This window comes from Streptomyces sp. NPDC019531, assembly GCF_044903305.1.
In the GTDB taxonomy this organism is placed as follows: domain Bacteria; phylum Actinomycetota; class Actinomycetes; order Streptomycetales; family Streptomycetaceae; genus Streptomyces.
Map to the genome: position 1 here is coordinate 6,323 of NZ_JBJDQL010000036.1, position 57,464 is coordinate 63,786.

General features: G+C 70.9%; 45 protein-coding genes and 2 pseudogenes (1 of these 47 cut by a window edge). 31 read left to right on the top strand and 16 right to left on the bottom strand.

Features of this window, described 5'->3' with window-relative positions; translation table 11 throughout:
• Positions 1 to 55: 55 nt before the first annotated feature.
• Positions 56 to 1,105 (bottom strand): LacI family DNA-binding transcriptional regulator, encoded by a 1,050-nt coding sequence (locus ACI2L1_RS32600; protein WP_404743081.1) that lies wholly within the window; start codon positions 1,103 to 1,105, stop codon positions 56 to 58.
• 193 nt (positions 1,106 to 1,298) lie between these two features.
• On the opposite strand from ACI2L1_RS32600, the gene ACI2L1_RS32605 reads away from it, so the two are divergent.
• Complete coding sequence (locus ACI2L1_RS32605) at positions 1,299 to 2,249, top strand: ROK family protein (protein ID WP_404743008.1); 951 nt, start codon at positions 1,299 to 1,301, stop codon at positions 2,247 to 2,249.
• Positions 2,250 to 2,342: 93 nt separating this feature from the next.
• On the opposite strand, the gene ACI2L1_RS32610 is transcribed toward ACI2L1_RS32605, so the two are convergent.
• Entirely contained in the window at positions 2,343 to 4,361 is a 2,019-nt protein-coding gene (locus tag ACI2L1_RS32610) for an NPCBM/NEW2 domain-containing protein (protein WP_404743009.1), read from the bottom strand.
• 153 nt (positions 4,362 to 4,514) lie between these two features.
• Between ACI2L1_RS32610 and ACI2L1_RS32615 the strand changes: the two genes are divergently transcribed.
• From ACI2L1_RS32615 to ACI2L1_RS32645, 7 genes are all read left to right on the top strand, one after another.
• Positions 4,515 to 4,715 (top strand): hypothetical protein, encoded by a 201-nt coding sequence (locus ACI2L1_RS32615; protein ID WP_404743010.1) that lies wholly within the window; start codon positions 4,515 to 4,517, stop codon positions 4,713 to 4,715.
• A 146-nt stretch (positions 4,716 to 4,861) separates the two neighbouring features.
• Positions 4,862 to 5,908, top strand: a complete 1,047-nt coding sequence (locus tag ACI2L1_RS32620; RefSeq protein WP_404743011.1) for an NUDIX domain-containing protein — start codon at positions 4,862 to 4,864, stop codon at positions 5,906 to 5,908.
• A gap of 373 nt (positions 5,909 to 6,281) precedes the next feature.
• Entirely contained in the window at positions 6,282 to 7,313 is a 1,032-nt protein-coding gene (locus ACI2L1_RS32625) for an ABC transporter permease (protein ID WP_404743012.1), read from the top strand.
• An 80-nt stretch (positions 7,314 to 7,393) separates the two neighbouring features.
• Positions 7,394 to 9,061 carry an ABC transporter substrate-binding protein gene (locus tag ACI2L1_RS32630; RefSeq protein ID WP_404743013.1) on the top strand — a complete coding sequence of 556 codons (1,668 nt, stop codon included), beginning with the start codon at positions 7,394 to 7,396 and terminating at the stop codon, positions 9,059 to 9,061.
• A gap of 71 nt (positions 9,062 to 9,132) precedes the next feature.
• Positions 9,133 to 10,125 carry an ABC transporter permease gene (locus ACI2L1_RS32635; RefSeq protein WP_404743014.1) on the top strand — a complete coding sequence of 331 codons (993 nt, stop codon included), beginning with the start codon at positions 9,133 to 9,135 and terminating at the stop codon, positions 10,123 to 10,125.
• 26 nt (positions 10,126 to 10,151) lie between these two features.
• On the top strand, positions 10,152 to 11,228 hold the full coding sequence (locus tag ACI2L1_RS32640; RefSeq protein ID WP_404743015.1) for an ABC transporter ATP-binding protein: 1,077 nt from the start codon (positions 10,152 to 10,154) through the stop codon (positions 11,226 to 11,228).
• Positions 11,225 to 12,331 carry an ABC transporter ATP-binding protein gene (locus tag ACI2L1_RS32645; RefSeq protein ID WP_404743016.1) on the top strand — a complete coding sequence of 369 codons (1,107 nt, stop codon included), beginning with the start codon at positions 11,225 to 11,227 and terminating at the stop codon, positions 12,329 to 12,331. Before ACI2L1_RS32640 ends, ACI2L1_RS32645 begins: the two co-directional genes overlap by 4 nt.
• Here the strand turns inward: ACI2L1_RS32645 and ACI2L1_RS32650 are convergent.
• The 3 genes from ACI2L1_RS32650 to ACI2L1_RS32660 form a co-directional block, all read right to left on the bottom strand.
• Complete coding sequence (locus ACI2L1_RS32650) at positions 12,247 to 13,335, bottom strand: protein kinase family protein (protein ID WP_404743017.1); 1,089 nt, start codon at positions 13,333 to 13,335, stop codon at positions 12,247 to 12,249. The two genes, ACI2L1_RS32645 and ACI2L1_RS32650, sit on opposite strands and share 85 nt — an antisense overlap.
• Positions 13,275 to 13,982 carry an MBL fold metallo-hydrolase gene (locus tag ACI2L1_RS32655; protein ID WP_404743018.1) on the bottom strand — a complete coding sequence of 236 codons (708 nt, stop codon included), beginning with the start codon at positions 13,980 to 13,982 and terminating at the stop codon, positions 13,275 to 13,277. Before ACI2L1_RS32655 ends, ACI2L1_RS32650 begins: the two co-directional genes overlap by 61 nt.
• 65 nt (positions 13,983 to 14,047) lie before the next feature.
• Positions 14,048 to 15,403, bottom strand: coding sequence for a dipeptidase (locus tag ACI2L1_RS32660; protein WP_404743019.1), 1,356 nt, complete (start codon positions 15,401 to 15,403; stop codon positions 14,048 to 14,050).
• Between the two features lie 133 nt (positions 15,404 to 15,536).
• On the opposite strand from ACI2L1_RS32660, the gene ACI2L1_RS32665 reads away from it, so the two are divergent.
• The gene (locus ACI2L1_RS32665) at positions 15,537 to 16,814 is read left to right on the top strand and encodes a geranylgeranyl reductase family protein (protein ID WP_404743020.1); all 1,278 of its coding nucleotides are present in this window, start codon (positions 15,537 to 15,539) and stop codon (positions 16,812 to 16,814) included.
• A 34-nt stretch (positions 16,815 to 16,848) separates the two neighbouring features.
• Here the strand turns inward: ACI2L1_RS32665 and ACI2L1_RS32670 are convergent, their stop codons facing one another.
• Positions 16,849 to 17,298 (bottom strand): nitroreductase family deazaflavin-dependent oxidoreductase, encoded by a 450-nt coding sequence (locus ACI2L1_RS32670; RefSeq protein WP_404743021.1) that lies wholly within the window; start codon positions 17,296 to 17,298, stop codon positions 16,849 to 16,851.
• 134 nt (positions 17,299 to 17,432) lie between these two features.
• On the opposite strand from ACI2L1_RS32670, the gene ACI2L1_RS32675 reads away from it, so the two are divergent.
• From ACI2L1_RS32675 to ACI2L1_RS32685, 3 genes are all read left to right on the top strand, one after another.
• Positions 17,433 to 18,125, top strand: a complete 693-nt coding sequence (locus ACI2L1_RS32675) for a TetR/AcrR family transcriptional regulator (RefSeq protein WP_404743022.1) — start codon at positions 17,433 to 17,435, stop codon at positions 18,123 to 18,125.
• A gap of 195 nt (positions 18,126 to 18,320) precedes the next feature.
• The gene (locus ACI2L1_RS32680) at positions 18,321 to 19,559 is read left to right on the top strand and encodes a sensor histidine kinase (protein ID WP_404743023.1); all 1,239 of its coding nucleotides are present in this window, start codon (positions 18,321 to 18,323) and stop codon (positions 19,557 to 19,559) included.
• Positions 19,556 to 20,221 carry a response regulator gene (locus ACI2L1_RS32685; RefSeq protein WP_404743024.1) on the top strand — a complete coding sequence of 222 codons (666 nt, stop codon included), beginning with the start codon at positions 19,556 to 19,558 and terminating at the stop codon, positions 20,219 to 20,221. The genes ACI2L1_RS32680 and ACI2L1_RS32685 overlap by 4 nt, the downstream gene beginning before the upstream one ends.
• Here ACI2L1_RS32685 and ACI2L1_RS32690 read toward each other — a convergent pair.
• Both ACI2L1_RS32690 and ACI2L1_RS32695 read right to left on the bottom strand, forming a co-directional pair.
• Positions 20,182 to 20,469 carry a DUF6332 family protein gene (locus tag ACI2L1_RS32690; RefSeq protein ID WP_404743025.1) on the bottom strand — a complete coding sequence of 96 codons (288 nt, stop codon included), beginning with the start codon at positions 20,467 to 20,469 and terminating at the stop codon, positions 20,182 to 20,184. The two genes, ACI2L1_RS32685 and ACI2L1_RS32690, sit on opposite strands and share 40 nt — an antisense overlap.
• A gap of 75 nt (positions 20,470 to 20,544) precedes the next feature.
• Positions 20,545 to 22,032 (bottom strand): MFS transporter, encoded by a 1,488-nt coding sequence (locus ACI2L1_RS32695; protein WP_404743026.1) that lies wholly within the window; start codon positions 22,030 to 22,032, stop codon positions 20,545 to 20,547.
• 86 nt (positions 22,033 to 22,118) lie between these two features.
• On the opposite strand from ACI2L1_RS32695, the gene ACI2L1_RS32700 reads away from it, so the two are divergent.
• The gene (locus ACI2L1_RS32700) at positions 22,119 to 22,499 is read left to right on the top strand and encodes a MarR family winged helix-turn-helix transcriptional regulator (RefSeq protein WP_404743027.1); all 381 of its coding nucleotides are present in this window, start codon (positions 22,119 to 22,121) and stop codon (positions 22,497 to 22,499) included.
• Positions 22,500 to 22,972: 473 nt separating this feature from the next.
• Here ACI2L1_RS32700 and ACI2L1_RS32705 read toward each other — a convergent pair whose 3' ends face one another.
• On the bottom strand, positions 22,973 to 23,707 hold the full coding sequence (locus ACI2L1_RS32705) for a maleylpyruvate isomerase family mycothiol-dependent enzyme (RefSeq protein WP_404743028.1): 735 nt from the start codon (positions 23,705 to 23,707) through the stop codon (positions 22,973 to 22,975).
• A gap of 80 nt (positions 23,708 to 23,787) precedes the next feature.
• Positions 23,788 to 24,957, bottom strand: coding sequence for an MFS transporter (locus ACI2L1_RS32710; protein WP_404743029.1), 1,170 nt, complete (start codon positions 24,955 to 24,957; stop codon positions 23,788 to 23,790).
• A 327-nt stretch (positions 24,958 to 25,284) separates the two neighbouring features.
• Here ACI2L1_RS32710 and ACI2L1_RS32715 point away from each other — a divergent pair, with 327 nt between their 5' ends.
• The 8 genes from ACI2L1_RS32715 (at position 25,285) to ACI2L1_RS32750 (ending at position 37,532) form a co-directional block, all read left to right on the top strand.
• Positions 25,285 to 26,181, top strand: coding sequence for a helix-turn-helix domain-containing protein (locus ACI2L1_RS32715; RefSeq protein ID WP_404743030.1), 897 nt, complete (start codon positions 25,285 to 25,287; stop codon positions 26,179 to 26,181).
• 856 nt (positions 26,182 to 27,037) lie between these two features.
• Complete coding sequence (locus ACI2L1_RS32720; RefSeq protein WP_404743031.1) at positions 27,038 to 29,977, top strand: SpoIIE family protein phosphatase; 2,940 nt, start codon at positions 27,038 to 27,040, stop codon at positions 29,975 to 29,977.
• The gene (locus ACI2L1_RS32725; RefSeq protein ID WP_404743032.1) at positions 29,974 to 30,924 is read left to right on the top strand and encodes a LacI family DNA-binding transcriptional regulator; all 951 of its coding nucleotides are present in this window, start codon (positions 29,974 to 29,976) and stop codon (positions 30,922 to 30,924) included. Before ACI2L1_RS32720 ends, ACI2L1_RS32725 begins: the two co-directional genes overlap by 4 nt.
• Positions 30,925 to 30,969: 45 nt before the next feature.
• A complete protein-coding gene (locus ACI2L1_RS32730; protein ID WP_404743033.1) occupies positions 30,970 to 32,202 on the top strand; it encodes an ABC transporter substrate-binding protein in 1,233 nt (410 codons plus the stop codon).
• Positions 32,199 to 33,101 carry a carbohydrate ABC transporter permease gene (locus ACI2L1_RS32735; protein WP_404743034.1) on the top strand — a complete coding sequence of 301 codons (903 nt, stop codon included), beginning with the start codon at positions 32,199 to 32,201 and terminating at the stop codon, positions 33,099 to 33,101. Before ACI2L1_RS32730 ends, ACI2L1_RS32735 begins: the two co-directional genes overlap by 4 nt.
• On the top strand, positions 33,098 to 33,925 hold the full coding sequence (locus ACI2L1_RS32740) for a carbohydrate ABC transporter permease (protein WP_404743035.1): 828 nt from the start codon (positions 33,098 to 33,100) through the stop codon (positions 33,923 to 33,925). The genes ACI2L1_RS32735 and ACI2L1_RS32740 overlap by 4 nt, the downstream gene beginning before the upstream one ends.
• A 5-nt stretch (positions 33,926 to 33,930) precedes the next feature.
• Entirely contained in the window at positions 33,931 to 35,946 is a 2,016-nt protein-coding gene (locus ACI2L1_RS32745) for an alpha-xylosidase (RefSeq protein WP_404743036.1), read from the top strand.
• A gap of 110 nt (positions 35,947 to 36,056) precedes the next feature.
• Entirely contained in the window at positions 36,057 to 37,532 is a 1,476-nt protein-coding gene (locus ACI2L1_RS32750) for a glutamate-cysteine ligase family protein (protein ID WP_404743037.1), read from the top strand.
• Here ACI2L1_RS32750 and ACI2L1_RS32755 read toward each other — a convergent pair whose 3' ends face one another.
• Together ACI2L1_RS32755 and ACI2L1_RS32760 are read right to left on the bottom strand one after the other, a co-directional pair.
• Positions 37,533 to 38,630: a Gfo/Idh/MocA family protein gene (locus tag ACI2L1_RS32755; RefSeq protein ID WP_404743038.1), complete on the bottom strand. Its 1,098-nt coding sequence runs from the start codon at positions 38,628 to 38,630 to the stop codon at positions 37,533 to 37,535.
• Positions 38,600 to 39,310 (bottom strand): ThuA domain-containing protein, encoded by a 711-nt coding sequence (locus ACI2L1_RS32760; protein ID WP_404743039.1) that lies wholly within the window; start codon positions 39,308 to 39,310, stop codon positions 38,600 to 38,602. The genes ACI2L1_RS32755 and ACI2L1_RS32760 overlap by 31 nt, the downstream gene beginning before the upstream one ends.
• 140 nt (positions 39,311 to 39,450) lie before the next feature.
• On the opposite strand from ACI2L1_RS32760, the pseudogene ACI2L1_RS32765 reads away from it, so the two are divergent.
• From ACI2L1_RS32765 to ACI2L1_RS32785, 5 genes and pseudogenes are all read left to right on the top strand, one after another.
• Positions 39,451 to 40,089 (top strand): annotated as a pseudogene (locus tag ACI2L1_RS32765) (ATP-binding cassette domain-containing protein); the annotation flags it as partial.
• Positions 40,090 to 40,193: 104 nt separating this feature from the next.
• Entirely contained in the window at positions 40,194 to 40,973 is a 780-nt protein-coding gene (locus ACI2L1_RS32770) for an ABC transporter permease (RefSeq protein WP_404743040.1), read from the top strand.
• A gap of 43 nt (positions 40,974 to 41,016) precedes the next feature.
• The gene (locus ACI2L1_RS32775) at positions 41,017 to 42,324 is read left to right on the top strand and encodes a sensor histidine kinase (protein WP_404743041.1); all 1,308 of its coding nucleotides are present in this window, start codon (positions 41,017 to 41,019) and stop codon (positions 42,322 to 42,324) included.
• A 28-nt stretch (positions 42,325 to 42,352) separates the two neighbouring features.
• On the top strand, positions 42,353 to 42,997 hold the full coding sequence (locus ACI2L1_RS32780) for a response regulator (protein ID WP_404743042.1): 645 nt from the start codon (positions 42,353 to 42,355) through the stop codon (positions 42,995 to 42,997).
• 146 nt (positions 42,998 to 43,143) lie between these two features.
• Positions 43,144 to 44,286, top strand: coding sequence for a S1 family peptidase (locus ACI2L1_RS32785; protein WP_404743043.1), 1,143 nt, complete (start codon positions 43,144 to 43,146; stop codon positions 44,284 to 44,286).
• Positions 44,287 to 44,344: 58 nt separating this feature from the next.
• Here the strand turns inward: ACI2L1_RS32785 and ACI2L1_RS32790 are convergent, their stop codons facing one another.
• Entirely contained in the window at positions 44,345 to 46,495 is a 2,151-nt protein-coding gene (locus ACI2L1_RS32790; RefSeq protein ID WP_404743044.1) for a PQQ-binding-like beta-propeller repeat protein, read from the bottom strand.
• A 196-nt stretch (positions 46,496 to 46,691) separates the two neighbouring features.
• Here ACI2L1_RS32790 and ACI2L1_RS32795 point away from each other — a divergent pair, with 196 nt between their 5' ends.
• The 4 genes from ACI2L1_RS32795 (at position 46,692) to ACI2L1_RS32810 (ending at position 52,527) form a co-directional block, all read left to right on the top strand.
• Entirely contained in the window at positions 46,692 to 49,424 is a 2,733-nt protein-coding gene (locus ACI2L1_RS32795) for a tetratricopeptide repeat protein (RefSeq protein ID WP_404743045.1), read from the top strand.
• Positions 49,328 to 50,545 (top strand): hypothetical protein, encoded by a 1,218-nt coding sequence (locus ACI2L1_RS32800; RefSeq protein WP_404743046.1) that lies wholly within the window; start codon positions 49,328 to 49,330, stop codon positions 50,543 to 50,545. Before ACI2L1_RS32795 ends, ACI2L1_RS32800 begins: the two co-directional genes overlap by 97 nt.
• On the top strand, positions 50,542 to 51,807 hold the full coding sequence (locus ACI2L1_RS32805) for an extracellular solute-binding protein (protein ID WP_404743047.1): 1,266 nt from the start codon (positions 50,542 to 50,544) through the stop codon (positions 51,805 to 51,807). The genes ACI2L1_RS32800 and ACI2L1_RS32805 overlap by 4 nt, the downstream gene beginning before the upstream one ends.
• A 72-nt stretch (positions 51,808 to 51,879) precedes the next feature.
• Complete coding sequence (locus ACI2L1_RS32810; protein ID WP_404743048.1) at positions 51,880 to 52,527, top strand: DUF6629 family protein; 648 nt, start codon at positions 51,880 to 51,882, stop codon at positions 52,525 to 52,527.
• Positions 52,528 to 52,600: 73 nt separating this feature from the next.
• Here the strand turns inward: ACI2L1_RS32810 and ACI2L1_RS32815 are convergent.
• The 3 genes and pseudogenes from ACI2L1_RS32815 to ACI2L1_RS32825 all read right to left on the bottom strand — a co-directional run.
• Positions 52,601 to 53,090, bottom strand: a pseudogene (locus ACI2L1_RS32815) (transcriptional regulator); the annotation flags it as partial.
• A gap of 62 nt (positions 53,091 to 53,152) precedes the next feature.
• A complete protein-coding gene (locus tag ACI2L1_RS32820; protein WP_404743049.1) occupies positions 53,153 to 54,220 on the bottom strand; it encodes a glycerophosphodiester phosphodiesterase family protein in 1,068 nt (355 codons plus the stop codon).
• 911 nt (positions 54,221 to 55,131) lie between these two features.
• Entirely contained in the window at positions 55,132 to 55,893 is a 762-nt protein-coding gene (locus ACI2L1_RS32825) for a YqjF family protein (protein ID WP_404743050.1), read from the bottom strand.
• A 502-nt stretch (positions 55,894 to 56,395) separates the two neighbouring features.
• Here ACI2L1_RS32825 and icmF point away from each other — a divergent pair.
• Positions 56,396 to 57,464 carry the 5' end (the start) of a fused isobutyryl-CoA mutase/GTPase IcmF gene (icmF, locus tag ACI2L1_RS32830; protein WP_404743051.1) on the top strand. 2,162 nt of this gene lie beyond the right edge of the window, so only the first 1,069 of its 3,231 coding nucleotides appear in the window; the start codon lies at positions 56,396 to 56,398; its stop codon lies beyond the right edge, outside the window.

Sequence of the window (57,464 nt, forward strand, 5' to 3'; positions counted from 1 at the left end):
CCCGCCAGGCCCCCGTGCCTCCGGTGCGGTATGGGTCTCGGTCGTCGCCATCTGTTCACTCCGCCGGCGGCAGCTCGCCCGAGCCGCGGGTGATCAACCGCGTCGGCAGTTCGATCCGCTCCGGTGTCAGCAGCGTGCCGTCCAGCTGACGGAAGAGCCGTTCCGCGGCCGTGCGGCCGAGGGTCGCCGCGTCCTGGGCGACGACGGTGACGCCCGGTTGCAGCAGGTCCGCGAGTTCGATGTCGTCGAAGCCCACGAAGGCGACCCGGCGGGAGTGTTCGGCGAGGACACGGATCACGGTGACCGTCACCCTGTTGTTGCCCGCGAAGATCGCGGTGACGGGGGAGGGGCCGGAGAGCATCTCCTCGGCCGCCCGCCGCACCCGCTCCGGGTCGGTGACGCCCAGCGAGGTCCAGGCGTCCGCCACCTCTATGCCGGCGTCCTCCATGGCGGCCCGGTACCCGCGCAGCCGCTCGGCGGCCGTGTGGATACGGGGCATGTCGCCGATGAAGCCGATCCGCCGGTGTCCGTGGGCGATCAGGTGGGCCACCCCGTCGCGGGCGCCGCCGAAGTTGTCGGACAGGACGACGTCCGCGTCGATCCGGCCCGCCGGACGGTCCACGAACACCGTGGCGACGCCCGCCTTCAGCTCGGGCTCCAGATAACGGTGGTCGTCACCGGCCGGGATGACCACCAGCCCGTCCACGCGCCGGGCGCACAGCGCCAGCACCAGTTCCTGCTCCCGCTCCGGGTCCTCCGCGCTGGAACCGTTGATGAGCAGGGCGCCGTTGGCCCGGGCGATCTCCTCCACCGCGCGGCTGAGCGGGCCGTAGAACGGGTCGGCGAGGTCCTCCAGGACCAGGCCGATGCTGGCCGTACGGCCCTTGCGCAGCACGCGCGCGCTGTCGTTTCGGCGGAAGCCGAGCGCGTCGATGGCCTCCCGGACCCGGTGCTCCGTCTCGGGCGTGACCCCCGCTTCGCCGTTGACCACCCGCGAGACCGTCTTGAGTCCTACACCGGCCCGTGCGGCCACGTCCTTCATGGTCGGGCGATTGCCGTATCGGGTCGCGGAGAGACGGTCTGCTCGGCTGTGGGTGTCGGGCACGATACGGCGTCCTGTCCTGTCGTCGACGGGGATGCGACGGTCCATGATTTGTATGAGGATGTGGCGTCGAGCATAGAGCCTGGACAACGTTGTCAGATGAGGGAGACACTGTCCACCGCAATCCGTCGGCCTGCGCCCCCACCGCGAGACCGGCCTGTCCATTTCTCAAGGTTGACCGGGAGAACTGACACTGATGCACACCGACCTCGTGGCTGCGCTCGACATCGGCGGCACCAAGATCGCCGGGGCGCTGGTGGACGGCCACGGCCGGATCCTGCTCCGCGCGCAGCGCGCCACGCCCGCGCAGGAGGACGGCGAGAGTGTGATGCGCGCCGTCGAGGAGACCCTCGGCGAGCTCACCGACTCGCCGCTGTGGGGGCGTACCACCGCCCTCGGTATCGGCAGCGCGGGCCCGGTGGACGCCTCCACAGGCACCGTGAGCCCGGTGAACGTACCCGGATGGCGCGACTATCCGCTGGTCCGGCGGGTCCGGGAGGCGGCCGGCGGGCTCCCCGTCGAGCTGATCGGCGACGGTGTGGCCATCACGGCCGCGGAACACTGGCAGGGTGCCGCACGCGGGCACGACAACGCGCTGTGCATGGTCGTGTCGACCGGTGTCGGAGGCGGCCTGGTGCTCAACGGTCAGCTGCACGCCGGGCCCACCGGCAACGCCGGTCACATCGGACACATCAGCGTCGACCTCGACGGCGACCCCTGTCCGTGCGGTGCGCGTGGCTGTGTGGAGCGCATAGCCAGTGGCCCCAACATCGCCCGGCGCGCGCTGGAGAACGGCTGGCGGCCCGGACCGGACGGTGACACCTCCGCCGCCGCGGTGGCCCACGCGGCCCGGGGCGGCGACCCGGTCGCCGTGGCCTCCTTCGAGCGGGCGGCGCAGGCGCTGGCCGCCGGTATCGCCGCCACCGCGACCCTGGTCGAGATCGACATCGCCGTCATCGGAGGTGGGGTGGGCAAGGCGGGCGACGTCCTCTTCGAACCGCTGCGCAAGGCGCTCGGCGACTACGCGACCCTCTCCTTCGTCCAGCGCCTGACGATCGTGCCCGCGCAGATGGGCACCGACGCGGGGCTGGTCGGAGCGGCCGCGGCGGCGCTCGCACGGCAGGGGGACACGGCCGCGGCGGTCTGACGGCCAGAGTGCCAGGCCGACGGGTCGGGAGAAACGTTCACTTGGCGACCGGGTCCTCCCGCGGCCCCGGTCGCCAAGTCCGTACGGCCGCTCTCAGCAGCTCAACCGCGCGTCCGCCCAGTCCGCGTGGTCCGAGTCGATGCCGTCCCCGCCGTCGGTGACGACGAGCCGGACGACCTGGGCGCCGGTGACGTCGGCGGTGAGCGGCTGGGCCGGCATGGCGTTGGTGAGGACGCCCGTGGACGCCACCTTGGCGCCGTCCGCCCAGATCTCGAAGGCCACGGTGCCGTTCGCGCCCTTCTCGTCGTCGACGCCGACATCCGCGGTGACCGTCTCGCACGCCGCGCCCGTGTAGTACTCGACGGCGCTCTCCGCGTGCACACCGAGCCCCTTGGCGTACACGACCCCGCCGACAGTGATCGGATGACCGTCCCCCGCGGCGTCCTCGCCGTTGCTGGTGTTGCGCTCGACGGGGCCGTAGCCGTTGGCGGCCGACAGCCACGGAAGGTCACCGAGACCGGAGGTGCCCGAGGGTGGCGGCACCACCACGCTCACGGTGAACGGCAGCGTGTTCTCGACACGGGCACCGGCCGGTGAGCGGTAACTCGCCTTGAGCGTCAGGTCGTACGACCCCGGCGGCGTCCCTTGTGGAGCGGTGACCGACCACTTGGTGTGCAGCGAGCGGCCGGTGGACAGGGTCGCGGTGGACGTTGGCGAAGTCGCCTTCACGGCCCAGCCCTCGGGGCCGGACAGCCGTACGGAGACATGCTTGGCCGGTGTGCGCCCGAGGTCGGTGACGGTGGTGGTCAGCTTGGCCGGCGTGCCGGTCTCGGCCAACCGGCTTCCGACCAGGCCGAGTTCGACGGCGGGCGGGTGCTGGTGCCACCTGCGGTCCGTGGAGACCCGTACGAGAACCGTGCCGTGCGCCGGGACGGTCGCCGAGATCGTGCCCGCGGTGTTGTAGCTCTCGTGCTTCCACAGGTCGCGCAGGGTGTACGCGTCGGCGTCGGGCAGGCCGACCGCCCCGGCGGTCGTGGTGATCCCCTGCGGGCTGCTGGTCTCGTTGAACAGCGCCACCGCGCGGCTGCCGTCCTTCATCTCCTTGGCGACGACCCAGCGTCCGCCCTCGGACGAGAGCACCGTGCCCTGTGTGCCCAGCGGGTCCTGGTCGACCGCGATGACCTCCTTGTTGCCGATGATCTCGAAGGTCTCGTCGGAGGCCGTGCGCAGGTCACTGCCGATGAGCAGGGGTGCGGCCATCACCGACCACATCGAGAAGTGCGAGCGGTACTCGGTGTCCGTCATGCCGCCGTTGCCGACCTCCAGCATGTCGGGGTCGTTCCAGTGTCCGGGGCCTGCGTGGGGCGCCAGCGGCAGGTTCTGCTTGAGGATCGACAGCATCGAGCCCCAGGTGTCGCTGATGTCGCCGGTGGTGCGCCACAGGTGTCCGACGTCCGCCGCCCATTCCCAGGGCTTGTTCTCGCCCCATTCGCAGATGCTGTAGACGATGGGCCGGCCGGTCGCCTTCAGGGCGTCGCGCATGGTCGTGTAGCGCAACTTGGCGTCCACGCCCTGGTTGTTGCAGTTGTCGTACTTGAGGTAGTCGACGCCCCAGTCGGCGAACTGCTGCGCGTCGCTGTACTCGTGGCCCAGCGCGCCCGGGAAACCGGCGGGGTTGCAGGTCTTGGTGCCGGCGCTGGTGTAGATGCCGAGCTTGAGGCCCTTGGAATGCACGTAGTCGGCGACGGCCTTGATCCCGTTCGGAAAGCGGGCCGGGTCCGGGACGAGCTTGCCGTCGGCGTCGCGGCTCGGCAGGGCCCAGCAGTCGTCGAGGTTGACGTACTGGTATCCGGCCGCCTTGAGACCCTTGTCGACGAAGAGGTCCGCGATCCCCTTGACCATGGACTCGTCGAACTCGGCCCGGCAGTGGGTGGAGTTCCAGTTGTTGAAGCCCATGGGCGGGGTGAGGGCGAGGCCGTCGGCCAGGGCGGGGGACGAGGGTCTCGCCTCGTCCGCGACGGCGGTGGGAGCCGCTCCGGGCACCGCGAACAACAGCACGGTGAGCGCTGTGACCATCCTTCGGCGGGTCGTGCGCGTGGGAAGGTGACGCATCGTTACGTTCCTCCGAACCGGCGGAAGGTGGGATGACTGCATGTACGCGTCATCCTGTGAGTGATTACGGTAGAACCTGTTCGACTTCGTTGGAAGAGAGCTGCACGGATGGTGACACCGTGACCCATCGCGTGCGGCGACGTTGATCAGGCCATGAAGAAGCGCAGCATGCTCGCCATCGCCTCCCTCGCCACCGGATTCGTCGTCGCGGCGGTCACGCCCTCGCACTCCCTGGACCTGAACAAGGACCTCAACCACATCACTGTCGACGACACCCTGAGCACCCTCGGCCACACGGTCTCCAGCGACAGCCTGGACGGCCTCGACGAGAGCGCCCTGGGGCAGAACGGCTGACGAGGTCCGCCGCACGGACCGCGGCGCCGGTGCCCCTTGGACGTGGGGGTTCCGGCGCCACCTTCGTGTGCCCTCAGCTGCGGCTGGTTTCCGTGGCAGGGTGGAACGGGCAAGCCTCAGGGGGCCAAACAGAAGAGGGGGAGTCCGTGATCGTCTGGATCAACGGCGCGTTCGGTGCGGGGAAGACCACCACCGCACGGGAACTGATCGAACTGATCCCGAACAGCACGCTCTTCGACCCCGAGGACATCGGCGCGGCGGTCGTACGTCTGCTGCCGCCCAAGCACCTCGCCGAGGTCGGCGACTTCCAGGACCTGCCGATCTGGCGACGTTTGGTGATCGACACGGCGGCCGCGATGCTCGCCGAGCTCGGCGGGACCCTCGTGGTCCCCATGACCCTGCTGCGCCAGGAGTACCGCGACGAGATCTTCGGCGGCCTCGCCGCCCGCAGGATCAGTGTCCGGCACCTGCTCCTCGCTCCGGCGGAAACGATCCTGCGTGAGCGAATAGCCGGGCGGGAGACCCCGCCGACCCTGCCGCTCGGCCAGTCGGGACAGGGGTCGGGGCACTGGGCGTACGACCGCATCGAGCCCTACCGGGCCGCCCTCGCCTCCTGGCTCGTCGCCGACGCCCATCTGATCGACACCAGTGCGCTCACCCCGTTCGAGACGGCTGCCCGTATCGCCGAAGACCTCGGCACCGGGACCGTACCCGTGTGCGACATCGTGCAGACCCCCGAGCCCACCGCCGAGACCGTGGCCGCGGGGGTCCTCCTGTTCGACGAGCGGGACCGCGTACTGCTCGTCGACCCCACCTACAAGGCCGGCTGGGAGTTCCCCGGCGGTGTCGTCGAACCGGGCGAGGCGCCCGCGCAGGCCGGCGTGCGCGAGGTCGCCGAGGAGACCGGCATTCACCTCGACGGCGTACCCCGGCTCCTCGTCGTCGACTGGGAGCCGCCCGTGCCTCCTGGATACGGCGGACTGCGCCTGCTCTTCGACGGCGGCCGGCTCGATTCCACGGTGGCACGACGGGTACTGCTGCCCGGACCCGAGCTGCGCGGCTGGTGCTTCGCCAGCGAGGCGGAGGCCGCGGAGCTGCTGCCGCCGGTGCGCTACGAGCGGCTGAAGTGGGCGCTACGGGCCCGGGAGCGCGGAGCGGCGCTGTACCTGGAAGCCGGGATTCCGATCGGCTGACCGTCTGGACGAGGCCCCGCCGGCCCGAAGCGGTGCCGGCGGGGCCTCGTCATGTTCGAGGCGATGTTCGGGGCAGGCAAGCGGAGGACGAGAACCCGCCAAGGGAATCGTCGCGATATCTCCATGTCAGAGCTAACGAAATGTCCCGCCCTCGTCAACTCTTGGCAACGAGCGCAAACAATCCCCTTTCCGGTCATTTTCTGTCTTGACCGGCCTCTCGGCGGGTTGCGACAGTCCGCTCAGCCTCACGGCGCCGACAACGGCCGGCGACCGACGTCATGCCCCCAGGGAACAGCCTCATGTCGAGACCCTGTCCGCCGGCGACGGCGAAAACTCAGCGCCAGCCCCAGCACATACCCGGGACGTCCGCACGATGACGACGCAACAGCAGCCGATGCGCGCCGCCACCGGCACCACGCAGGCGGTCGGTGAACCGTCGCCGGACCCGCGCGGCGACGGCACGGTCATCACCGGGCGTTCGCCCGCCCGTATGGCCTGGCGGCGCATCAAGCGGGACAAGGTCACCCTGGCCGCGTTCGTGATCACCGTGCTGTTCATCCTGATCGCGCTGCTGGCCCCGGTGCTGACCGCGATCACCGGATGGGGGCCGATCACCCCCGACGGCAAGGCGATCGACCCGGACACCGGCAACTTCCCGCGCGGCGCGCTGGGCGGCATCAGCCTCACTCATCTGCTGGGGGTCGAACCGGGCACCGGATACGACCTGTTCGCGCGGATCGTCCACGGCCTGCGCACCTCGCTCCTCGTCGGCTTCGCCTCGGCCGTGCTGTCCACCGTCGTCGGTGTCGTGGCCGGACTCGCGGCGGGGTACTCCGGCGGCTGGGTCGACAACGTGCTGTCGCGGATCATGGACGTGATGCTGGCCTTCCCGCAGCTGCTGTTCATCATCGCGCTGACCCCGGTCATCCAGAACGCGCTCCAGACCAACAGCCACGGCGGCACCGACGAGAACCTCCGGCTGCTGGTCCTCGTCCTCAACATCGCGGTGTTCGCCTGGGCCTACACCGCCCGGCTGGTGCGCGGGCAGGTCCTGTCGCTGCGCGAGCGGGAATTCGTCGACGCGGCACGGATCATGAGCGCCGGGCGATGGCACATCCTCTTCCGCCAACTGCTGCCGAACCTGTGGGCGCCGGTCCTGATCTCCTTCGCGCTGGCCGTCCCACAGAACATCACCACCGAGGCGGCTCTGTCGTACCTCGGCGTGGGCGTCATCCCGCCCAACCCGGACTGGGGGGCGCTGCTGTCGGACGCCTCCCAGTTCTTCCTCCAGGACCCCATGTACCTGTTCGTCCCCGGAGTCCTGCTGCTGGTTCTCGTCCTGGCGCTGAACCTCCTCGGCGACGGCGTCCGGGACGCCCTGGATCCCCGCGCGGCCCGCGGCTGACGCGGTCCCCCTCAACACCGGTGCGAGCGACCCCACCTGGGCCACCGTCGCCGAGCCGTAGAAGAACGGAGTGTTACCTCATGACGCGCAGAAGGCGCTCGATCGCGCTCGCGGCCACCGCCGTGGCGATCGCCCTGGGGGCCACCGCATGCGGGGGCTCCTCCAGTACTACCGGGAGCGGCTCCCCGGCCAAGGGCGGCACGCTGACCGTCCTGGACCACGCCGACTTCGACCATCTCGACCCCCAGCGCGTCTACACGACCGAGGGTTCGAGCATGGACCAGGAACTCGTGCGCACCCTGACCGGCTGGGACGAGACCGGTTCCCAGCCCAAGCTCGTCGGCGACCTGGCCACCGACACGGGCACGCCAAGCAAGGGCGACACCGTGTGGACCTTCCATCTGCGTTCGGGCGTCAAGTGGCAGGACGGAACCACGGTCACCGCGCAGGACGTCAAGTACGGCGTCGAGCGGACCTTCTCACCCGACATCAACGGCGGCCCGCCGTACGCCAGTCAGTGGCTGGTCGGCGGTTCCTCCTACAAGGGGCCCTACTCGGGCAAGCAGCTCGCCTCCATCGAGACGCCCGACGCGTCGACGGTCGTCTTCCATCTGAACGCGCCCGTCGCGGACTTCAACCAGACAACCGCCATGCCCGGCTGGTCGGCGGTGCCCAAGGCCCACGACACCGGTTCCACGTACGACACGCATGTCTGGTCCGACGGGCCGTACATGATCAAGTCGTACACCAAGAACAAGGAACTCGTCCTCGTCAGGAACACGAACTGGAAGCAGTCGACCGACCCGATCAGGCAGCAGAACGTCAACGAGATCGACGTGAAGCTCGGCCAGGACCAGTCGGCGATCGACCAGCAGATCAAGTCCGACGCCGGCACCGCGCAGACCTCGATCATGCAGTGGCCGCTCGCGGGCTCCGACCTGACGACGATCTCCAGCGACCCGTCGCTGAAGTCCCGCTACTACAAGATCCCGGCCCCGGGCATCAACTACCTCGCCGTCAACACCACCCGCGTCAAGGACCTGAAGGTCCGTCAGGCCATCGAGTACGCGATCGACAAGACCACCGTCCGCGGCGCGTTCGGCGGTTCGGCCTACGGCGACTACGCGAGCACGATGCTCAGCCCCGGCATCGGCGGCTACCAGAAGTCCAACCTCTACAGCACCAACCCGGCAGGGGACCTCACCAAGGCCAAGGCGCTGATGAAGCAGGCCGGGAACCCCAAGCTCACCATGTCCCTGGCGGTGGAGAACACCACGACCGAGGAGCACTTCGCCGACGCGGTGAAGACCTCGCTCGGCACCATCGGCATCACCGTGAACATCACCCCGATCGATGCGGCGAACTACTTCAGCACCATCGACAACGTGAAGAACCAGTACGACCTGACCTGGGGCGACTGGATCGCGGACTGGCCCAACGCCTCCACCGTGCTGCCCGTGCTGTTCGACGGACGGCAGATCGCGAAGCTGCCGCAGTCCAACCAGGACCTGTCCTACCTGAACGACCCGACGGTCAACGCGCAGATCGACAAGATCGCCAAGCTGACCGACATCAAGCAGGCCGACACCGCCTACGGCGCCCTGGACGAGCAGATCATGAAGGACGCCGCGGTGGTCCCGCTGATGTACATGAACTTCAGCGAGCTGGGCGGTTCCAAGGTCGGCGGGATCATCCCGGACCCCATCCTCGCCGAGCCCAGCCTGGTCCACGCCTACGTCAAGAGCTGACGCACCCCTCCTAGGCCCGCCGGCGGTCCCCGGCCGGCGGGCACCCACCTCACGTCAGGGTCCAGCACGACATGCTTCGTTACCTCATCCGGCGCCTGCTGGCAGCGGCCGCGATCCTGCTGGTGATCACCGTCATCACCTTCGTGATCTTCTTCGCACTGCCGTCCGACCCCGCACTCCTGGCCTGCGGCAAGACCTGCTCGCCGTCCCGGCTGGTCGAGATCAAGCATTCGCTCGGGCTCGACCAGAGCTTCCTCACCCAGTTCTGGGAGTTCTTCAAGGGCCTCTTCGTCGGCCGTGACTTCGGCGACCAGAGCGTGCGCGTGCACTGCGGCGCGCCCTGCCTCGGCATCTCCTTCCAGACCGACACCCCCGTCCTCAGCACCCTGCTGGACGACTTCCCCGCGGATCTGTCGCTGGGCCTCGGCGCAGCGGTGTTCTTCCTGGTCCTGGGCGTCGGCCTCGGCACGGTCGCTGCGGTCCGCCGGGGCAAGGCGGCCGACAAGGCGGCGGTGGGACTCGCCCTGCTCGGGGTGTCCGTGCAGATCTACTTCGTCGGACTGCTGCTGCTCTACCTGTTCGTCGACAAGTGGCAGATCCTGCCCGCCTCCGGCTACACCCCGATCACCCAGGACCCGTCCGCCTGGTTCCAGGGCCTGATCCTGCCGTGGGCCACCCTGGTCATCGTCTACCTCGCGCTGTACACTCGGCTCACTCGCTCCTCCATGCTGGAGGTCTTCGCCGAGGACTACATGCGCACCGCCCGCGCCAAGGGCCTGTCCAGCGGCAGGGTCGTCCTCAAGCACGGTCTGCGGGCCGCGATCACCCCGATCATCACCATCTTCGGCATGGACGTCGGCTCGCTGATCGGCGGCTCCGCGGTCATCACCGAGTCGGTGTTCGGCATCAACGGCATCGGCAAGCTCGCGGTCGACTCGGTGCAGAACTCCGACCTGCCGGTCATCCTCGGCACCACGCTCTTCGCGGCCACCTTCGTCGTGCTCGCCAACGTCGTCGTCGACGTGGTCTACGGCCTTGTCGACCCCCGTGTCCGTCTCGCCTGAGCCCCTCACCGCAGCAAGGAAACCCCGTGTCCCTGCAGACCTCACCGCAACCGTCGGACGCCGGTCCCGCGGCCGCCCCCTTCCTCGACGTACGGGATCTGCGTGTGCACTTCCCGACCGAGGACGGGATCGTCAAGTCCGTCGACGGCGTCTCCTTCACACTGGAGAAGGGCAGCACCCTCGGCATCGTCGGCGAGTCCGGCTCGGGGAAGTCGGTCACCTCCCTAGCCCTGCTCGGGCTCCACAAGGGCACCCGCGCCGCCGTCTCCGGCGAGATCCGCCTGGACGGCCGGGAGTTGGTCTCCCTCCCCGAGCACGACATGCGCGCACTGCGTGGCCGTACGGTCTCCATGATCTTCCAGGACCCGCTGTCCGCCCTGCACCCGTACTTCACCGTCGGCGCCCAGATCGCCGAGGGCTACCGGGTCCACCGCAAGGTCTCGAAGAAGGAGGCCCGGGACCGGGCCGTGGAGATGCTGCGGCGGGTCGGCATCCCGCAGCCCGAACGCCGGGCGCGGGACTACCCCCACCAGTTCTCCGGCGGCATGCGGCAGCGCGCCATGATCGCCATGGCGCTGGTCTGCGACCCCGAACTGCTCATCGCCGACGAGCCGACGACGGCCCTGGACGTCACCGTGCAGGCGCAGATCCTGGACCTGATCCGCGATCTCCAGGAGGAGTTCGGCTCCGCCGTCATCCTCATCACCCACGACCTCGGTGTGGTGGCAGACATCGCCGACGACATCCTCGTGATGTACGGCGGCCGCCGTATCGAGTACGGCACGGTGCACGACGTGCTCAAGGAGCCACAGCACCCTTACACCTGGGGCCTGTTGGAGTCGATGCCGCAGATCACCGGGGACGTCGAGCGACGACTGAACCCGATCGCCGGGTCTCCGCCGAGCCTGATCAACCCACCGGGCGGCTGCGCCTTCCACCCTCGCTGCACCTACAAGGGCTGGGTTCCCGAAGGACGTTGTGCGGTCGAGCGACCCGAACTGGTCGCCGTGCCCGGCACAGGCCGGCACCTCGCCGCCTGCCACCTCACCCCGGAGACCAGGAAAGAGATCCGCGGTCGTACGGCCGCCGGGGCCGCGCAGTGACCGCGGCGGACGAACAGGAGCATCCCGTGAGCACCACCGAGCCCGCCGCCGGGGAGCACCTGCTCGAAGTCACCGGCCTCACCAAGCACTTCCCGATCCGTCATGGCATCGTCTTCCAGCGGCAGATCGGGGCCGTGCACGCCGTCGACGGCATCGACTTCACGGTCGGTCCCGGCCAGTCGCTCGGCCTTGTCGGCGAGTCCGGCTGCGGCAAGTCGACCACGGGCCGGCTGGTCACCCGGCTGCTGGAACCCACGGCCGGAAAGGTGGTGTTCGACGGCGAGGACATCACCCACACCCCGGAGAACCGGATGAAGGACGCTCGCCGGAACCTCCAGATGATCTTCCAGGACCCCTATTCCTCTCTGAACCCCCGGCACACCGTCGGCACGATCGTCGAGACACCGATGCGGCTCAACGGCACCAATCCGCCGCAGGGCCACAAGAAGCGTGCCCAGGAACTCCTTGAGACGGTCGGCCTCAACCCCGAGCACTACAACCGCTACCCGAACGAGTTCTCCGGGGGCCAGCGCCAGCGGATCGGGATCGCCCGTGCCCTCGCCCTGCGGCCGAAGCTCATCGTGGCCGACGAACCGGTCTCGGCGCTGGACGTGTCCATCCAGGCGCAGATCGTCAACCTGCTCCAGGACCTCCAGCGGGAGTTCGGCATCGCCTTCGTCTTCATCGCCCATGACCTGGCAGTCGTGCGGCACTTCTGCGAGCGGGTCGCGGTGATGTACCTCGGCAAGATCGTCGAGGTTGCCGACCGGCAGACGCTGTACACGAGACCGCGGCACCCCTACACCCACGCGCTGCTGTCCGCCGTCCCCGAGGCCGACCCGGAGGGCACCCGGCGGCGGGAGCGCATCCGTCTCGCCGGGGACGTGCCCTCGCCGGTTGATCCGCCGTCCGGCTGCCGCTTCCGGACCCGGTGCTGGAAGGCCCAGGACAGGTGCGCGACCGAGGAGCCGCCGCTGGTGCGTCTTTCGGGCAACGCGGACGGCCACCTGACGGCATGTCACTTCCCGGAGGAGCCGAGCGTCGAGGCCCGCGACGAGGACATCGTGCTCGATCCGGCACTCATGCCTTCGACTTCCTCGTAGGGGTACGGAGTGAGCGGGCTCTCCCGCTCCAGACGACGATTGAAGTCGCCTACCACCACGGCGAGTCGGGCGTACCTGGAGATGAGGGCGGCCGTGGCCCGGGGTATCCCCTCGGGGCTCATGCCGTCGGCGCAGTCGCGGATGAAGTCCTCGCGCTCGTCCCGGGCGAGACCGTACTGGTCGACGACCAGCCAGTGCACCAGATAGGAGAGGGCGTAGGCGCGGTCGTAGTGACGGTGGCCGTCGTAGAAGTCGCGCTCCGGCGGGGCGAGTTGGAAGCGGCTGGACAGGGCGAGCCCGTAGTCGGCCAGGTAGAGCTGTTGTCCGTCGGTGAGGATGTTGCGGAAGTGGGCGTCGAAGTGGATGAGTTGCTGCTTCTGGAGGAAGCCGGTGACGGATTCGAGGCCCTGTTCCACGAGGGAGCAGGCCGCGTCGGCGTCATCCGTGCGCAGCTGTTCGTGCAGCCAGTCGTGGACGGTGCGGGGCACGTACTCCAGGAACAGCGCCAGGCTCGCGTTCGCGGTGCGCAGGGCCTCGATACGTGCGCGGCCGCCGCCCCAGTAGGCCACCGTCCGTTCCGCATCCGCGAGTTCCTCGGGCAGCGGCTGCGGTGTGTCGGGCAGGACCCGCCAGTGGTGCAGCAGCGGGAAGCCCGGGAAGCGTCCTGACCGCACCCAGTTCGTCGTCATCTCGTGCACGGCCAGCTCGCGCCAGGCGCCGAATCCGGGGCTGCAGAGCGCGCCGATGCCGTAGTGGCAGCGGGCCGGCATCTCGAAGAGGTTCGCGGTGGAGCGCATGTGGTCAGGGTGGAGTTCGACGTCGGTGAGCGGCAACTGCTTCACGAAGACCCGTACGCCGTCCACATCCAGCAGCGTCGCTTGCCCGCCGATCCCCGCGCCGGCGGGCGTACCGGAGGCCACGAGCTCCGCGAGGTCGCGGCCGCTCAGGAGGGCGAGGGCGGTGGCGGTGTCGGCGTGGGTGCTGAGACGCGCGGGGGAGACCATGACCCCATGATCGGCCACCCGTGGCCGCAGCACGTGATGTTCGCCCCGAGGGCCGCCAACTTCTCGAAGGAGTGGAGGGCTTGGGCCCAGTCGATGTTGAACACTCCGGGCATCACCGTCCCGTCCACGGGCGACGCGGCCACGGAGTCCCCGGTGAACAGCACCCCGTGCGAGGGGAGATGGAGCGCCACGCTGCCAGGTGTATGACCGGGGACATGGACGACCCGCCCTCCGCCGCCGACGTCGAGCAGATCGCCCTCGGACAGTTCGGTGACCTTCGACGGCCGCGCGAACCCGCCCCGCGGCAGGTGTCGTAGGGCTTCCGCGTACAAGGGGCGCTCCCAGTCCTCGAACACCGGGGGATGGCCGGGGACTTCGCCCCGTACGACGGGGGCGTCCAGGTGATGCGCCAGCACCTCGGCGCCGGTGAGAGCGGCCAACTCGCCCGCACCGCCCACGTGGTCCTCGTGGAAGTGGGTCAGCACGATCCGCCGTAGACGCCCTTGTACGCAGTTACTGATCGACGCTGCGAAACCCGCCGGACCGGTGTCGATCAGGGTCGACTCTTCGCCGTCCCGCCAGAGATAGGCCTGGCCGACCGGGAAGCGCAGGAGGTGGAGTTGGGGGAGGAGTTCGACGACGTCCATGGGACGACCGTAGAAAGGCCCCCGTCCGAGGGCGAGGGCCTTCTGCCGGCGGCAGAGCCGTCGGATCAGCTTGACGCGTAGTTGCGCAGGAAGAGGGCCTCCGCCACCGACAGGCGCTCCAGCTCCTGAGGGGACACGCTCTCGTTCACGGCGTGGATCTGGGCCTCCGGCTCGCTCAGGCCGATGAGGAGGATCTCGGCGTGCGGGTAGAGGGCCGCGAGGGTGTTGCAGAGAGGGATGGAGCCGCCCTGGCCGGCGTACTGCATCTCCTGGCCCGGGTAGGCCACCGCCATCGCGTCGGCCATCGCCGCGTACGCCGGGCTGCTGGTGTCCGCGCTGAACGGCTGGCCGTGGCCGATCCGCTCGGTGCTCAGCCGCGCACCCCACGGAGTGTGCGCCTCCAGGTGGGCCTGGAGCAGCTTGGTCGCCTCGTCCGTGTCGATGCCCGGCGGCACCCGCAGGCTGACCAGAGCACGGGCGCTCGCCTGCACGGACGGGGTGGCGCCGACGACCGGCGGGCAGTCGATGCCGAGGACCGTGACGGCCGGGCGGGCCCAGATGCGGTCGGCGACCGTGCCGTCGCCGATCAGTTCGACGCCGTCCAGCACCTTGGCGTCCTCGCGGAACTGCTCCTCGTCGTACTGCAGGCCGTCCCAGGACGCGTCCGGAACGAGCCCGTCGATCGTCGTCGAGCCGTCCTTGGCGCGCAGCGAGTCCAGTACGCGGATCAGCGCGGCCAGCGCGTCCGGGGCCGCCCCGCCGAACTGGCCGGAGTGGAGGTTGCCCCGCAGGGTGTCGATCCGCACGCGCATCATCGTCATACCGCGCAGGGTGGCGGTGACCGTCGGCAGGCCGACGCGGAAGTTGCCCGCGTCGCCGATGACGACGGAGTCCGCCTCCAGGAGCTCGGGGTGCTGCTCGGCGTACCGCTCCAGGCCGCCCGTGCCCTGCTCCTCCGAGCCCTCGGCGATGAACTTGACGTGGACCGGGACCCCGCCGTTGGCCTTGAGGGCGCGCAGCGCGAGCAGGTGCATGAGCACGCCGCCCTTGCAGTCGGCGGCCCCGCGCCCGTACCAGCGGCCGTCGCGCTCGGTCAGCTCGAAGGGCGGGGTGGTCCAGCCTGCCTCGTCCAGGGGCGGCTGTACGTCGTAGTGCGCGTAGAGGAGGACCGTCTTCGCACCCGCGGGACCGGGCAGGTAGCCGTACACCGACTGCGTTCCGTCGGGAGTGTCGAGGAGTTCCACGTCCTGGAAGCCCTCGGCGGTGAGCGCGTCCGCGACCCAGCGGGCGGCACCCTCGCTCTCGCTCCTCGGGAACTGGTCGAAGTCCGCCACCGACCTGAACGCCACCAGTTCGGTGAGCTCCGCCCGCGCCCTGGGCATCAGCGAGGCGACGGTCTCGGCGACCGGATTCGACGACATGGGCACGCTCCTTGTGGGTGCGACGTTGTACCTGTGAGTGCCGTAGATCCTCCCACAGTGGTGTGTGGGCGGGCCCGCCGTAGGATGCGGGAGACAGGTGCGGCAATGGCTTGATCGGGAGCAGCAGACCATCGTGAGCAGCGAGAACTCTTCGGCGGACGACCCTTCGGCGGACGGCGTGCGGGACGACGCGCAGCGGGTGTGGGACGTCGTCGTGGTGGGCGCGGGACCCGCGGGCGCCTCGGCCGCCTACGCGGCGGCGGTCGCGGGACGGCGCGTGCTGTTGCTGGAGAAGGCCGAGCTGCCCCGGTACAAGACGTGCGGCGGCGGCATCATCGGCCCCTCGCGCGACTCGTTGCCGCCCGGCTTCGAGCTGCCCTTCCGGGACCGGGTGCACGCGGTCACCTTCTCGAACAACGGCCGTTTCACCCGCACCCGGCGCTCCAAGCAGATGCTCTTCGGGCTGATCAACCGGCCCGAGTTCGACCAGCAGCTCGTCGAGCACGCCCAGAAGGCGGGCGCCGAGCTGCGCACGGGCGTCACCGTCCAGCGCGTCGAGCAGCACGGCTCGGCGGTGCCCGACCGGCGTACGGTCGCCGTGCTGCTCCAGGGTGGCGAGACACTGCTCGCGCGGGCGGTCGTCGGGGCCGACGGCAGCGCCAGCCGGATAGGAGCGCATGTCGGCGTCAAGCTCGACCAGGTCGACCTCGGTCTGGAGGCGGAGATCCCGGTGCCGGAGACCGTCGCCGAGGACTGGAAGGGGCGGGTCCTCATCGACTGGGGCCCGATGCCCGGCAGTTACGGCTGGGTCTTCCCCAAGGGGGACACCCTGACGGTCGGTGTGATCTCGGCGCGAGGTGAAGGCGCGGCCACCAAGCGGTACTTGGAGGACTTCGTCGGGCGGCTCGGCCTCGCCGGGTTCGAACCCAGCGTCTCCTCAGGGCACTTGACCCGCTGCCGTGCCGATGACTCGCCGCTCTCCCGCGGGCGGGTGCTGGTCTGCGGTGACGCGGCGGGACTTCTTGAACCGTGGACCCGCGAGGGCATCTCCTTCGCGCTGCGCTCCGGGCGGCTCGCGGGGGAGTGGGCGGTGCGGATCGCGGAGGCCCATGACGCGGTGGACACCCGGCGTCAGGCGCTGAACTACGCGTTCGCCATCAAGGCGGGCCTCGGCGTCGAGATGAGCGTCGGCAAGCGGCTGCTGACCGCGTTCGAGCGTCGGCCGGGCCTGTTCCACGCGGCGCTCACGGGTTTCCGGCCCGCGTGGAACGCGTTCAAGGAGATCACCCAGGGCTCGACCTCGCTGGGCGAGCTGGTCCGGGGCCGGCCGATGGCCCAGCGGGCGCTGGCCGCGCTGGACCCGCGACCGGCTGAGCGCGGGGTGGACACCGGCGGCGAGGCCACGTCCTGACGGGTCACTTCCTGAGGGGGCACTTCCTGAAGGTTCACTTCCTGACCGTGATCCGGAACACCGGGTGGTCGGGGGCGGCCGCGATGATCTCCTCGTCGGAGGACTTCGCGGTGACGCCCTGGAAGTACTGGTTGACCTCCCAGCCCCACTTCTCCAGGTAGGTCCGCAGGAGCGGGAGCTTCTCCGTGTCGGGAAGCTCCACCGCGGTGAACTCCCGGACCCTGCGTCCGACCCGAAGCTCCCCGCCGCCCGCGGCGCGCATGTTGCGCACCCACTGGGAGTGGCCGCGCGCCGAGACCAGGTACTGCCCGCCCTCATATGTGTGCGGGTTGACCGGGATCCGCTGCATCCGGCCGCTTTTGCGGCCGCGCACCGACATCTCCGCCGTGCCGGCGAGGCTGAAGCCGTGTCGGGCCAGCCAGCCGATGACGCTGTTGAGGCGGACGGTGAGCGGGCTGCCCTTGAGGTAGTAAGGCGACGACATGGTGACCCCCATCGAATGGAGAGAGCGCTGCTCTCGTTTTCGTCTGGCATCAGTCTGCACGGACCGGCGACCCAAAGCAAGAGCAGTGCTCTCGATTGTGTGCACCGCTCTGTTTCTGTGGGAGACTGGCTCGTATGAGCACCGCACAAGGCGCCCGGGCCCGCGCCCGGATCGAAGTCACCGCCGCCATCAAGGACGAGGCGCGCCGACAGCTGGCGGCCGAGGGCGCCGTCAAGCTGTCGCTCCGGGCCGTGGCCCGGGAGCTGGGGATGGTCTCCTCGGCGCTCTACCGATACTTCCCGAGCCGCGACGACCTGCTGACCGCGCTCATCATCGATGCGTACGACTCGCTGGGTGAGCGCGCGGAACAGGCGCACGAGGCCGGCGTGGAGGTCGGGTCGCTGGAGCGCTGGGTCGCGGTGTGCGAGGCGGTGCGCTGCTGGGCGCTGGACCATCCGCACGAGTACGCGTTGATCTACGGCTCCCCGGTGCCCGGTTACATCGCGCCCCAGGCCACCGTCCCGCCCGCGGCCCGAGTCGGCCTCCTCCTGATCGGCATCGTGCGCGACGCCCACCAGGGCCCGGGGGGTCTGGAGGAGCTGACCGCGGTGCCCGAAGACCTCCGCACCGAGGCCGACCGCATCGCCGCCGACCTCGCCCCGGACCTCCCGTCCGAGGTGGTCGCGGCCCTGGTGACGGCCTGGGCCCAGCTCTTCGGCCTGGTCGGCTTCGAGCTCTTCGGACAGTTCAACCGGGTCGTGGAGGACAGGGCGCCCTTCTTCCGGCATGCGGTGCGGCGACTGGGGCGGGGGGTGGGGCTGCGATAACGGGCGTGGGGTGGCCGGCGATGACGGGCTTGGGGTGGCCTGAGACAAGGAGTTTGGGGTGGCCTGCGACAAGGGGCGTCCGGCCGAGCCGTGAACCCCCGGGCCCCGCCGTTGCCGTCGTACTTCGCCGGGAGTACCCGTGGTCGCCACGCTCGGGGGACGCCGGGCCCGGTCGGGGCGTCTAGCGTGGCTGTCATGGACGGTGAGCAGGGCGTGCGCGGGGGCGGCCCGGCGCGGTGGTGGCGGCAGGGGCCGTCGTGGTGGGACCGCACCGGTGGCGAGCGGCGGGGGACCCGGTGGCCCTGGCCGTCCACCGTGCTGCTGACGGCCTTCGTGCTCGCGGGATCGCGTTTCGCCGAGTCCGAGCAGGTCGGGGAGCGAGCCCCGCTGGACACCTTCGCGCGGGTGCTGCTGGTGACCGGTTCGGGGCTGTTGCTGTGGCGGCATCGGCAGCCGGTGCTCGTCGTCTTCGGTACGGCCGCCGCCGCGATGCTGTATCTGGGCGCCGGCTATCCCTATGGGCCGGTCTTCCTGACCGTCGCCCTCGCCTGCTTCACCGCCATCGTGGCGGGGCATCGCAAGGCCGCCTGGACCGCGCTCGGGATGCTCTGGGTCGGGCATGTCCTGGTGGCTCACTGGCTCTACCAGTGGCTGCCGCCGTCCAGGGACTCCGCCGTGCCCTGGGGGCAGGAGGGCGTGATCGCCGCGTGGACCGTCGCGATCGTCGCCGTGTCGGAGCTGGCCAGGACCCGGCGCGACCAGTGGGCCCGGGAACGCGCCGAACGCGCCCAGGCCGCGCGGCGGCGTGCCGACGAGGAGCGGCTGCGGATCGCCCGCGAGCTGCACGACGTGCTCGCCCACAGCATCTCCGTCATCAACGTCCAGGCCGGCGTCGGTCTCGCCCTCCTCGACGCCGACCCGGAACAGGCCCGCACCGCGCTCACCACCATCAAGGCCGCCAGCAAGGAGGCGCTCGGCGAGGTCCGCCAGGTGCTCGACACCCTCCGCACGCCCGGTGACGCGCCCCGTGCCCCGGCACCCGGCCTCGACCGGCTGCCCGAGCTGGTGTCCCAGGCCGCGGGCGCGGGGCTCACTGTCGAGGTGGAGGGAACGGCACCGCCTTTGCCGCCCGGCGCGGACCTCGCCGCCTTCCGGATCGTCCAGGAGGCGCTCACCAATGTCGTACGGCACTCAGGATCGCGGCACGCGCACGTGCGGCTCGCTCACGACGACGGCGCCCTACGGCTCCGTATCGACGACGACGGACCCGCGACCGGCGCCGACGCGGGCGGCAGCGGCAACGGTCTGGCCGGAATGCGGGAGCGGGCCGCCGCACTCGGTGGCACGATCGAGGCGGGCCCGCGTCCCGACGGAGGGTTCCGGGTGCTCGCCGTACTGCCGCTCAAGGTGAAGGCCAAGGAGGACGACCGGTGATCCGCGTACTGCTCGCCGACGACCAGTCACTGGTACGGGCCGGCTTCCGGGCGTTGCTCGACGCGCAGCCGGACATCGAGGTGGCAGGGGATGCCTCCGACGGTGAGGAGGCGCTGCGCAAGGTGCGTGAAATGCGGCCGGACATCGTCCTGATGGACATCCGGATGCCCCTGCTCGACGGCCTGGCCGCGACCCGGCGCATCACGGAGGACCCTGCTCTGGGCGATGTGAAGGTGGTCATGCTCACCACCTTCGAACTCGACGAGTACGTCTTCGAGTCGATCCGCTCCGGCGCCTCCGGCTTTCTGGTCAAGGACACCGAGCCGGAGGAACTCCTGCGTGCCGTAAGGGCGGTGGTCGACGGCGACGCACTCCTCTCTCCGGGAGTGACCCGACGTCTCATCGCCGAGTTCGCGGCCCGCTCCAAAGAGCCCGCCGCCGAGGGCGCCCTCGCCGAACTCACCGAGCGGGAAAGGGAGGTGATGGCCCTGGTCGGCATCGGCCTGTCCAACGAGGAGATCGCCCGCCGCCTGGTCGTCAGCCCCCTCACCGCGAAGACCCACGTCAGTCGCACGATGGTGAAGCTGGGCGCCCGCGACCGCGCCCAACTCGTCGTGCTGGCCTACGAGTCGGGGCTGGTGCGGCCGGGCTGGCTGGGCTGAACGTCGTCCTGCCGGAACCGCACCAGCACGCTGATCACCCGGGCGAAGAAGACCACGGGAGCGAGCAATAGGCCGAGGCGGAGCAGCAATGTCTCCACGGTGCCCGGGAGTTCGAACAACAGCGCCGGCCCGGCCACCGCCCCGAAGAGCACGGCGGCCGCGAACAGCGCACTGAACAGGGCGTATCCGATCTCGACGGTGATGGCGTCCCGCTCGGACTGGTTCCGGCGTCCCCCGTAGGTCTCCATCCTCCGAGTCTCACAGCCGGGTGCCCGGCGGAGCAAGCAGGCTCCGCCGGGCACCCGGTGCGGGAGAGACACCCCCTAGTCGCGTACGGGTACGCGCTTCGCCTCCTGGGAGAGGGACTTGGCGACCACCACGGTCGGTCGGCGGCGCCGGACGCGCAGTCCCGTGAGCGAGATCAGCAGGCCCGCGAGCGCGATCCCGGTGACCACCGTCAGGGCGGGCAGGTAGCTGTCGAGGACGGCCTGCGGGGACGCGCCCTCCGCGGGGGCGTTCGCCGTCAGGACCGCCGTCACCACGGCGAGGAACAGTGCGCCGCCCACCTGGACCGAGGTGTTGAGCAGACCCGAGACCATGCCCTGCTCGTGCTCGTCGACCCCGTTGGTGGCCTGGACGTTCAGGGACGGGAAGGTCAGGGCGAAGGCGGCGCCTACCAGCAGCATGGTCGGCAGGATCACCGACGCGTAGACCGGGGCGAGGTCGATGCGCAGGAACAGCAGGTAGCCGACGACCATCAGGGCGAAGCCCACCACGATCAGCCGTGGTGTGCCGAACCGGTCGATGACCGTGCCCACCTTGGTCGCGGACAGCGCCACCAGCGCACCCGCCGGCAGGAACGCCAGCGCGGTGTGCAGCGCCGACCAGCCGAGCAACTGCTGCATATAGAAGGTCACCAGGAACTGAAAGCCCATGTAGCTGCCGAGGAACGTCAACGCCCCCAGCTGCGCCCGCACTTGAGGCCCCGAGCGCAGCACGCCGAGCCGGATCAGCGGGCTCGGGCTGCGCCGCTCGACGGCCACGAAGGCGGTCAGCAGGGCGACTACGCCGACGAAGGAAAGGAGGGTGCGGGCCGAGCCCCAGCCCGCTTCCGGTGCCTGGACGACGGTGAACACCAGCAGCAGCATCGAGGCGGTGCCGAGGACGGCGCCGGGGATGTCGTATCCGCCGGTACTCTTCTCGCGCTCGCTGCGCGGCAGCAGCTTGAGGCCCACGACGAGGGCGAGCAGGGCCACGGGGGCGGGCAGCAGCATGGTGTAGCGCCAACTGGCCTCCGTGAGCAGGCCGGAGAAGACCAGACCCATGGAGTAGCCGGTGGCGCCGCAGGTGGTGTAGATGGACAACGCCCGGTTGCGCAGGGGGCCTTCGGCGAAGGTCGTGGTGATGATGGACAGACCGGCGGGCGCGGTGAAGGCCGCGCTCAGGCCCTTGACGAAGCGGCTGGCGATCAGCAGCGGGCCCGAGTCGACGAGGCCGCCGAGCAGCGAGGCGACCGCGAAGACGCCGAGCGCCACCAGGAAGACCTGGCGTCGGCCCAGCAGGTCGGCGGCACGGCCGCCCAGGAGCAGCAGACCGCCGTAGCCGAGGATGTAGCCGCTGACGATCCATTGCAGCGTCGCGGTGGAAAGGCCCAGGTCGGCGCCGATGGACGGCAGCGCGACGCCGACCATCGACACGTCCAGCGCGTCCAGGAACATCGCGGCGCACAGCACCAGCAGGGTGCCCCAGAGCCTGGGTGTCCAGCGGACCGCTGAGGACGGGTCCGCGGGGGTGGTGAGCGGAGAGGTCATGCCGAAGACAGTACATGCGCATGCATCCAATGCAAGAGCATTTAATGCCGATGCAATAATCCGCCTTCTCTGCTACGGTGCCGCGCATGGTGGCGAAGAAGCCCGAGCAGGCGCTCGCGGAGCAGTGGCGGGACATCCTGGCACTGCACGCGCGCACGCAGTGCGAACTGGACCGTGCCCTGCACCAACACGGCCTGTGCGCCAGCGACTTCGAGGTACTGGACGTCCTCGCCGACGGGGGTTGCGCCTACCGCGTCCAGGAGATCTCCGAGCGGGTCCATCTGAGCCAGAGCGCGTTGTCCCGGCTCATCGCCCGGCTGGAGAAGGACGGGCTCGTCGAGCGCGGGATGTGTGCGGAGGACCGGCGGGGCGTGCGCGTGTCCCTCACGTCGAAGGGGCGCATGCTGCATGGGGATGCCTTGCCGGTGCAACGCGCGGTTCTGACGAGGATGTTGGAGCCGTCGTAGGTGGTTTCGTCTGTAACAGGATGGGCGAGTCGGTCTTTCCCCTCTGGCTTCGCAGCCGGAAGTGATGGCAGCCCGAGTGATCGCCTGGTGGACGGCTCCCGGTCGGGTCGACGGCTCAGGCCGCACTTGGCCGCTCCTCCGGATCGGTCTGATCGTTGGTCCGGATGTGGCGTTGGCTGACGCGCAGCGGGGGCGGATCGAGTCGTAGCTTCCGGACCGGACGCCGAAGCGCGGTGGCCGGTGGCGGGACCATCGCGAGTGATCGATGCGGGATCGCGTGGAAGTTTCAGACCGGATCGCAGTGGGTGCACGTGCAGGAGCCCGCCAGGTGGACCAAACGAAACTGCCCGCCGTGGATGTCCTCGCCGGGCCGGTCCGCGTGGCGGCGACGGCCAGGTCGAGGGTGATGTCATCCGGATGAGATCCGTTGTTCTTGGGCCAGGCTGTTGTGCTGGGGAAAGAGGCCCTCTCGTCTAACCCACGGCGGACGTCTCCCGCCACAGTCCGGCCACCGAGACATCCCCGGTCACCGAAGGAAAGGGCACCCGGTTCCACAGGGCCAGGTACAGGCGGGCGGCTGGGCCGGACACCTCGCAGTCGGCGGTGCCCGCGTCGCCGTACTCGGTTGCCGGTGGGTCCTCGGTCAGGCGTACGGTCCACACCGCGCCGTCCGCGTCGGTCGTCCGCACCCGCAGTACCCGGGGCTCGGCGCTGCGGACCCGGCTCTTCGTGCGGGCGTGGAAGCCGCGGAGCAGTTCGTCGATGCCGTCGGCCGCGAAGTGCCGGCCGAGCTCGTCGGGGGTGCCGCCGCGTGCCGCCTCCGCGTCGAAGCGGTGGACGGCTGTCTCGTGTGCCTGGCGCCGGGCCCAGAACGCGAGCGGTGACGGTGCGGGCAGGAAGTGCCAGCACTGCACGTCGGGTGCGGCGGAGGCGAGCGTGTCGACCAAGCGGCGGTGGCCGGTGCGGAACCAGGTCAGCAACTCCTCGCCGTCGAGGGCGGGTGCGTCGTTGAAGGGGTGGAAGGAGGTCTGTTGCTCGGCCACGAACGACGCCGCCCAGCGGTGCACCGCCCCCGTGTGCCGCAACAGGTCCCGCACCTGCCAGTCCGGGCAGGTCGGCACCTTGGCGTCCGTCCCGGCCTGTTCGGCGGCCGACGCCAGCAACTCGCCTTCCCGCTCCAGGATTTCGATGAACTCGGCTGTCTCCATGGGGTGAGTGTGCCCGACGGTGCTGCTCTGCTGCCCACCTTTAGCACTTCGAGCTGCGGCTCCGCGCCGCCCCGACCGGGTCAGGCCGTTGCCGCCCGTCGCGTCAGCAGGGCGATGGCCGCGGCCGTGGCGGCGAGTGCCGCGACGCTCGTGAGGGCGGTGGGGAGGGAGAACCAGTCGGCCATGAAGCCGATGGCGGGCGGGCCGAGGAGCATGCCGCCGTAGCCGAGGGTGGAGGCGATGGCGACCCCGTCCGGTCCGGCCAGTCTGCCCGCGCGTTCGACGGCGACGGGGAAGAGGTTCGCGAGTCCGAGCCCGGTGATCATGAAGCCGAGCAGTGCCGCCCACACGGACGGGGCGAGGGCGCCGAGCAGCATGCCGAGTGCGGCGGTGGTGCCGCCGCCCACGAGCGTGCGGGTCTGGCCCAGCCGTTCGAGCAGCTTGGTGCCGGTCAGCCGGCCGATGGTCATGGCGAGCGCGAAGCAGGAGTAGCCGACCGCCGCGACTCCGGCTGTGGCGTCGAGGTCGTGCTCCAGATGCAGGGCGCTCCAGTCGGCCAGCGCGCCCTCGCCGTAGGCCGTGCACAGGGCGATCAGACCGAAGGTGATGACGAGGCCGCGGGTGCGGGTGTCCAGGCGGCGCGGTGCGGACTTCTGCTCGGGGGAGGTCCCCGCGGGGACCGGGGGCTGGATGCGCAGCAGGGTCCGGCCGGCGAGAAGGGTGACGAGCAGGCCGATCACGGTGAGGCCGAGCAGGTGTTGCGCAGGGGAGAGGCTTCCGGCGACCAGCCCGCCGAGCCCGGCACCCGTCATGCCGCCGAGGCTGAAGGCGGCGTGGAAGCTCGGCATGATGGGCCGGCGGAGAACGGCCACGAGGTCGACCGCTGCACTGTTGAACGCCACGTTGATGCTGCCGTAGGCCGCACCGAAGACCAGCAGTACGGCGCCGAGTGCCACCGCGGAGTGCGTGAGCGGTGGCAGTGCGACGCTGAGGGAGAGCAGCACGGCGCAGACGACGGTGACCTGATGGGTGCCGTACCGGCGGCACAGCCGACCCGTCAGCATCATGGTGATCACCGCGCCGGCCGAGACGCCGAGGAGGGCGAGGCCGAGGGCGCTGGCGGAGGCGCCGGTCTGTTCCTTGATCGCGGGGATGCGGACGACCCACCCGGCGAAGATGAACCCGTCCAGAGCGAAGAAGACGGTGAGGGCGATGCGGAGCCGGGTGAGATCGCTTCGGTGGCCCCGCACGGCACTGTGCGTCCAGGCTTTGTTTATTTGCGGCACAAAAGCAGCGTAGGTGTGCGCTCGGTTGTCGGCAAGGGTGTTCGAGTGAGCGCTCCGGATCACGGTGCGCCCCGCGCTTCGGGCTCGGAACCCCCATCGGATCTGCACTCGTCTTCACTTCGGTACCGGTGGGCCGGGAGCGGCGACGGGGATACTGGGAAGCAGGCGGAACGATCGGGCCACCTCGCCGGACGCACGGCGAGAGCGCGGCGGAACCGGCGGTCGGTCGGTTCAGGGTGGTCCCTCGGGGGTGAGGGGAGCCTCTTGGTGGTTCTTGGCACACGTGACGTCATGGCTGGGACGGGCGCGGTGGAGGTGGCGCGGCTCGGCGGGCTGTGGCGGGTCACACGGCCCTGGCATCCGGGGTTGCGACCCTACTTACGCAGCTACGTCGGCTACTGGGAAGCGGTGCCCACACCGTACGAGGTGCGGCTGGTGCCGACCGGGCGGGCGACCCTGCTGATCAGCCTCGCGGAGCCCTTCTCGCAGGTCCGGCGCCTCGGCATGCCGGGCGGGGGCAGCGGGAGCATCGGGTCCCTGGTGGTGGGACTTGAGGACCGGCCCGCGATCTGTACGCATCCCGGCGGCCAGGAGGCGATCCGGGTGGAGTTCACGCCCCTGGGCGCCTATCGGCTGTTCGGCCTGCCGATGAGCGAGTTGACGAACCTGACCATCGAGATCCGGGACGTGCTCGGACCCGAGGCCGGATTTCTGGTGGAGCGGCTCACGGCCACCCGTGACTGGGCAGCCCGGTTCGATCTGCTGGACGAGGCTCTCCTCGACCGCCTCGGACACGGCCCGGAACCCTCGCCCGAGGTCGGCCACGCCTGGCAGCTGCTCTCCGGCAGCGCGGGAGCGATCCCGATCGCCGGTATCGCCGCCGAAGTGGGCTGGAGCCAGGGGTACCTGATCCGGCGGTTCACCCAGCAGATCGGGCTCACCCCCAAGGCGTCCGCCCGGGTGCTGCGCTTCCGCCGAGCCGTGGCCCTGCTCGACGGCGGGGCCACGAGTCTGACCGAGATCTCCACCGTCTGCGGCTTCTACGACCAGGCGCACCTCAACCGCGAGTTCCGGGCCATCGCCGGCACCACCCCCGGACGGATGGTCGCCGCGCGTCGGGTGGAAGGGGCGGTGGCGCTCTCCGGGAGTGCAAATTCTTCCAAGACCGCACCGGCCGCCGCCCGATAGCGTCCCCGCTCGTACGGCCGATGGCCGGTCGGATGGCGCGGGGGACCGTCCGACCGGCCGGACAGCGTGTCGCCGGGACGCCGAGGCCGGGACATCTTCGACCCAGGGCCCTGGCGCAGAGCCTTGGGCCTGCGACGACTCGCTCCTCGGCGGTGCTGCGGCTGTCTTCTCCCGGGCGGTCGGTGCCGGATCCGCGGCCGACCGTGTTGTCGTACGGCCTTCCGGCCGGGAGGACGGCCGGCCCGGTTCACCTCCAGCGAGTGAGGCCCGCTCGCCCGCTCGCCCAGCTCATGACCCCGGCCGTCTCACCCGGCGGCCGCCTCGCCCACCTGTGCACCACGCCCGCGCCCACCGCGGCATGCGCCCTCGTCGTGGACGGCATTCCCGTTGCCGTCGACGGCGACGTCCTGCCCGCACCGCCGCGCTGGACCGTCCGCGACCATCCCACTGCTCGCGGTGAACAGGCAGTTCCGCCTGGTCGACCCCAGGGAGCCCAGGGCGGGGGAGCGGATCCCGTTCGCGGCGGCGATGCCCGTGCACCGGCCCCGTTACCGAGTCAAGTCCTACGACTTCGAGGGCGCCCGGGGGTGCCTTCGACTCCGTACGGCGTGCTGGTGCCTCCTCCTGTGCCTCCACCTGTGCGACCTCCGACGCGTCCTCGGATGAGGAATGGCTCGGAGTGAGCCGGCAACCGCGGCGTGAGGGATGCTGCGGTCCGGGGACCACGCTGTGAGAGGGGCGCGGCGATGCGGGTCTGACGCCTGGGAGCGTACGGGCCTTGGATCTGACTTGTCCGATTCCTGCGCGGCGCGCACTCTGGGTCTGTGAGGCACCTCACCGCGCGAATTGAGCAGGAATGGCCACTTTCGATCAAGGGAACGGTCACTGCGGGTGGTCAGCCGACCTCGCGACGGTCACCCTCAGCCAGGGCGGCACGGTCACGGGGTGGAGCGAGGGCGCCCGGCGGCTGCTGGGCCACCGTGCCCCGGAGGTCGTAGGACACGCCGCGACCGATCTGCTCGTCGCCGGGGGAGTTCCCGAGGCGATGGGGATCTCCTTCCCCGGCTCCCAGGAATGGCGGGGCACGGCGGTGCTACGGCATCGGGACGGCCACCGCGTCGAGGTGACCCTGTACGCCCAGCCGTCGCTGGGCGCGGACGGCACGGCACAGGCCTTTGTCGTGGCTGTGACCACGGGCTCCTCCGACCGGAGCATGGTGGACTGGGCCTTCGACCAGGCCTCGATCCCGCTCACCACCTACACCACAGCGTCAGGTTCCTGGCGACGGAACGTGGTCGCGGAGGGCGGCGCGGAGCAGGCCATAGGGTACGGCGGCGCCCGGGCGGCCGACACTGGACCGGCTCAGCCTCCCGAGCCCGACCCGTCACCGTCACCGGGACCGGCACCGGTGACGGCGCCCGGGACCGGGGGCGGCCGGGCTCCTGGCGCCGGACGCGGACGGCTTGCCGGGAACGGGAAGTCCCGGGCCACCGATGTGGGCACGGGGGTTGATACAGGCATCGGGACTGGCGCCGGCACCCGCACCGGGACTGGCCGGGCTCCTGGCGCCGGACGCGGACGGCTTGCCGGGATCGGGATGTCCCCGGCCCCCGGCATCGGCATGGGCGCTGATACGAGCGCTGGCACTGGCCCTGACACGGGCACCGGAACTTGGATCGGCACCGGCGCTGACACGGGCACCGGAACTGGCATCGGCACCGGTCCTGACACGGGCACCGGAACTGGCATCGGCACCGGCCCTGACACGGCCACCGGCGCTGACACGGGCGCCAGTGCCGGCCTCCGCACCCGCGTCGACGCCGGCACCCCCACCGGCCGTGAGCAGCGGGCCCCCGCGCCCGCCGACGAAGGCTTTCTCCGGTGCGTTCGGCGGGTCGCCGAAGAAGGGACGCCGATGCGCTACGAGTGCCTGGCACCGGAGCCCTCGTGTGCCCCCGGTGCCACCGCCGCCCCCACCGCTACCCACCACCGCGCCTGGGTCATCGAGCTGTGGCCCGTCCGGGACCCCGCCACCGGTGAGGTCGTCGGTGTGGGCACCGCCGCCTTCGACAGCAGTGACCAGCACGCGGCACGGCAGCGGCTGGCTCTGCTCCAGGAGGCCGGCACCCGTGTCGGCACCACCCTGGACGTGACCCGCACCGCCCAGGAGCTCGCCGACCTCGCCGTCCTGCGGCTCGCCGACTTCGTCAGCGTGGATCTGCTGGACTCCGTACTGCGTGGGGACGAACCCGTACCGGGACCGGTCGACGCGGCCGTCGTGCTCCGCAGGGTCGCCCACCAGTCCGCCGCCGAGGGCGAAGGGGTGCCCGAGGCGGCCGTCGATCTCGGCGGGATGGACACCTACCCTCCCTTCTCGCCGCCCGCCCGCTGTCTCGCCGACGGGAGAGCGGTGCTCAGCGGCGCGGACGACCCCGACTTCATTCGCTGGATCGCCGGAGACGAGACCCGTACCGCCCGCAACGAGCAGTACGGATTCCACTCCGTCATGGCCACCCCGCTGCGCGCCCGTGGCATCACCCTCGGAGTCGCGGTCTTCGCCCGCATCGGCGGTTCCCCGCCCTTCGAACCGGACGACCTGCTCCTCGCCGGGGAGCTCGCCGGGCGGGCCGCGGTCGGCGTCGACAACGCCCGCCGCTACACCCGCGAACGCACCAACGCCCTCACCCTCCAGCGCAGCCTCCTGCCCCGGGACCTGCCCAGACAGGCGGCCGTCGAGGTGGCGTACCGCTATCTGCCCGCCGGGACCGGCGCGGGCGTCGGCGGCGACTGGTTCGACGTCGTACCGCTGTCCGGCACCCGCGTGGCCCTGGTCGTCGGGGACGTGGTCGGGCACGGCATCCACGCCTCCGCCACCATGGGCCGGCTACGCACCGCAGTCCGCACCCTCGCCGACGTGGACCTGCCCCCGGACGAACTCCTCACCCACCTCGACGACCTGGTCTCCCATCTCGCCACGGACAACAAGGACATCCCCCCGGACCTGCCGTACATCGTCACCGGCGAGATCGGCGCGACCTGTCTGTACGCCGTCTACGACCCCGTCTCCCGCCTGTGCACCTTCGCCAGCGCGGGACACGTCCCGCCCGTCGTCCTGCTCCCCGACGGCACGGTCCGCGTGGTCGAACTGAGCCCGGGACCGCTGTTGGGCATCGGCGGGCTGCCCTTCGAGTGCACCGAACTGGAGCTGCCCGAGGGCAGTCTGCTGGCGTTCTGCACCGACGGTCTGGTCGAGTCGCGCGAGCGTGACGTCGGCCTCGGGCTCGAACGGCTCTGCGAGGCCGTGGCAGGCCCCGTCACCTCCCTGGAAGCCACCTGCGACAGGGTCCTCAAGGCTCTGCTGCCCGAGAGCCCCGCCGACGACGTGGCCCTGCTCCTCGCCCGTACGCGTGCCCTGCACGCCGACCAGGTCGCCGCCTGGTCCCTGCCCTCCGACCCGGCGATCGTGGCCGACGCCCGCGCCCAGGCCACCCGCCAGCTCGCCGCCTGGGGCCTTGAGGAGGCGGCGTTCGTGACCGAGCTGGTGGTGAGCGAGCTGGTCACCAACGCGATCCGCTACGGCGCCGTACCGATCGGCCTGCGGCTGATCCGCGACCGGACCCTGATCTGCGAGGTATCCGACGCCAGCAGCACCGCCCCGCACCTGCGCCGGGCCCGCACCTACGACGAGGGCGGCCGCGGACTGCACATGGTCGCCCAGCTCACCCAGGGCTGGGGCACCCGTCAGACCCCGGTCGGCAAGACCATCTGGGCCGAACAGTCCCTCCCGGCCGGATGACCATGGCACCGGGCACCAGAAACGGCGACTGGGGCGTCGGCACGCACACGCTGGGTCTCCTCTACCCGCCCTCCGGCCGCCGCGGCGACTACACCACCATGCAGCTCGCCTTCGTCGGCGGCGTGGCCCAGGCCGCCGCCGAACACGGCTACGACCTGCTTCTCGCGCCCGCCGGCACCCATGACGACCCCTCGTTCCCGCGGATGGTCGACGACCGGCGGGTGGACGGGGTGATCGTGATGGAGATCCGCCGCGAGGACGACCGGGTCGAGCGACTCGCCGACGCGGGCTTCCCCTTCGTGGCCATCGGCCGCAATCACCGGGCCGACGCGGTCGACTGGGTCGACCTGGACTTCGCCGGTCTGGCCGGCGGCTGCGTCCAGCACCTCGTCGACCTCGGCCATCGCAGAATCGCCTTCGTCAACCGGTCCGAGCAGCTCTTCGACAGCGGCTACGGCTTCGCCCGGCTCGGTGGCGAGGGCTACACCGAGACGATGAAGAAACTGCTGCTCACCCCGCACGCCTACCTCTGCGGCGACGACCTCGCCTCGGGAGAGGAGGCCGTGGAGCGGATCCTGGCCGACGACCCGGAGACGACCTCGCTGGTCACCCTGAACGAAGCGGCCCTGGAGGGCGTGTACCGCGGACTCACCCGGCACGGCCGCAGCGTGCCGCGTGACTTCTCCGTCGTAGGCGTGGCCGCCAGCCCCTGGGCCGAACAGGTGGACCCGCCGCTCACCGCGTCCGAGATACCCGCCAAGGAGATGAGCCGGTTCGCCGTCGACCTGATGATGCGTCGGCTGCGCTCACCCGACTTGCCTCCCCGGCACGTCCTGCTGAAACCCCTGATCACCCTGCGCGCGAGCACGGGGCCCTGCCGGCCGGTGCCGGGATCGGAACCCGAGTCCGATCTACCCGATTTCCCCGATATCGACCTGGATTTCTGATACGTCGGTTTCTGTGCCCGATCATCGAACCTCTGGGAGCAGACCATGTCGTACCCCGTCGACCGCCGTGGTTTCCTGCGTGTCTCCGGCGTGGCGGCGGCCACCGCCGCCCTCGGTCTGACCTCGTGCAGCTCGTCCGAGTCGGGCCCGGTCACCCTCCGCTGGTGGGACTACTTCACCCTGGACAACTTCCAGCCCGGAATGAACCGTCTGATCAAGGACATCGAGGCCGGTGTCCCGGACGTGAAGATCGAGCGGCGGAGCTTCCCCTTCGCGGAGCTGGAGCGGCAGATCACCCTGGGCGCGATCTCCGGTGACCTGCCCGACCTCGCGATCGTCGACAACGTCTCCATGAACACCCTCGGCGGCAGCGGTCTGCTGGCCGACCTCACCGCCAGGGTCGAGAATTGGGGCCAGGCGGACCAGTACTACAAGGGCCCGTGGTCCGGCTGCCAGGTCGGCGGCAAGACCCTCGGCATCCCCAACAACAGCAACTGCCTCGCCCTCTACTGCAACACCCGCCTGCTCAAGTCCGCCGGCGTCGAGCCCCCCACCACTTGGGACGAACTGGCCGCCGCCGCCCAGAAGCTGACGAGCGGCGATCGCTTCGGCCTGGCGCTGAGCGCGATCAAGACCGAGGAGGGCGTCTTCCAGTTCCTGCCGTTCCTCTGGCAGGCGGGCGGCGACCTCGACACCTTCGGCACCTACGGCGCCACCGCCCTCACCTTCCTCGACGAACTGATCGCCAAGGGCTCCCTGTCCGAACAGTGCGTGGGCTGGACCCAGCAGGACGTCAACACCCGCTTCCTCAACCAGCGCGCCGCGATGCAGATCAACGGCCCCTGGCAGATCCCCACCCTCAAGAAGGCGGACTTCGACTGGAACGTCGTGGCCCTGCCCCGCGACAAGGCCGCCGCCACCTGTCTGGGCGGCGAGAACTGGGTCGTGATGGCGAGCAGCAAGCACGTCGACAAGGCGTGGGAGGTCCTGGAGTACACCCAGCGTCCCTCGGTCCTGGTGCCGTACCTGGTGTCCTTCGGTGAGCTCCCCGCCCGCAAGGACCTCGCCGACCAGGGCAGCTGGGCCTCCGACCCGGCCCTGCGGCTCTTCCTCAGTCAGCTGCCCCTCGCCCGGCCACGCCAGTACGGCGCCCACTACGCCGAGGCATCCCAGGCCGTCGCAGAGGCCGAGCAGGCGGTGCTGGCCGGGTCCGCGTCGCCGTCCGCCGCGGCGAAGACGGCGGCCGTGAAGCTCGACAAGGCGCTGGATCAGCAATGAAGCAGCCCTCCGCGCGCCGCCGCCAGACCGGCTACCTGTTCTGCCTGCCGGGCCTGGCCTTCCTCGCCCTTTTCCTCGCCTATCCGCTCTGCTACACGGTGTGGACCTCCGTCCACGACGTCGACCTGGGCCAACTCCTCGGCGGGGCCGAGCGGTTCAACGGGCTGGACAACTACCGGACCGTGGTCGACGACCCCGCTTTCTGGCACTCGGTACGCCTGTCCCTGGTCTTCACCCTGGGCTCGCTGCTGCTCCAGTTCACGATCGGCTTCGCCCTCGCCCTGCTCTTCGCCCGCCCGTTCCCGCTCAACGGCCTGCTGCGCTCACTCCTGCTGGTGGCCTGGCTGCTGCCCCCGGTGGTCAGCGGCACCCTCTTCCGCTGGATGCTGGACGCCGAATCCGGCGCCTACAACGACCTGTTGGGGAAAGCCGGTCTGTCCCACGACTGGCTCACCGACCCGTCGACCTCGCTGGCAGGGGTGATCTTCGCCAACGTCTGGGTCGGCGTGCCCTTCAACATGCTGCTGCTCCTGGTCGGACTGCACACCATCGACCCCCAGCTCCACGAGGCCGCCGCCCTCGACGGAGCGAACGCCTGGCAGCGCTTCCGCCACATCACCCTCCCGATGATGCGGCCCGTCTCCGTGACCGTCCTCCTCCTCGGCCTCCTGTACACCTTCAAGGTCTTCGACCTCGTCTTCGTGATGACGGGCGGCGGTCCCGTCGACGCCACCCGGGTGCTCTCCCTCTACGTCTACGAGGTCTTCTTCACGTTCTTCCGGTTCGGCCAGGGCGCGGCGGCTGGCCTGCTGCTGCTCGTCGTACCGCTGCTGGCAGGTGCCTGGTACGTACGACGGCTGCGGAACGAGGAAGAAGCGCCGACGGAAGGCGCCGTATGAAGGCACCACGTCACCCCTGGCTGCTGACCGCCCTCGCGACGGCGATCACCGCCGTCTTCCTGCTGCCGGTGTACTGGATGGTGAAGACCAGCCTCACCCGTCCTGACCGTATCCAGGCGCCGGACCCGCAGTGGGCGCCCAGCCCCGTCACCGGCGAGAACTATGCGACGGCCCTGGGCTACGAGGGACTGACCCGCGCCCTGCTCAACAGCCTCGTCATCTCCTGCGGGGTGGTCGCGCTCACCCTGCTGCTCGGCGTTCCGCTCGCCTACGCGCTTGCCCGGGTCCGGATGCGCGGCTCCGGCGTGATGGTGCTCGCGCTCCTCGTCGCCCAACTCCCGCCCGCCATCGTGCTGGCGGCCCCGCTGTTCATCCTCGAACGCCGGGCCGGGCTCACCGACACCTACCTGGGCCTGATCGCGGCCGACACCACCCTCACGCTGCCCTTCACGGTGATCGTGCTGCGTCCGGTCATGCGCAGTGTCTCCCCGGATCTGGAGGAGGCGGCCCTGGTGGACGGCTGCGGACTGCCCGGGGTGCTGCTGCGGGTCGTCCTGCCTCTCATGGTGCCCGGCGTGGTCACGGCGGCCGGGCTGTCCTTCCTGATCGGCTGGGGCGAGTTCCTGTTCGGCCTCACGCTCGCCCAGGGACCGGACGTCCAGCCCGTCACCGTCCTCCTCAACGCCTTCATCGGACAGCACGGGACGTCCTGGGGCGCCCTGATGGCCACCGCCACCCTCATCAGCATCCCGGTGGTCTGTGTGTTCGCCGTCTTCCAGCGCTTCATCGTCGGCGGGCTCACCGCAGGCAGCGTAAGGGGCTGAACGCCATGCATCCTCGTGACAGCACACCCTGGGTGGCACCGCCTCCACCCCTGACCCCGGCCGTGCTGGACCCCCTGGCCGGCGCTTGGGTCGCCCGCGCGGACACGGACGGCGTGACGCTCGACGTACGTACGGCGGCCGGACGTACCGGGATCCTCCGCCTGCGCCCCGCGACGGGCAACTCCCTGCGGATCACACTGCGGTTGGACGACGTACCCGCGGCGCCCCGGATCTCCGTCGTGACCGCACCGGAGGACACCCGTTGCACGGTCGAGCAGTCACCGGACGGGTTCACCCTCCACCTCGACAGGCTGCATCTGAACGTCCATCTGTCGCCCCTCGCCCTGGAACTGACGGACCCTCACCTCCGTCAGGCCGCCGACGTGAGCGACCCCACCGGCCGTACGACCGTCCTGCCCCTCGGTGTCACCGAACTCACGGACGGTCGACCGGCCTACCACGACAGCTGGGTCACCGAACCCGACGAGCACTTCTACGGCCTCGGTGAGCGCTTCACCGGCCCGGACCTGCGCGGCCAACGGGTCGACTGCTGGGTCGAGGACGCCCAGGGCTCGACCGGCACCCGCTCCTACAAGGCGGTCCCGTACCTGATCTCCAGCCGGGGTTACGCCGTCCTCGTGGACACCACCACCGCGGCCTCCTTCGACCTCGCCCACAGCAACACCGGTGCCTGGTCGCTCACCGTCCCCGACGAGGAGCTCGACTACTACCTGATCACCGGCACCCCCGCCGAGTGCCTGCGCACCTACCGCGACCTGACAGGCCCCGCCCTGCTGCCGCCGGAGTGGGCCTTCAGCCCATGGATCTCCGGAGGCTTCCGCCCGGAGAGCGCGGCCGACGTGTGCGAGCGCGCCCGCCGTGTACGTGAACTCGGCTTTCCCTGCGAGGTGTTGCACATCGACACGTACTGGCAGCGCGAAGGCTGCTGGTCGGACCTGGGGTGGGACACCGAGGCGTTCCCCGACCCGCGAGGGCTGATCGCCGACCTGTCCGGGCAGGGCTTCCACGTCTCGCTCTGGATGAACCCGTACGTCAGTGTCGACAGCCCGTACTTCGCCGAGGCGGACCGCAACGGCTGGTTCCTGCGCACCGCTTCGGGCGCCACCTGGATCGGCCAGGTCTGGGGAGGCGCGCACCCCGACTCGGGACTCCTCGACCTCACCCATCCCGGCGCGGTCGACTGGTTCCGGGACCGTATCCGCCAGGTGATGGCCACCGGTGTCTCGGTTCTGAAGACCGACTTCGGCGAGGCGGTCCCGGTGGACGTGGTCGCGTACAACGGCATGACCGGCGACCGTCTGCACAACCTCCACCCCCTCCTGTTCCACGACCTCGTCGCGGAGGTCACCCGGGAAGTCGCGGGCCACGGGCTGACCTGGGGCCGTTCGACCTGGACGGGCGGGCAGAGACATGGCGCCAAGTGGACCGGTGATTCCAACGCGAGCTGGCAGGACCTGGCGTCGACGCTGCGCGCGGGACTGTCGCTCTCCTTCTCCGGGCATCCCTTCTGGAGCCATGACATCGGTGGCTTCCACGGCACCCCCGATCCCGAACTCTTCGTCCGCTGGGCCCAGTTCGGACTGCTCTCGCCGCTCAGCCGCTTCCACGGCATGACGTCACGGCTGCCCTGGGACTTCGGCGAGGAGGCGTACGCGGCCGTCCTGCACGCGGCCCGCCTGCGCACGGGTCTGCTGCCGTACGTCCGCTCGGCCGCCGCCGACGCGGTCCGCACCGGCGAGCCGCTCGCCCGCCCCATGGCCCTGGACCACCCCGACCGCCCCGACGCCCACGCCGCCGACCTCCAGTACCTGCTCGGCCCGGACCTCCTGGTCGCCCCGCCGTACGCGCCGGGAGGACGCAGACAGGTGTGGTTCCCGCCGGGGGAGTGGCTGCCGTACACCGGCGGCCGGGGCCTGGTCACCGGCCCGCAATGGCAGCACGTCGAGCTGCCCCTCGCCACCGCGCCCCTCTGGCGCCGGGCCGGAGCGCACGTTCTGTGAGCGGAGTGTCGCTCACCGCCCCGGTGGTCGCGCTGACTGTCCGGGGCGCGTCCGAGGTGGGACTCTGGGACGAGAGAGAGGTATCCGCCGAGGGGACTCGGGAGGGCCCGATGGGACGTGATGTGCCGGCCCTGGTGTTCACGCGGGAGGACCGCCGTCGGTACCGGGACAAGATGCACACCTGCCTCGACGTCCTCGCGCAGATGCTGCGCGAGTCGGGCTTCGAGAGCGAGCGGCCGCAGGTCGGGCTGGAGATCGAGCTCAACCTGGTCGGCGACGACGGTCTCCCCGCCATGCGGAACACCGAGGTGCTCCAGGCCATCGCCGACCCCGCCTGGGCGAGCGAGCTTGGCCGCTTCAACCTGGAGATCAACGTGCCGCCGCGGCGGCTGACCGCCGGTGGTCCCGACTCCTGGGAGCAGGAGATCCGTGACGCCCTCAACCATGCCGAGGAACGCGCCTCGGCGGTCGGCGCACACCTGATCATGGTCGGGATCCTGCCCACCCTGGGCGAGACGGACGTCGGCGAGACCGCCCTGTCCGGCGACCCCCGCTACCGACTGCTCAACGAGCAGATCTTCGCGGCCCGCGGCGAGGACCTGCACATCAAGGTGGACGGCGTGGACCGGCTGGCCATGTACGCCGACGCCATCACCCCCGAGGCCGCCTGCACCAGCACCCAGTTCCATCTCCAGGTCGACCCCAAGGAGTTCGCCGACTACTGGAACGCGGCGCAGGCCGTCGCGGGTGTACAGATCGCCCTCGCCGCCAACTCGCCCTTCCTCTTCGGCCGGGAACTGTGGCGCGAGACCCGCATCCCCCTCTTCGAGCAGGCCACCGACACCCGCCCCCAGGAGATCAAGGCCCAGGGCGTACGGCCCCGGGTGTGGTTCGGGGAACGCTGGATCACCAGCGTGTTCGACCTCTTCGAGGAGAACGTGCGCTATTTCCCGGCGCTCCTGCCCAACTGCGACGAGGAGGAACCGCAGGAGACGCTCGACGGCGGCGGTGTTCCGGAACTGGGCGAACTGACCCTGCACAACGGCACGATCTACCGCTGGAACCGCCCGGTCTACGCGGTCACCGACAGCGGCCCGCATCTGCGCATCGAGAACCGGGTCCTGCCCGCGGGCCCCACGGTGGCCGACATCATCGCCAACGGCGCCTTCTACTACGGCCTGACACGCGCCCTCGTCGACGACGACCGACCGGTGTGGACCCGGATGTCCTTCGCGGTGGCCGAGGAGAATCTCCACACTGCCGCCCGTGACGGCATCGACGCCCGCCTGTACTGGCCGGGGGTCGGAGAAGTGCCGGTCACGGAGCTGGTGTTGCGGCGCCTGCTGCCGCTGGCCCACCGGGGCCTGGAGCTGGCCGGCATGGACGCCGAGTGGCGCGAACCCCTGCTCGGCGTCATCGAACAGCGCTGTGTCACCGCCCGTAACGGCGCCCTGTGGCAGGCGGAGACGGTCCACCAGCTGGAGACCGGTGTCTCCGACCGCCAGGAGGCGCTACGGCGCATGACGATGACGTACATGGACTACATGCATTTGAACGCGCCCGCGCACACCTGGCCCGTGGACTGATCACCGCCACTTCTCCGGTGGCGTCAGCGGTACCAGAACGGGCCGCCGCACCGACGTCGACAGCTCGATCCGCCGGCCCTCGGCCGACGAGCGGAGCAGGGCGGTCATCGTCTCCAGTACGTGCAGGGCGAGCTCACCGCCCGCGCGCGGCGCCCGCTGTCCGTCGGCGGCGACGAAGTCGAGCAGGCCGACGCCACGGGCGGCGCCGACGTAGCCCGCCGACGGCGGAAGCGTGCGCCACTCCGGCTCGCCCAGTCCGAGGAGCCGTACCTCGCCGTCGAAGTTGTTCGGGTCCGGGACCGTGAGGGTGCCCGTCTCGCCGTGCACCTCGATCGGCGCGGCCGTGGTCGCCACGCCGTCGAAACTCGTCGTGATCGTCGTCAGTGCTCCGCCCTCGTGTTCGAGGACCCCGGAGACATGGCTGTCGACCTCGACCGGGATCCGCTCGCCCGCGCGCGGCCCGGAACCGATGACCCGCTCGGCGCGCAGCCGGCTGGACGCCCCGATCACGGCCCGCACCGGGCCCAGCAGGTGCACCAGGGAGGACAGGTAGTACGGCCCCATGTCCAGCAGGGGGCCGCCACCGGGGGTGTAGTAGAAGTCGGGGTGGGGATGCCAGCGTTCGTGGCCCGGGGTGACCATCACCGCCGAGGCGAACAGGGGGCGGCCGATGGAACCGGCCTCCACCGCCGCCCGTGCCGTCTGGATTCCGGTGCCCAGGACGGTGTCCGGCGCGCATCCCACGCCGACCGCCGCCTTCGCCGCCGCCTCCAGGACGGCGTGGGCGTCGGCGAGTTCGGCGGCCAGCGGCTTCTCGCCGTAGACGTTCTTGCCGTGGGCGATGGCACCGAGGGCGATCTCGGCGTGCGCCGCCGGGACGGTCAGGTTCAGCACCGTGTCGACGTCCGGGCTGCTCAGCAACTTCTCGACGGACAGCGCCCGTGCGCCCGGCAGTTCGGCGGCGACCGCGGCCGAGCGGGAGGCGTCGAGGTCGGCGACCGCGGTGACGCGCACGGCGGAGCGGCCGACGAGCGTGTCGAGGTAGGCACGGGAGATGACGCCGAGACCTACGACGCCGATGCGGTGCGCGTCGCCCACAGCATGCCCCTCTCGATGACGGTACGGACGTTCGGGTTCTCCAGTACGTCGAGGCTGTGCCCCGGTGTCGTCACCACGACACGTCCGGCACCCCACTGCCGGGTCCACACCGCCGGCGAGGTGACCGGCCGGTGCCAGGGCTGCCACGGCTGTGCGGGATGGATGGTGGTGGCCAGGACGTCCATCAGGTCGTCGTGGAGCACCCAGTACTGCTCGGTGTGCAGCTCGAAGTCCTCGACGCCCGCGGTGACGGGGTGTTCACGCCCGAGATCGGTGATGTGGACGACGTAGGGCAGGAAGTTGTCCTCCTCACCGCCTCGCCGCTCGCACGGCTCCCTGCCCGGGTGGGTCGCGAACTGGCCGCCCACCAGGTGGAGATAGTCGCAGGAGGCACGGAACGAGTCGGCGATCCCGCCGTGCCAGCCGGTGAAACCCGTGCCGGCCACGACCGCGGCACTCAGTCCCGCGACCTGCTCGGCGGTGATCTCCGACATCGTCACGCACTGCACCACGAGGTCGGTGGCGGCCATCTCGGCGGTGTCGGCGTAGACGTCGGGCGACTCCTCGATCCGGACGTCGTATCCATGGCCTTCGAGGAAGGGCAGGAACAGCTCCGTGGCCTTGACCGGCTGGTGTCCCTCCCAGCCGCCTCGCACCACCAGGGCCTTCTTCCGTGTCATCTTGTTCCTTTGTGGGGCAGGAAAGGGGTCGTGGGGGAATTCCCCCAGGCGGGTCGGAGGAAATCCCCGTTCCGGTGTCCGGTGCGTGTTCGTAGCTTCGACTGCATGAGGTTCATGAGGTCGACCACCAGGAAGCAGCCATGATCGAAGCCCGCGGACTCACCAAACGCTATGGGGACAAAGTCGCCGTCGACGGACTCGGCTTCGAGGTCCGTCCCGGCGCGGTCACCGGATTCCTCGGCCCCAACGGGTCCGGGAAGTCCACCACCATGCGCATGATCATGGGCCTCGACCGGCCCGACACCGGCACCGCACACGTCAACGGCAAGCCGTACGGGGAGCTGCGCTGGCCGCTGCGCGAGGTCGGGGCCCTGCTGGAAGCCCGCACCCACCACCCCGGCCGCAGCGCGCGGAGCCACCTGGCCGCGCTGGCCGCCGCGAGTGGCATCCCCCGCGCCCGGGTGAACGCCGTCCTTGACATCGTCGGGCTGACCGAGGTGGCGGGCAGGCGGGCCGGTGGTTTCTCGCTCGGCATGTCCCAGCGGCTCGGTATCGCGGCGGCACTGCTCGGCGACCCGGCCGTCCTCCTCTTCGACGAGCCTGTCAACGGCCTGGACCCCGAGGGTGTGCGCTGGATCCGCACGCTGATGAAATCGCTCGCCGCCGAAGGGCGGAGCGTCCTGCTCTCCAGCCATCTGATCAGTGAAATGGCGCTCACCGCCGACCACTTGATCGTGATCGGCCGGGGCCGACTGCTCGCGGACACCAGCGTCACCGAACTGACCGCAGGCGGGCGGTTGTTGGAGGAGGCGTTCTTCGAACTCACCCGTGACAGCGCGGAGTACCGGGGCATCGCGCCGACGGCCCGCCGAAGGAGGCAGTCATGACCGCTCTGATGACGGGGCACTACGGATTCACCCACGCGGCACGCATGGAGTGGATCAAACTGCGCAGCCTGCGCTCGACGCTGTGGGCGCTGCTCGCCACCGTGGTCGGAATGATCGCCATCGGTGTCCTCACCATGGCCAACACCAAGGCACCCGGCGCCGCGCAGGCGGACACCTTCGACCCCGTGAACAACCTCCTCGCGGGCCTCGCCCTCGGCCAGCTCATCGTCGGAGTGCTGGGCGTGCTCGTCGTCACCGGCGAGTACTCCTCGGGCGCCGTCCGCTCCACCCTCGCCGCCGTTCCGAACCGGCCACTCCTTCTCTCCGCCAAGGCCGGAGTCTTCGGCCTGGTCACGCTGGCGATCGGAGAGGCGATCACCTTCGTCACCTTCTTCACGGGACGGCTCGCCCTCGACCCGGCGGTGCCCCGGCTGGCCCTCGGCGACCCCGGGGTGCTGCGCGCGGTGGTGCTCTCCGGTGTGTATCTCGCCCTGGTCGGGCTGATCGGTATCGCGATCGGGGCCGTCGTACGGCACACCGCGGCGGCCGTCGGGACACTGGTCGGGCTGTTGTACGTGGTACCGGCGGCGCTCGCCGGACTGACCGGCACCACGGTGGCGAAGTTCTTCCCGACCATGATTGTCGGAAACTCGCTGGCCGTGTCCAAGCCGGTGGCCGAGTGCCTCTCGCCGTGGGTGGGCTTCGCGGTGCTGTGCCTGTACGTGGTGGCGGCGCTGGGGGCCGGTGGCTGGCTGCTGGTGCGGCGGGATGCCTAGAGCCATGCAGCCCGCCCGCTCGCTGGAACAGGACACTGGAACCATGCGCGACACACCAGACACGGTGCGGCCGGGAGCCCTGCGGACCGTCCTGCGTGCCCCCTTCACCACCCGCGCCTGGTCCGAAGCCGCGTACTGCCTGTTCGGCTTCCCCTTCGCGCTCGCCGGTTTCCTTCTCGTCGTCGTGCTTCTCGCCGTCGGTGCCGGATTCGCCCTCTCGCTCGTCGGTGCCGTCCTCGGGCTGCTGCTGGTCGCCGCGGCCCTCGGCCTGGCGCGGGCCCTCGCCGTGGTGCACCGGGGCCTGGCCGGGAGACTGCTGGGGGAGGCCGTACGGACGCCTGTACCGCACAGGCCGACGGGCGGGGCGTTCACGCGTCTGGACTCACGGTTGCGGGACGCGACGGGCTGGCGTTCGGTGGCCTATGTCCTGGTGAAGCTGCCGGTCGCAGCCTTCGGTCTGGACGCGGTCGCCTGGTGGGTCACCGGTCTGATCAACCTCTCCGCGCCCCTGCGCTGGGCCTTCGGGCAGCGCCCCATAGAGACCGTCAATCCGACCCCGGTCGGCGGGGGCGCGCCCCACAGCACCTCCTTCGCGGGCACCTTCGTGACGGCCGCCGCCGGCGTGGTCATCCTCTTGGGTGCACCCTGGTTCACCCGGGGTGTCGTTGCCGTGGACCGGTTTCTGGTGCGGGCGCTGCTCGGCCCCGGCGCGATGACCGAACGGGTACGGAACCTGGAGGAAACCCGTGCCCTCGCCGTCGACGACTCCGCGGCCCTCCTGCGGCGCCTGGAGCGGGACCTGCACGACGGGGCCCAGGTCAGGCTCGTCGCGCTCGCCCTGAGCCTCGACATGGCCAGGGAACACCTGGGCCCGGACGGTGACGCCCGGGTGCGCCGACTGGTCGAGTCCGCGCACCACAACGCCACCGAAGCCCTCGCCGAACTCCGCGACCTCGCCCGCGGCATCCACCCGCCCGCCCTCGACGACGGCCTCCCCGACGCCCTCGCCACCCTCGCCGCGCGCAGCACCGTCCCCGTCGAACTGGCCGTCGACGTCCCCGACCGGCCCACCCCGGCCATCGAGACGATCGCCTACTTCTGCGCCGCCGAACTGCTCACCAACGTCATCAAGCACAGCGGCGCCCACCATGCCGTGCTGAGAGTGACGCAGCTGGACGGCGTGCTGCGGCTGTGCGTCACCGACGACGGACGGGGCGGCGCGGAGACCGGGACCGGCAGTGGTCTGACGGGGCTGACGCAGCGCGTCCGTACGGTGGACGGCACGCTGGACATCAGCAGTCCCGCGGGCGGGCCCACGTCGGTGACGGTGTCGCTGCCGCTCCATGCGTGAGCGCGCAGAGGGTGAGACCATGCCGCCCATGCGCATCGTGATCGCCGAGGACGCCGCCGTACTGCGGGAGTTGCTCGCCCAGATGCTGACCGAGCGCGGCCACGAAGTGTGCGCGGCCGTGGGCGACGCCGAGGCGCTGAGGGCGGCCGTGGCCGAGCACCGGCCGGACGTCACCGTCGTCGACATCCGCATGCCGCCCACCCACACCGACGAGGGACTGCGCGCGGCGATCGACATCCGGGAGCGACAGCCCGGGACCGGGGTACTGCTCTTCTCGCAGTACGTCGAGACGAAGTACGCCACCAGGCTGCTCGCCGCCGGATCCGCCGGCGTCGGCTATCTGCTCAAGGACCGGGTCGCCAACGTCGCCGAGTTCACCGAGGCGTTGACCCGGGTCGCGGCGGGCGGCACCGCCCTCGACCCCGAGGTGGTGACCCAGCTGGCCGGTGCGGGGAGACGCCGGAACGACCTCGCCCTGCTGACCGAACGTGAGCGCGACGTACTGGCGTTGATGGCGCAGGGCCGGTCCAATGCGGCGATCGCCCAGACACTCGTGGTGTCGGCGGGCACGGTGGAGAAGCACATCGCGGCCGTCTTCGCCAAGCTGGGCCTGTCGACCTCCGAGGACGCCAACCGGCGGGTGCTGGCGGTGCTGAGGTACCTGGGGGCCTGAACCTCGCGGCGGAGGACGGGATTTCGACAACTTCCATATTGGTATGGACCTGTCAATAGTGAGCGGCTAGTCTCTGCCGGGCCACACCACTGAGAGCGCTCTCAGAGAACTCTGCCATCCCGTTGGAACAACGAAGGGCAATCTCCATGAGACGCACCGGAATCATGCGCGCGGGCCTGGCCGTGCTGCTCCTGCTCGGCGCCGGAGCGACCGCGAGCACGGTCCCCGCCACCGCCGACGAGAAGCAGCCCGCCTCCGCCGGTCTCCTCACGGCGATGCAGCGGGACTTCCATCTCACCAAGGCCGAAGCCAAGGCGAGGCTCGCCGCCGAACGGCGGGCCACCGCGCTGGAACCCAAGGTCCGCCGGGTCGCCGGAGCTTCCTTCGGCGGCTCCTGGTTCGACGCGACCGCCAACACCCTGACCGTCGGCCTCGCCCGGGGCGCGTCCGCCACCACTGTCCGGGACGTCCGGGCGACGGGTGCAACCGTCCGGACCGTTGCCCACAGCGCCCGCGAACTCACCGCCGCCCAGGCGAAGTTGGACAAGCTCTCGCCACCGGACGCCATCAGCAGCTGGCATGTCGACGCCGAGGCGAGCACGGTCGTCGTGAACGTGGTCGAGGGCAAGCAGTCCGACAACGATGTGCGCGCCTTCCTCGCCCGTGCCCGTACGGCAGGCCCGATCACCGTCGAGCAAGTACCCGCCGCGCCCACGACCTTGGCCGCCGGAACCGTCGGCGGAGACCCGTTCTACACCGGCAACGTCCGCTGCTCCATCGGCTTCTCGGTCTACGGCGGCTTCGTGACCGCCGGGCACTGCCGCCAGCCCAGCACCGCGGTGTACGGCTGGGACCGCTCCTACGTCGGGAACTTCCAGGCGGGCACCTTCCCGGGCGACGACTACGGCTGGGTCAGCGTCGGCAGCGGCTGGTGGACCGTACCCGTAGTGCTCGGCTGGGGCACCGTCTCCGACCAGCTCGTGCGCGGCTCCAACGTGGCGCCGGTCGGCTCCTCGGTCTGCCGCTCCGGATCGACCACCCACTGGCACTGCGGCACGGTCCTCGCGATGAACGAGACCGTCAACTACAGCCAGGGCGCGGTCTACCAGATGACCAAGACCAGCGTCTGCGCCGAACCCGGTGACTCCGGCGGCTCGTTCATCAGCGGCGACCAGGCCCAGGGCGTCACCTCCGGCGGCTGGGGCGACTGCTCCAGCGGCGGCGAGACCTGGTTCCAGCCCGTCAACGAGATCCTCAACCGCTACGGCCTGACCCTGCACACCGCCTGAACCGACGACCGCGTGGGCCCGGCCTGTTCGCGTCGGGCCCACACCCGGCCCGCCCCGCTCAGGTGACGTCGGCCACCGAAAAGATCCCCGGGCCGGCCACCCCGTACAGCACGTCACCCACCAGCAGTGGCGGTACCGAACTCGGGCTCAGCTCCTCGAAGGAGCGGCCCGCCGTGTCGAAGGACGGGGCGGTGCGGCCGATCTCCTTGCCGGTCTCCGGGTCGAGGGCAAGGACGCTGGTGTCCGGCATCGTCACATACAACCGCCCCGCGTGGTAGGCCGGTTCGCTGAAGACGCGCAGGTCCCGCGAGCTGGACCACAGCGGCTTGCCCCGCTTCACGTCGAGCGCGAGCAGGGTCTCGTTGCCGTAGTCGAAGATGTACATCGTGTCGCCCTCCACCAGCGGCGGCGCCTCCGGCTCGACACTCCAGGGGAAGTCGATCCGGCGGGTCTTCCCACTGCCGAGGTCCTGCACGAAGAAGGCCGCGGAGACGCCGGAGTCGTCCTCCCAACGCGCGTAGTACGCCGTGCCGTCGTGGACCGTGGCCAGCCACAGATCGCCCTTCGGCGCGTCGACGGTGCCCAGCGTCCTGCCGGTCTTCACGTCGAGGCGGGCGACGCCGCCGTCACCGCCGCGCAGATCGGCGTAGAGCGTGCCCTCGGGGCCCTCGTAGAAGGGGAGCGACGAGGCGGAGGTCAGTTCGCGGCGCCACAACTCCTCGCCCGTGCGCGGCTGGTACGCCGCGTAGCGTGCCGTGTCGGAGGTCCCGAGCTGGTCCAGGCGCACCAGCAGCACGCCGTCCAGAACGTCGAACTCGCCGAGCGGGCCCTTCAGTTGCCACAGTCGCTTGCCGGTCTTCCCGTCGAAGGCGTCGACGCCCTCCGACCGGTCCGCGCTGTTGACGAACACCACGCCGTCATGGACGGCCGGTTGACGCACCGAGAAGCTGCTGACCTGCTTGCGGCTCATGGACTTCGTCCAGTCCACGTTTCCCGTCGCCGGGTTCAGCCGTGTCAGGGCGATCCGCTCGGAGGAGCAGAAGACACCGAGCGCGTCCGGAACGCACGACGGGCCGACCGTACCGGCGCCGTCCTCCGTCATGGTGTTGTGCCAGGGCCGCCAGCCGGCCGGTGCGGCCACGGCGGGCGACGCTCCGGGGGTGGTGCGGACGACCTCGTCGGCCTGGCTCGTCGGGTCGTCGGCCACCACGGCGGCCGTGGCCGCCCCTGCCCCGCCGAGGAGGGTCATGACCGCCACGGCGGCCCACAGTCTTCGTCCGCGGCGGCGCCCGGGCCTGGTCGGCTCGGCGCTGCCGAACGGTGCCGTCGCCGTTTCCGACGCCAGGACCTCCGGCGTCCGCTCCGTGACGGGCCCTTCCTCGGACAGGTCCTCCGACAGCCCCGCCAGGCCCTCCAGCACCTCGCTCGACGTGGGCCGGTCCGCGGGCTCCTTCGCCAGGCACCGGGCGACCAACGGGCGCAGCGGCGCGGGCAGTTCACGCAGCCGGGGCTCGCCGTGCACGGTGTTGTACGCGGCCAGATAGGCGTTCTCCGCCTCGAAGGGGCTGTGCCCGGTGGCCGCGTACACGAGCACCGCGCCCAGCGAGAAGACGTCCACCGCGGAGCCGACCTCGTGCGGTCGGCTGAACTGCTCCGGTGCCATGAACGGCGGCGAGCCCATCACCATGCCGGTCTGGGTGCGGACGTCGCTGTCGGCGGCGCGCGAGATACCGAAGTCGATGACGCGTACGGCCCCGTCGTCGCCCTCGCCGTCCAGCAGCAGCACGTTGCTCGGCTTGAGATCCCGGTGCACGACCTCCGCGCGGTGGATCTCCCGCAAAGCCTCCGCGAGTTCGGTGCCGAGACGGCGCAGGGCGGGCCAGTCAAGGGGCCCCTCTTCGTCGACCCGGTCGGCGAGCGTACGGCCCGGGACGAACGCGGTGGCCATCCACGGCGGCTCCGCCTCCGGGTCGGCGTCCACGACCGGTGCGGTGAACGCGCCGCTGACCCGGCGCGCGGCCGCGATCTCCTGCCGGAACCTGGCCCGGAACTCGGGGTTGTCGGCGTACCGCGTGTGGACGACCTTGACGGCTACGGCCCGTCCAGAGGAGGACCGGCCGAGATAGACGACACCCATGCCGCCGGTCCCGATCCGCGATTCGAGCCGGTAGCCGCCGACAGACTCCGGATCGTTCTCGCGCAGGGTCACCGCGTCTCCTTCACCGCTTCCGGCCTTGACCGTTCCGGTCCGGACACTTCTGACAGGGACCCCTCACTCTAGAGGGGCGCCGATCTGCGGGGGACGACGATCTCGGCCTTGCCGTGGCGTCGAACTCCGCGACATCACCGTTCGCAGGAGGAAGCAAGGGGTCAATCCCGGCACCTGGCCCCTATTCTGGGGAGGCATGAAGGGGGCTCGGGGCGGGAGTGCGTGCGGTGAAGTACCGGAATCGGAGGGGTCGTTCGGCCCGCTCGTCGTCGCCGGGCAGCCGATGTACCTGAGGGCCGCGCACGTCGAACTCCCCGCGGAGAACCCCGACCCGACCGTACTGCCCTCGGTCACCCTGCCCGGACGAGGCTGGGACCGCGGCGCTCACCCCGGCGAACTGCCTCTGCCGCACGGCCAGTTGCTCGCGGGCCAGTACCGGCTGATCCGGCCCCTCGGCTACGGCGGGATGGGCGAGGTCTACCTCGCGCTCGACACCAAGGTCGACAACCGCGAGGTCGCCATCAAGGTGCTGCATCCCGATCAGGCGGGGGCCGCGTCGGGTGCCCTGGCCCGCGAGCGGCGGGCCCTGGTCGACCTCGGCCACGACGACATCATCCGCGTCTTCAACTACGGCCATCACCCCGAGGTCGGGGACTTCCTCGTCCTCCAGTACGTGGACGGGCTCACGCTGGAGGAGGTCAGGGCGCGGGCCAAGCTGAACCCGGGCGAGTTCGGCGACCACCGCTTCCACGAGTTCGTCCTCGCCTACGGGGTGCGGATCCTGTCCGCCCTCGCGTATCTGCACGCCGACCGGCCCGCCAAGGTCTACGGCGACCTCAAGCCGGACAACGTCATGCACGACGGCACCACGACGAAGATCATCGACGTGGGGAGCGTCCGCCCCGCCGGGGCCCCCGGGATGACCACGGACGGCTTCAGCGCACCGACGGTCGGTCCCAACGGCGAGTCCAGAGGGCAGGACGACCTGTTCAGCCTGGGGGAGACACTGCGGAGGCTGAGTGGGCTCGGTACAGGGGCGGAGGACCTTGCGCGGCTGGGGGACCTTGGGATGCTGGCGGTGGGGGCGGGAAGGGTGTCCGCTGGGGAAGGGGCGGCGGGTGTTCGGGAGGGGCTGCGCGAGGAGAGGGCGGCGGGAGTTCGGGGGGCCGTGGTCGCAGAGGGGACGGCGGGAGTTCAGGGGACCGTGGTCGCAGAGGGGACCGCGGGCGACGCGGGGGCGCCGGGTGTCCGGGGAGCGCCGCGCGACGAGGGGTCCTTGACCGCAGAGGGGGCGGCGGATGTCCGAGGGGCTGCTCGCGACGAGGGGGTGGCGGGCTCCCGCGAGGCCGCGGGCGCAGAGGAGAACGGGGGCGACGAGGGGGTGGCGGGGGGCCGCGAGGCCGCGGGCGCCGATGCGGCACCGCATCCCGAACAGGGGCGTGGCGCCGATGAGGCACCGCCTGCCGAGAGCGAGCCGCGTATTCAAGAAGCACCGCCCGCCCCACTGCCCCCGCCGACCAAGGAGCCGTGGGCGGTCCAGGACGCCACCGCCCCCGTGCCCCGTGGCCTGGGCCTGCTCTCCCTCGCCCGTGTTCTGCATCGCGCGACGCTGAGCGAGCCCGCCGGACGGTTCGCCGACGCACGCGAGATGGATCAGCAACTACGCGGTGTCTTCCGTGAGTTGCGGTCACTGCGCACCGGCAGCGAGACATTCGAACCCTCGCCGCTCTTCCTCCAGTCCGCGTACGCCCTCGACGGCGCCCTGGGCTCCGCACCACCCCTCGCGCACTGGACCGGCCCCGCCGCCCCGTCGCCGTTCGCCCCGCCCACGCCCGCCGAAGTCGCCCAGCGCCTGCCCGTCCCGCGCCCCGACCCCCGCGACGAGCACCACGCCGAGCTGAGCCGACTCGCGGACGCCGCCCCGGAGGCCCTGCTCCAGCACATCGGCGACTGGCGGGACTCCACGGAGGTCCACCTCCTGCGCTGCCGCCTGCGGTTGCGGAACCCGGCGGACGGACCGGACGCCGCCGAACGGGAACTGAGGGCGGCCGAGGCACGGATCGGCCCCCGACGCGCCCCGTACGACTGGCGGCTGGACTGGCACCACGGGCTGCTGGCTCTCGCCAGGGACCAAGTCGCCGCGGCCTGGCGGCACTTCGACCGGGTGTACGCGGCGATCCCCGGCGAGTACGCGCCCAAGCTGGCCCTCGGCCACTGCGCGGAACGCCTCGGCCGATGGCACGAGGCCCTGACCTTCTACGAGGCGGTCCGGCTGCGCAACCCGTCCCTGGGCAGCGCGGCCTTCGGCGCCGCACGCGCCCGCCTCGCCCGCGACGGCGAAACGGCACGCAAGGAGGCCGTACGCGAACTCGACGCCGTACCACAGCACTCGCGGCACCGGACCGCGGCCCGCACCGCTGCCGTGCGGATCGGCATCGGGTACGTGCGGACGGCCGAGCGGGACGACGAGGTGCCGCAGCTGCTGGGCGAGGTGCTGGGGCGTCTCGCGCTGCTCTTCCACGCGCACGGACTGACCGACGAGGAGGCCAGGGTCCGGATGACCGTCGAGGTGTGGGAGGCCGTACAGGGCGCCCTCGCCCGCGGGGCCCTCGACGCGGCCGGGCTCGCGGCCCTGTCCGCCGGAGCCGACCCCCGCCTGGGTCTCCCGCCCGACGAACACGCGCTGCGCGAGGACCTCTCCCGCCGCTATGTCACCCTCGCCCACCAGGCCGCCCGCTCCGCCGCCCCCGAGGACGCGGCCGTGGCCGAGATCCTCCTGGACCGCGCCTACGAGTTCCGCCCGCTCGCCTTCCGACATCACAGGGACAGCCCATGGCTCGGCAAGAGAGTCGCCGACTGGCTCCGGACGGTCGCTTACGCGCCCTCGCACAGGGCACCTTCCGCCTCGCGCGGGCCGTCGCCGCCGTAACCGCCGAACTCGCCCGCCGTATCCACCGATACGCCTGGCCCTCCACCACCGGCCGCCGCAACCGCGCGTTTCTGCGGGACCGGCTCGTCGCGCTGCCGCTGCTCGCCGTGGTCGCCTTCGGGGCGTTCGGCTGGACCTACGCGGGCGTGCGCGGCGACTCCGCGTACATCCGGGAACGCGCGGCACCCGCGCTGGTCGACCTCGCGGACGCCCGGGCCTCGCTGCTCATCGCGCAGGGCGAGGCCGAGCGGAACCTCGCCGAAGGGCGGGCGGCCGAACTCAGCGGGCTCAGCGAGCGGTACCGGACCCGGATCGCCCGCGCCACGCAGAGCCTGAACCAGGTCACTCGCAGCGGCGCCCTCACGGTCGCCGAGGAGCAGGAACTGCGGGTCGTGTCCGCGCTGGTCGTCGACTACACCGGCTGGATCGGCCGGGCCCAGGGCCATGCCACCGACCCGGTGCTGCGCGACGCCGAACTCACCTACGCGCGCAGCATGCTCTGCTCCCAGGCCGTCGCCGCGAGCGGCAAGAACCCCTACCCCGCGTGCCCGGCCGCGACCGGCTCCGGCGCGACCTCGATCGTCGACCGGGTCACCGGCCTTGAGGGGCGGCTGCGCGAACGGCTCGCCGAGCGGGCCGGCTGGGGCGCGGGCGCCATCACCGCGGCGGTCGTCGCAGCGCTCGCCTTCGTCCTGCTCGCCGCCGGGCTGTGGCGGACGGTGTCCTTCCTGCGCCGCCGCTTCCGGATCCGGCTGAGCATCCCGCTCGCGGCCGCCGCCCTCACGCTGCTCGCCGTGCCGTTCCTGACGGTCGACGCCCTGCTCGCCCTGCACGCCCAGCACAAGACCGTCCCCTTCGCGGACGCGCTGGCCGAGCGGACCTCGCCGGCGACGGAGACGGTCGCCGAGGAACGCCCCTTCGCCGGGCCGGACCCACGGGCCATCGAGACGCTCCAGACACGGATCGACATGGGCCTCGCGGACGGGCGGCTCGCCTTCCTCGACGGGATCGCCCCGTTCGTGTTCCCGGCCGGCCTGACCGCCGCGGCCGTGATCGCCGCCACCCTGCACACCTACCGTCGCGAGTATCTCGTCGTCACCCGCCCGGGAGCCGTCGCATGAGTCGTGTCCTGCGCGTCCTCCTCGTGGCCTGTCTGCTGGCCCTCGTCCCCGGCTGCGGATCGGACACCCGCGACCCGCTGGTCGTCCTCGGCCCCTGGACCGGCGAGGAGGGCAAGGCCTTCGAAGCCGTCCTGGACAAACTGGACGACGGGACCGGACGGACGTACACCTACGAGGGCACCCGCTCACTCCGCGAGACGCTTGTCTCGCAACTGGAGGCCGACGACCCACCGGACGTGGCGGTCCTCAACAGCATCGGCGAACTCACCGAGTACGCCCGCCGCGACAGGCTGAAGCCGCTCGACGCGGAGACCGCCCAGCGTGCCTATCCGCCCTGGGTGCCGGTGCTGATCGTGGACAACAAATCGCGCCCGTACTGGGTGCCGCTGAAGGCCGACCTCAAGAGCCTGGTGTGGAGCAAACGGGACGCGCCGGGCGACAAGCCCACCTGGTGCGTGGGGCTCGCCTCCCAGGCCACCTCCGGCTGGCCCGGCACCGACTGGATCGAGGACCTCGTGCTCCACCAGGCGGGTCCCACGGTCTACGACGAGTGGGCCAGGGGCCGCCTCGACTGGCGCGACCCGGCCGTCGAGCGCGCCTGGACCACCTGGGCGAAGCTGCTCGGCAAGCGCTCCCCGGCGTCGGTGGAACGGTCCCTGACCACGTCGTACGAGGGCGTGCCGGGGGCGGGCGGACAGCCGAGCGGCCTGCTCGACTCACCCGGATTCGCCTGCACGCACGAGCACCAGAGCGCCTTCATCCGGTACGTCTACGCGGGCGACGACGTGAAGGTCGAGCCGTCGGCCCGATATCTGGACGGACCGCCCGCATACCAGGACGCCTTCGAGGTCGCGGGCGACATGGCCGCGGTCTTCAGCGACGACCCGGACGCCCAGCAACTCGTGGAGCGGCTGTCGAGCCCGGCCGGGCGTAAGCTCTGGTGGGCGGCGGCGGATCCCGCGGTACGGCCACTGTTCCCGGACACGGCAGGGTTGTCGCCGCCGGCCTCCGCGACGCCGGTCGAGCGGAAGATCGACTCCTTGCTCACCTCCGGCGCCCGCGTGCTCTGCTTCGACGCCTCCGACGTGATGCCGCCCGAACTCCGGGACGCCTTCCACCGCGCGGTCCTGGAGTTCTTCCGCGACCCGACCCAGCGGCAACTCGACTCGCTGCTCCAGCAGTTGGAGACCGTACGCGTCCAGGTGAACAGGGACTCCGGCACCGACCGCTCGTTCCGGCCGGCGCAGCACATCTGCGAGTGAGCATCACGCGCCGGCGCTGTCCACGTCGTGGCGGAGTGCGTGGGCGACGGCCGGGCCTGACAGGCTGGTGTCATGTGCTGGAGTGCGACAGCGGATCTCGTGGCGGGCGCGGCCATCACCTCCGTCGGGGCGGCCTGTGTGATCCGGACCCGCCGCGCCAAAGACCTGCCCCTTGCCGCGCTGCCCTTGTTGCTCGGCGCCCACCAACTGGTCGAGGCCCGTATCTGGTACACGGGGGGCGGGACCGGCGCGGCCACCGTCACCTGGGCCGTCATCGCCCTGCCGGTGCTCGCCGTGTGGGTGCCGGTGGGGGTGTGGTGCGCAGCCCCACGCCGAGCCGGACGCCGGGTGACGGCGTTCGTGGCGGTGGGCGCACTGACCGCCGCCTTTCTCGCCCACGGCCTCGCCACCCGCCCGGTCCGGGCCGAGATCCGCGGCCACACCATGGCCTACGTCATCGGACTGCCCCGGGCGGAGCTGCTTGTCGCGGGCTACCTGATCGCCACGGTCGGCGCGCTGCTGCTCTCCGGTGACCGTTGGCTCACGGGCCTGGGGGTGCTGGCCGGAGCGAGCGCCCTGGTGTGCTGGCTGCTGTGGCGGCTGGAGTTCGTGTCGACCTGGTGCGCGCTGGCGGCGGTCTGCTCCGCGGTCCTGTACGGGTGGGTGAGCCGACGTGCCACGCGGGGAGAACCGGCCCCGGCGTGGAACGCCCGGCGTTGACGAGCTCTCGAACCACTCGATGACCCGGCCCGGTTCGATCGGGTCGAGGTTCGGAGCCAACGCCGTGGCAATGCCGAACGTCACTGGACGGAATGGCGACGTAGTGCACGGTCCCGTGGCCCAGGGACAGCAGATGCCGGGTCGCCTCGTAGGCGGCCTCGCGGTCGTCGGCCCACACCCAGGGGGCGGTTGTCCGTGGGCGGACTCGCCGGGGTCTCGACCACGCCGACGACCGGCAGCCCGGCCGCGGCCGCCTCCAGAGCCCGGACGCCCGCCGGGTCGTAGGCGATCACGATCAGCCCGCCACCCTCGTCGGCGGCGCGCTGAACCTCGGCGGTGACGGCCGCCTCGTCGGCCGATTGGAGGACGCCCACGCCGACCGGGTAGGCCGCCGCGCGGGCGGCCTCCTCGATGCCCTGGAGGATCGAGGCGTAGCCGTATTGCGTGGTGCTGGCGGTGAGCACGGTCACGGCCCGGCTGCGGCCCCTGGCCAGGGCGAGCGCGGCGGCGCTGCGCCGGAAGCCCAGCTCGTCGATGGCGGCGAGGACCCGCTCCCGCGTCGACGAAGAGCGTGACCGGTCGCCAACGGAACATCCGACGGCTCACCGGTCAGGGGCGTCCGCCGTCAGCGCGGTTGGTACGACCTGGGCAGCGTCATACCGCGGTCGGCCATGATCTGCCGTACGTCGTCGGGGTAGTTGGTGATGATGCCGTCCACGCCGGCGTCCATGAGCGCCTCCACGGTGGCCGGGTCGTCGCAGGTCCACGGGATGACCTTCAGACCCCGGGCGTGCGCCGCCCGCACCATGGTCCGGTCGGCGTAGAAGCGGAAGCCGGGGTCGCCGACCTTGCCGCTCTGCGGGAAGCCGTAGTTGGGGGAGAGGGCCCTGACTCCGGGGACGGTGGCGGCGGCCCTGACGAAGTCGCCGCCGTAGTCGTCGGCGTCGATGCCGCCCAGCCACGGGGACGCGCCCGGTTGGCCGACCTGGAGGAAGTCGTAGTTGGTGAGCGCGACGAGCGGCCATTTCGGGGCCAGTTCGTGCATCGCCTTCAGCGCCCCCCAGTCGAACGACTGGATGGTGACCTGCTTCTCGATGCCCGAGCGGTGGATCTCCTCGTAGACGCGCCGCACGAACAGCTCACGCGGGGCGGTCTGTTCGGGCGCGCCCGCCTCGACCTTCGTCTCGATGTTCAGCTTGACCTGTTTGGCGCGGTAGCTCTTGACCAGGTTCAGGACGTCCTTCAGCTCGACCATCCGGAAGCCCTTCACCACCTCCTGCTCCGGGAAGCCGGGCAGCTGCTGGTAGCCGCAGTCCATGGTCCTGATCTGAGCCAGCGTCAGATCCTTGATGTACTTGCCGACATACGGGTACATCGGGTCGCCGGCCGTCACCGGTCCGGTGTCACGGCACTTGACCGCGCTGATCTGCCGATCGTGGTTGACGACGACCTTCCGGTCCTTGGTGACATGGGTGTCCAGCTCCAGCGTGGACACCCCGAGGCGCATCGCCTTGCCGAAGCCCTCAAGGGACTCCTCGGTCGTCATGCCGATCCCGCCGCGGTGGGCCTGGAGGTCGAAGTGCGGCTTGGGACCGGGCAGTCGGTGACCGTCGTACGCTGTCGCGGGCGCGGCGACCGACAGTGCGAACAGCGGCGCCAGCGCCAGGCCGGCGAGGACATGTCTTGTGGACATCGACACCTCACTCGTGTGGGTCGGGATGCCCACAGACGCTAGTGAGGGCTCAGCCCTGTTCAACCCCCGGGACGTGATCCGGCCGTGAATGTCCGGGGAACGCCGTTCCGGTCGGCCGTGCGGCACTGGTACCGCGGATGTGTCACGCCCCTCCCGTTCGATGTGCCCGGTTCCGGGACCGTCGAACAGCCGGCGTCGTCCGCCGCCGGGCAGGACCGTGACGAGGCGGATCTCGGGTCGGTCCCGGCGGTCGGGCAGGGCGCAGCGCTCCCAGGCCGCGTCGGCGCCGTGCGCCATCACGTCAGGGGCGTCGGTGGCGACTTGCGGTCGCCCGGTGCACTCCTTGACGTCGCGGGTCAGCACGAAGATCGGAAGGCCGTTGCCGTGGTCGCCCTGCCGAGGCTCGACCGGATCGAAGGCGGACCTGCCGGGGGATGACCGCTCCGGTGGCCCTGGGCTCGCGGAACACCTTTCCTTTCGTGCTCAGAACCGGACGTTCGTGGGCGCGTCCCTCGTCGCGATGCAGGGGATCGAGCGTCATGCGTTCCGGTACGAGGCTCCAGGCGATCTCCGCCGAGCCGACAGCCTACGAGGCGCCCTGCTGGGGCGAGTTGAGCGCCCGGCCACGCGGAGCACCGCCGCCGACCCGCGAATTCCGGCGACTTGATCGGCTACGCCACCCGGCGGGGTCGCCACCCCTTCGTGTCGCGTCGGTCGAACAGCCCGCCCCCGGCCGCGGAACGGCCCATGACCTTCGCGGTCGTCGGGTCCGGCGATGACACCGTCGAGGAGTATGGACATGCAGAGCACGATGCGCGACACGCGCTTCCACGTCCGCACTCGGGGCCAGACCGTCCGCGGGAGTCCCCGCCCGCGCCTCCTGAGACCGTCCGGAACCGGTGAACCCGTCGTCAGGGCGTGGGGATACCGGCCGGACGGGCTGCTCGGCCGAGGCGGACCGGGACGCCGGGGGAGTACAGGACGCTGACCGGGGCCTCGGTGGGGGTGGGCAGGCCGGCCGTGGTGACCAGGTCCTGGTCGCAGGTGAGGAGGTCGGCGCGGTGGAGAGGCCAGCGCGGGTGGTCGTTGGGGAGGTAGGCCAGGGACTCGGGTCCGCCGAAGAAGGCGTTGTGCATGCCCCAGCGGGCGGTCAGGAAATGCTCCAACTCGGTGGGCTCCTCGATGCGTTCACCGGTCCGTACCGTGATGCGGCTGTGCGCGCCGCGCGGTCCTGGCCAGCGGCGGGAGCTGGTGTAGGTGACGGTGTCATCGGCCCTGCGGACGGTCATCCGGGACCAGAGATACGGCAGCCGGAAGCCGACGCGACCCATCACCACCGGGATCAGCCGGGAGGCGTCCATCGAGCGGAACACCACCCCGCGCCGCCCGTGCGCGTCCACCGAGTACAGCCGCACGTTGGTCTCCGGGAAGGTCCCGAGATACGGCACTCCCGGCAGTCCCAGCCATCCGACCCGGTGCATCCGGAAGGCGACCAGTCCGACGTACGTCAGTCCGTCGTGCGTGTCCGGGACCGTGCCGCGCGGCAACAGGCCTGCCACGACCGCCGGTTCCACGGCCCAGTGGATGAACGCGAGGTCGAGCCACTGCTGGGTGAGAAGAGGGGTGGGTATGAGGGCGGGGGCGTCCGGGGTGACGGGAGCGGGGTTCGGCACGGGATCCAGGGTGACAGAGACGGGCGGCGCGTCGGAGCCCGACGGCGTCTGGCTGGACCGGAGGGGCCCGCCAGACGCCGTCGCGGTCACCCGGGCGTCAGTTTCGGCGCCCGGCCGGATCGTGCACGGCGCTGTCCCGGCCACCGCCGGAGACCGGCGCGGGGACGGGCTCCGGTCCCTTCGCCCGGTCCGCGTTCCCCGGCCACCATGCTGCGTGGCCCATGAGAGCCGTGAGGCTCGGGGTGAAGAACATCGCCGTCGGAACATGCGGGGCGTCCTCCTGGGGGCACTCCCCCTGTCGAACGGCCGGACTGGTTGTCTTGGGCTCATATCGTAGGGATCAACGGTGAAGATCGCTTCGGGAGGTTGCCGTGTGCCCCGGTCGTGCTGGTCGCCTCCATGGATTTCCTGTGGTTCTCCTCACCCGGTGCCCACGAATTTACTAGGACGTCCTACTATTTTCTCAGCCGCGCTGTCCGACGTGTCCTGGGAAGGCTTCGCCATGAGCGATCTGTACCGCCCCGCGCACCCTGTCCGTCTGGTCACCGCTTCGGCGTTGTTCGACGGTCACGATGCCTCGATCAACATCATGCGGCGGATCTTCCAGTCGCAGGGGGCCGAGGTCATCCACCTCGGTCACAACCGGTCCGTGCGGGAGGTCGTGGACGCGGCTCTCGAAGAGGACGCGCACGGCGTGGCGGTCTCGTCGTACCAGGGCGGACATGTCGAGTACTTCGAGTACCTGGTTGCCTCGCTGCGCAAACAGGGGGCGGAGCACATCCGGGTGGTGGGCGGCGGCGGCGGTGTCATCGTGCCCGAGGAGATCGCCCGGCTCAGGGACAGCGGGGTGACGATCTTCTCCCCCGAGGACGGCCAGCGGCTGGGCCTCGCCGGCATGGTCAACACGGTCGTGCGGGACTGCGACTTCGACCTCTGGGACGGCAAGCCGGCCGACGTCTCCGCGGTCCTGACCGGCGACCGGTTCGCGATCGCCCGCGCCCTGACCGGCGCCGAACTCGGCAAGCTGCCCCCGGAGTTCCTGGCGGAGCTGCGCGCCACGGCGACGGCAAGGCACGTCCCCGTGCTCGGCATCACCGGCACCGGCGGCTCGGGCAAGTCCTCCCTGACCGACGAGCTGGTGCGCCGGTTCCGGGTCGACCAGCGGGACGCGCTGCGCATCGCCGTGATCGCGGTCGATCCGACCCGCCGCCGGGGCGGTGGCGCGCTGCTCGGCGACCGGATCCGGATGAACTCCCTGGACGGCGACCGGGTGTTCTTCCGCAGCCTGGCCACCCGGGGCAGCCGTGAACTGCCCGAGCACCTCTGCGACGTGATCGACGTCGTGAAGGCCGCCGGGTTCGACCTGGTGATCGTGGAGACGCCGGGCATCGGTCAGGGGGACGCGGCGATCGTGCCGTTCGTCGACGCCTCGCTGTATGTGATGACACCGGAGTTCGGCGCTGCCTCGCAGCTGGAGAAGATCGACATGCTCGACTTCGCCGACGTCGTGGCCATCAACAAGTTCGAGCGGCGCGGTGCCAAGGACGCGCTGCGCGACGTCGGCCGCCAAC

Coding starts and splice junctions, on each gene's coding strand:
- ACI2L1_RS32820 (WP_404743049.1), bottom strand. CDS start 54,220: ATGTCCACAAGACATGTCCTCGCCGGCCTGGCGCTGGCGCCGCTGTTC.
- ACI2L1_RS32630 (WP_404743013.1), top strand. CDS start 7,394: ATGACGCGCAGAAGGCGCTCGATCGCGCTCGCGGCCACCGCCGTGGCG.
- ACI2L1_RS32775 (WP_404743041.1), top strand. CDS start 41,017: ATGCGCGACACACCAGACACGGTGCGGCCGGGAGCCCTGCGGACCGTC.
- ACI2L1_RS32745 (WP_404743036.1), top strand. CDS start 33,931: ATGCATCCTCGTGACAGCACACCCTGGGTGGCACCGCCTCCACCCCTG.
- ACI2L1_RS32760 (WP_404743039.1), bottom strand. CDS start 39,310: ATGACACGGAAGAAGGCCCTGGTGGTGCGAGGCGGCTGGGAGGGACAC.
- ACI2L1_RS32770 (WP_404743040.1), top strand. CDS start 40,194: ATGACCGCTCTGATGACGGGGCACTACGGATTCACCCACGCGGCACGC.
- ACI2L1_RS32675 (WP_404743022.1), top strand. CDS start 17,433: ATGAGCACCGCACAAGGCGCCCGGGCCCGCGCCCGGATCGAAGTCACC.
- ACI2L1_RS32700 (WP_404743027.1), top strand. CDS start 22,119: ATGGTGGCGAAGAAGCCCGAGCAGGCGCTCGCGGAGCAGTGGCGGGAC.
- ACI2L1_RS32750 (WP_404743037.1), top strand. CDS start 36,057: ATGGGACGTGATGTGCCGGCCCTGGTGTTCACGCGGGAGGACCGCCGT.
- ACI2L1_RS32735 (WP_404743034.1), top strand. CDS start 32,199: ATGAAGCAGCCCTCCGCGCGCCGCCGCCAGACCGGCTACCTGTTCTGC.
- ACI2L1_RS32695 (WP_404743026.1), bottom strand. CDS start 22,032: ATGACCTCTCCGCTCACCACCCCCGCGGACCCGTCCTCAGCGGTCCGC.
- ACI2L1_RS32730 (WP_404743033.1), top strand. CDS start 30,970: ATGTCGTACCCCGTCGACCGCCGTGGTTTCCTGCGTGTCTCCGGCGTG.
- ACI2L1_RS32705 (WP_404743028.1), bottom strand. CDS start 23,707: ATGGAGACAGCCGAGTTCATCGAAATCCTGGAGCGGGAAGGCGAGTTG.
- ACI2L1_RS32650 (WP_404743017.1), bottom strand. CDS start 13,335: ATGGTCTCCCCCGCGCGTCTCAGCACCCACGCCGACACCGCCACCGCC.
- ACI2L1_RS32780 (WP_404743042.1), top strand. CDS start 42,353: ATGCGCATCGTGATCGCCGAGGACGCCGCCGTACTGCGGGAGTTGCTC.
- ACI2L1_RS32725 (WP_404743032.1), top strand. CDS start 29,974: ATGACCATGGCACCGGGCACCAGAAACGGCGACTGGGGCGTCGGCACG.
- ACI2L1_RS32715 (WP_404743030.1), top strand. CDS start 25,285: ATGGCTGGGACGGGCGCGGTGGAGGTGGCGCGGCTCGGCGGGCTGTGG.
- ACI2L1_RS32795 (WP_404743045.1), top strand. CDS start 46,692: ATGAAGGGGGCTCGGGGCGGGAGTGCGTGCGGTGAAGTACCGGAATCG.
- ACI2L1_RS32605 (WP_404743008.1), top strand. CDS start 1,299: ATGCACACCGACCTCGTGGCTGCGCTCGACATCGGCGGCACCAAGATC.
- ACI2L1_RS32625 (WP_404743012.1), top strand. CDS start 6,282: ATGACGACGCAACAGCAGCCGATGCGCGCCGCCACCGGCACCACGCAG.
- ACI2L1_RS32680 (WP_404743023.1), top strand. CDS start 18,321: ATGGACGGTGAGCAGGGCGTGCGCGGGGGCGGCCCGGCGCGGTGGTGG.
- ACI2L1_RS32740 (WP_404743035.1), top strand. CDS start 33,098: ATGAAGGCACCACGTCACCCCTGGCTGCTGACCGCCCTCGCGACGGCG.
- ACI2L1_RS32800 (WP_404743046.1), top strand. CDS start 49,328: ATGGCTCGGCAAGAGAGTCGCCGACTGGCTCCGGACGGTCGCTTACGC.
- ACI2L1_RS32805 (WP_404743047.1), top strand. CDS start 50,542: ATGAGTCGTGTCCTGCGCGTCCTCCTCGTGGCCTGTCTGCTGGCCCTC.
- ACI2L1_RS32655 (WP_404743018.1), bottom strand. CDS start 13,982: ATGGACGTCGTCGAACTCCTCCCCCAACTCCACCTCCTGCGCTTCCCG.
- ACI2L1_RS32785 (WP_404743043.1), top strand. CDS start 43,144: ATGAGACGCACCGGAATCATGCGCGCGGGCCTGGCCGTGCTGCTCCTG.
- ACI2L1_RS32615 (WP_404743010.1), top strand. CDS start 4,515: ATGAAGAAGCGCAGCATGCTCGCCATCGCCTCCCTCGCCACCGGATTC.
- ACI2L1_RS32670 (WP_404743021.1), bottom strand. CDS start 17,298: ATGTCGTCGCCTTACTACCTCAAGGGCAGCCCGCTCACCGTCCGCCTC.
- ACI2L1_RS32720 (WP_404743031.1), top strand. CDS start 27,038: ATGGCCACTTTCGATCAAGGGAACGGTCACTGCGGGTGGTCAGCCGAC.
- ACI2L1_RS32810 (WP_404743048.1), top strand. CDS start 51,880: ATGTGCTGGAGTGCGACAGCGGATCTCGTGGCGGGCGCGGCCATCACC.
- ACI2L1_RS32690 (WP_404743025.1), bottom strand. CDS start 20,469: ATGGAGACCTACGGGGGACGCCGGAACCAGTCCGAGCGGGACGCCATC.
- ACI2L1_RS32610 (WP_404743009.1), bottom strand. CDS start 4,361: ATGCGTCACCTTCCCACGCGCACGACCCGCCGAAGGATGGTCACAGCG.
- ACI2L1_RS32660 (WP_404743019.1), bottom strand. CDS start 15,403: ATGTCGTCGAATCCGGTCGCCGAGACCGTCGCCTCGCTGATGCCCAGG.
- ACI2L1_RS32635 (WP_404743014.1), top strand. CDS start 9,133: ATGCTTCGTTACCTCATCCGGCGCCTGCTGGCAGCGGCCGCGATCCTG.